This is a genomic window from Affinundibacterium seohonense (assembly GCF_014284305.1).
Lineage (GTDB): Bacteria > Pseudomonadota > Gammaproteobacteria > Burkholderiales > Burkholderiaceae_D > Undibacterium > Undibacterium seohonense.
In genome coordinates, this window is the sequence record NZ_JACOFW010000016.1 from 57,672 (window position 1) to 109,179 (window position 51,508).

Here is a 51,508-nt window from a genome sequence, read left to right on the forward strand (position 1 = left end):
CCATAGACAACTTGCGCACCTGCTCTCTGCAAACGATCTGCCCAATTAATATTTGCCTCTTCGTCAAAGCGCGCCATTAGTTCGACTACGACAGTGACTTCCTTACCCATGCGTGCCGCGGTAATTAATGACTCCATTAAATCGGAGTTCATACCGGTACGATAAATCGTTTGCTTAATCGCCAGCACGTTAGGATCGAGTGACGCGGTACGAATGAAATCGATGACGGTTTGGAAAGGCTGAAATGGATGGTGTAATAAAATGTCTTGTTTATTTAAGACATCGAATATATTTTTCTGTGCCAGCTTAGTGTCCGGCTTGGCCGAAAACGCGGGGAAGCGCAGATTGGCTTGACTCACGTGATCGATCAATTCAGACAACCGCACCATGTTGACCGGACCATCAACGGCATACAGACGATCTTTAGTCAGTGAAAATTGTTCGAGCAGGAATTGTGACAAGGCTTCAGGGCAGTTTTTTGCCACCTCTAATCGTACTGCAACACCAAATTGGCGGCCTTGCAATTCACCTTGTAAAGCTTGACGTAAATTTTTGACTTCATCTTCATCCACCCATAAGTCGCTATCGCGTGTGACGCGGAACTGCGAATAAGCGAGCACTTCACGATCATTAAACAAATCGCCGATGTGGGCATGAATAACGGAAGACAGCAGGCAGAAGGCTTGTCCTTTTTCTGTTAATTCATCGGGGATCTTAATGACTCGTGGCAATACGCGTGGTGCTTTGACAATAGCAATCGCCGTACCACGTCCAAACGCGTCTTTACCCGCTAGTGATACGATAAAGTTTAGACTTTTGTTGACGACCTGGGGGAACGGATGAGCAGGATCTAAGCCAATCGGTGTCAGCAGTGGACGAACTTCACGTTCAAAATAGGATTTCACCCAAGCACGTTGTGCTTCGGTTCTTTCAGTGTGGCGTAACAAATGTATGCCTTTGCGTGATAACGCAGGCAAAATATCTTGGTTTAAGACTTCGTATTGCCGAGTTTCGAGGGCGTGGCATTCTTTGTCTATGCGTTCCATCATACTAGTAAAGGTAGTATGTTGAGCCAATTGCCCGTCGACCGTATTTTGTGCCAATAGACTGGCTACACGAACTTCAAAAAACTCATCTAAGTTGCTACCAACAATGCACAAATACTTAAGTCTTTCCAATAAGGGAATGCTTTTATCTTCGGCTTGCGCTAGTACGCGCCAATTGAAGGCAATTTGGGACCGCTCTCTATCTAAATAAATAGCAGAACGAGATAGTCCCCAAGTGGCCATTAATGCAGATTCACTATCACTGCTTGCTTTGTGACTGATGTTACTGCCTGAGTTTGGCGTGGTGGCTGGTGCGGCTTCTATGTTTTCTGTTGTGCCATTGATGACATCGGGATTTATCATTGGATTTTGCATGTAAGTGTAGGAATGCCACTAATTAGGCGCTGGTGCTGAGACTCTGCCAGATTGTATTAATCTATTGTGACAAGTTTATGACAGAAAAAATGTTCAGAGACAAATATTTCATAGATAAATGACGAGTGTCATAATCTTGTCATATTCGACTTGTAAAGTTCGATCCATGTTAATTGAGCCGAGCGGTCCGAGTGCTGTATCTGGTAAATGATCAAATGACATACAGGTTTGTTTCCCCATTTAATCGAGGTAAATATGCAATTTAATCGTATTGTTAAGTCTTTAGTCATCGCAGCTGGTGCTGCATTGGCTTTCTCGTCCGTGCATGCCGCTGAAGTGACTGGCGCTGGCGCGACTTTCCCTTACCCTATCTACGCTAAATGGGCTGATGCCTACAAAAAAGCAACGGGAAACACTATTAACTACCAATCGATTGGTTCCGGTGGTGGTATTAAACAAATCAAAGCAAAAACTGTTGATTTTGGCGCGACGGATATGCCATTGAAAGCGGAAGAGTTGAGTGCGGATGGCATGATGCAATTCCCAGCAGTGATTGGTGGTGTAGTTCCAGTGGTGAATTTGGAAGGTGTAACTCCTGGTCAGTTAAAAATGACTGGTGAAGTTTTGGCAAAAATTTACATGGGTACTGTGACTAAATGGAATGCCGCAGAAATTACTGCAATCAATCCAGGTGTCAAGCTGCCAGCAGAAGACATCACAGTGGTACATCGCTCTGACGGCTCTGGTACAACTTTTATTTGGACAGATTATTTGTCTAAAGTGAGTGCGGAATTCAAATCGACTGTCAGTTCTGGCACTGCTGTTAAATGGCCAGTTGGTCTTGGTGGTAAGGGTAACGAAGGCGTTGCAGCAAACGTACAACGTATCAAAGGCGCGATTGGTTATGTTGAGTATGCTTATGTTAAGCGTAACAAAATGATCCACACACAAGTGAAAAACTTGGATGGTCAATTTGTACAACCAGATGATGCTAACTTTAAAGCAGCAGCATCAGGCGCTGACTGGGCAAAAACACCAGGTATGGGCGTGATCTTGACAAACCAAGCGGGTAAAACAGCTTGGCCTATCAGCGGCGCGACTTTCATTTTGTTGCACAAAGTGCCAACGAATGCTGCGAATACACAAGAAGTTGTTAAGTTTTTTGACTGGGCTTTCACTAACGGCGACGCGATGGCAACGGAATTGGAATATGTGCCTTTGCCAAATGATGTAGTTAAGTTGATTCAAGCTAGCTGGAAAGCGAACTTGAAAGATGCATCCGGTAAAGCTTTGTATTAATCCAGTCTCGTAGTTAAAGAAATATAGACGTCCCAACCATGTGTTGGGATGTCTGCACATAAAGCCATAAAAAATGTCTACTCCAGCGATGAACTCTTCATTCCCTGTCGGCAGGGATGAAAAACAGGAAGTCAGTCAAGTGATGACAAATACGCAAACAACTCAGCATGGTTCGGCTATGCGCAAACAGAAATTACAAGATTTTCTGTTTCATAAACTCACCTTTAGTTTCGCGCTATTGGTTTTGTTGGTGTTAGTAGGTATCGTCGTATCGTTGTTTCTCGGTGCCCTACCTGCAATGAAAGAATTTGGATTTGCCTTTATTACGACGATAGAGTGGGATCCAATCAACGATAAGTACGGTGGCTTGATCGCTATTTTCGGAACCTTGGTGACCTCAGCGATTGCGTTGTTGATTGCGTTTCCGATCAGTTTTGGTATCGCCTTATTTTTGACCGAAATTTGCCCGAATTGGCTCAAGCGACCTTTAGGTACCGCGGTTGAGTTACTGGCAGGCGTTCCAAGTATTATTTACGGTATGTGGGGGCTGTTTATTTTTGCCCCATTTTTTAGTGAATGGGGTCAGCCACTACTCGCAAATACCTTGGGTAAGTTGCCTGTTATCGGTGTTTTGTTTTCTGGTTCGATGATTGGTATTGGTGTACTCACGGCCGGGATCGTTCTGGGAATTATGATTATTCCTTTTATCGCTTCTGTGATGCGTGACGTGTTTGAAATTGTGCCGCCAGTGTTGAAAGAGTCTGCTTACGGATTGGGATGTACGCGTTGGGAAGTTGTTCGCAAAATCGTATTACCTTACACCAGAGCCGGTGTGATCGGTGGTGTCATGCTGGGTTTGGGGCGGGCGCTTGGTGAAACGATGGCAATTACGTTTGTGATCGGGAATGCGCACAAATTACATTGGTCGTTATTCGGTGGCGGTAATAGTATCGCTTCTAGCTTGGCAAATGAATTTGCGGAAGCCGAATCCGAATTGCACGTTGCCTCGTTATTTTTACTTGGTTTGATTTTGTTTGTTATTACTTTTGTCGTGTTGGCATCGGCAAAGTTACTGTTGTTGAGCATGACAAGAAGAGAAGGTGTGAAATGACTTTAGCCGCAAATAATGCAACACCTAATGCAGCACTGAATTCCGTCTATAAGTCGCGCTTGTTGAAGCATAAGATAGGGATTTTCTTCTCAACAGCGGCGATGGCCTTGGGCGTTTTCTTTTTGATGTGGATTTTGGCTACCTTATTAATTAAAGGTGTCGGCTCGTTGGACTGGACCGTGTTTACCCAAGCAACGCCGCCGCCTGGCGAAGAAGGTGGTGGTTTGGCTAACGCGATACTCGGTAGTTTAATGATGGTCGGTGTCGCAACCTTGATCAGTACACCAATTGGGATTTTGGCGGGGATTTATCTCGCTGAATACGGTGAAAAAAATTGGTTCAGCGATGTGACGCGTTTCGTGACCGACATTATGCTTTCTGCACCTTCTGTCGTGATTGGTCTCTTCGTGTATGCGATTTATGTTGCGAAGATTAATCATTTCTCCGGTTGGGCTGGTTCTTTCGCTATTTCCTTAATCGCGATTCCAGTCGTTGTCAGAACGACTGATAATATGCTGGGATTGGTTCCGACGAGTTTGCGTGAGGCAGCGTTTGCACTCGGTGCTCCGCGCTGGAAAGTTGCGCTATTTATTCGTGTTAAAGCGGTAAAAGCCGGGATTTTGACTGGTGTATTGTTGGCAGTGGCGCGTATTTCAGGCGAAACCGCACCTTTACTTTTCACGGCATTGAACAACCAGTTTATCAATACCGACATGAATAAACCGATGGCGAACTTACCGGTAGTTATCTACAATTTTGCGATGAGTCCTTACGAAAATTGGCGCGGTTTAGCTTGGACAGGCGCTTTGTTGGTGACCTTCAGCGTATTGGCATTAAACATTCTGTCACGTACCGTATTCGCACAAAAAGTGCATAAATAATTTAGAGCTTAGACCATGATTCCAAATACAAAACCAGTAGCAGTTGAGCCAAGAGCCTGTATCGAAACCAAGGGCTTGAACTTCTTTTATGGCAGCAATCGTAGCTTGCAGGATGTGAATTTAAAAGTTTACGACAAAAAAGTAACCGCATTTATTGGCCCGTCAGGCTGTGGTAAATCGACTTTGTTACGTACTTTTAATCGTATGTATGACCTGTATCCTGGTCAAAAAGCCGTGGGTGAAATTATCTACAACGGCCAAAATATTTTATTGCCAGGGCATGACATTAATTTGTTACGCGCTAAGGTGGGTATGGTGTTTCAAAAGCCAACGCCTTTCCCAATGTCGGTCTATGACAATATCGCCTTTGGTGTTCGTTTATACGAAAATCTTTCTAATGGTGAAATGGATGAGCGCGTTGAATGGTCGTTGAAAAAAGCCGCGCTATGGAACGAAGTTAAGGATAAATTAAGCACCAGCGGTCTTAGCTTATCTGGCGGTCAACAGCAGCGTTTGTGTATTGCACGCGGCGTTTCAGTAAAACCTGAAGTGTTATTGCTCGATGAACCAACTTCAGCACTTGATCCAATTTCGACTGTAAAAATTGAAGAATTGATCAATGAATTGAAAGAGGACTACACCATTGCCATCGTGACTCACAATATGCAACAAGCGGCACGTTGCTCTGACTACACAGCCTATATGTATTTGGGTGAATTGGTCGAATTTGGTGAGACCGATAATATCTTTATGAACCCTGTGCGCAAAGAAACTCAAGACTATATTACGGGTCGCTTCGGCTAATGCTAGCCAACTTTTTGCAGGCACTTTGACGAACAATCAGAATTCAGGAGTAACCATGACAGGCGAACATTCATCGAGTCAGTACAATCACGATTTAGAATCCATCCGTTCCCAGGTTTTATTAATGGGTGGTTTGGTAGAAAATCATTTTCAAGATGCGATGGCTTGCTATCGCACAGGTAATAGCGAACAAGCAGCATCAGTGGTGAAGTCGGACGAAGAAGTGAATCGTCTGGAAGTGATGTTAGACGACATGTGTAGTCACTTGATCGTTAAACGTCAACCGGCGGCCAATGATCTTCGTACGGTGATGGCTACCGGCAAGGTGATTACAGATCTTGAGCGTATTGGCGACGAATCGACCAAGATTGCCCGTATCGCGCAAGAAATGGCGAACAAAAGCCGTAACAACGCAATGTTTAGTGGCTACGAAACAGTGCGGGTTTTGGCCAATAGCGTTGGTCAAATGCTGCATCAATCCTTGGATGCTTTTGCGCGTCATGATGATGCAAAAGCAGTCAAATTGATTGCCTACGACGAAATTATCGACAGCGACTTCCGCTCTATTATGCGTAATCTCATTACGTTTATGATGGAAGATCCAAGCACAATTTCATTTGCTTTAGACGCTTTGTGGGTGGCGAAGGCAATTGAGCGAATTGGTGATCACGCGAAAAATATTGCGGAACATACGATTTATATTGTCGAAGGTCGTGATATCCGTCATTCGGATTACGTGGCAAGTAAGCAGGAAAAAAATAGTCAGCAGCCATAAATGATGGCTCAGGCGCTGTGTCTACAATGAGGCACAGCGTGTTTGGTGTTGTAAAAATAGATACTTAAAAAATAAAATCCTATGTCAGTTGATAAAACCACGATTTTGATCGTAGAAGATGAACCAGCAATTAGTGAATTGATTAGTTTTACCCTGCGTGCCGCTGGTTGGAATACGATGCCAGTTGGCACAACCGCAGAGGCTTGGGAATTTTTGCAGCATCGTACACCCCAATTGATTTTGCTCGATTGGATGTTACCTGATCAAAGCGGCTTGAGATTATTGTCGCGTATCCGATCAGATCGTAATTTTAATGAAATGCCAGTGATCATGTTGACTGCCAAGAGCATGGAGGAAGATAAGATTTCCGGCTTGGATCATGGTGCAGACGACTATGTCACGAAACCATTTTCACCACGTGAATTGACCGCACGTATCAAGGCAATGCTACGCAGAAAGAGCCCAGAGCATGCCCAAACTAGTCTAGAGATTGGCAATGTACATCTTGATCCAGTGAGTTGTACTGTGAAGATTGATGACAAAAAAATTGAGATCGGCCATGCCGAATATAAACTTTTAAAGTTTTTCATGGCACATCCAGAACGCGTTTTTTCTCGTAGCCAATTACTCGATAAAGTCTGGGGTGATCATGTGGTGATCGAAGAGCGTACCGTGGATGTGCACGTGCTACGATTGCGAAAAGTATTAAAAAATGCCGAAGGTCTAATTAAGACCATCCGTAGCGTCGGCTACATGCTATCGGAGAAGTAAGTTCGCCCATGGCTATGGATTTACCACAGCTTGTCATATCATGGGCTTGGTTCTTCTCATCAAGCTCACTTTTTGAAACACCCCTACAATGCGCCCACACTTAGTTTTTTGGATTTCAGCCGCTGTTCGCATCACGATTATTTTGGCCGCTGCTGGTGTTGGTGCCTATTTTTTTGGGCAAACCACTGGCTTAATTTTGGCTCTGCTCGGCATGATCACTTTGATCGTGGTGCAGTTGCAGTATCTACTCAATTTGTCTGACTGGTTAGATAATCCGAATAGTGCACGACTGCCTGATGGGTGGGGTGCTTGGACCGAAATTTTCTCACGTCTGTATAAATTGCGGCGTGGCGATGAAAAAAACCAATCTGAATTGGCGGAGTGGCTCGCTCGGTTTCGTCAAGCCATGACCTTGCTGCCTGATGGCTTGGTGATCATGGACGACGTGATGTTTTTGGAGTGGTGTAATCCAATCGCTGAACGTCACTTAGGCCTGGACCTCGGCCGTGATAAAGGCATGCGTGTGACTAACCTGGTGCGCACACCCGAATTTATCGATTACATTATTCTCGGTCGATATGAGACGCCATTGACGCTGTCTTTGCGCGATCGCAAGTTGATTGTGCATGTGATTCCATTTGAAAATCGCCGCCAGATTTTGGTGACACATGACATCACTGAATCTGAGCGCATTGATATGATGCGTAGAGATTTCATTGCCAATGCATCGCATGAATTGCGTACACCATTGACCGTGATTAACGGATTTTTGGAAATCGCATCGATGCAGCCTGATCTAGAGGTATCTATTCGTGCTTCCCACATCAAATTGATGGTAGAGCAGGGCGAACGTATGCAACGTTTAGTCGAGGATATGTTGACGCTGAGCCGACTTGAATCGACGGATTTTCAAGTTCGCACAGAACGGATTGATATTCCTTTGATGTTGCGTCATATCAAGCAAGAAGCGCATGCTCTTTCAAATGGTAGGCATCAATTTAGTCTTGAACTAGACGGACCAGATATACAAGGTAGCGCCGATGAAATTCGTAGTGCCTTTAGTAATTTGGTGACGAATGCCGTTAGATACACCCCGGAGCATGGTGAAATTAAATTAATTTGGCAAAACAGTGCACAGGGTCCTCGGTTTATCGTTCAGGATAATGGCATTGGTATTAGCCAAGAGCATATTTCCCGCTTGACTGAGCGATTTTATCGAGTCGATAAAAGTCGCTCACGTGAGACACAAGGGACTGGCTTAGGATTGGCGATTGTGAAGCACGTGTTGATTCGTCATGATGCGCAGCTGTTAATCGAATCGACCGTCAATGTTGGTAGTAAATTTTGTGTTCAATTCCCCAATCGGGCGGTCATTGGCGCCGTTTGAAATTAAGCTTGGGGTGCTATGGCAATATGTGCCAAGTGAGGGCGCGATGTAACCTAAACGTCGCATCCAAAACAGCCATTTTATCTTCACCAATTTCCGGAATTTTTTACAGGCTTTTGACTCTGATTTTATTGCCCTCAGAGTATAGTCCTTATACAATGCGTTTAAGGAGAAAGCCTATGTTTCGTGTGATGTTAGTTGAGGATGATGAACGCCTCGCCAGTTTAATTGTTGAGTATCTCCAGGCCTATGAATTCGCAGTTGAACTTGTGCCGCGTGGCGATTTAGCGCTCGCCCATTTTCAAAGCAATCCGCCAGATATGGTGGTGCTTGATTTGATGTTGCCAGGACTAGATGGCATGATAGTCTGCAGACAAATCCGTGAAATTAGTAAAGTACCGATCCTTATTTTAACTGCGCGTGAAGATTCCTACGACGAGGTATCCGCTCTCGAACAAGGTGCAGATGATTTTGTCAGTAAACCAGTCCAACCGCGAATTTTGCTGGCACGGCTACGGGCCTTGGTACGCCGCATTCCGAATGCCAATAATGCGACCAATTCGCTCGATCATGACTCATTGCAATTTGGCGCTCTGCATATTTCTCGTAGCGATCGCTTAGTACACTGGCGTGAACAAGTCATTGAGCTTTCAAATACCGAATTTAAGTTGTTAATGGTATTAGTTGAAGCGCCAGGAAAAGTCTTATCGCGCGATGATATTTTAAAGAAAATGCGTGGGATAGAGTTTGATGGACTTGATCGCAGTATCGACAATCTTATTTCTCGTCTGCGTCGTCGTTTTGACGATCAAAATTCTGAAAAAATTAAAACTGTCTGGGGCGAAGGGTATTTATTTTCCCCGTCTGCTTGGGAATAGCTTAAGTCGGGAAATGACCCGACCTACTCAATTAATGCAATGATCGCTAAAGGGCTGGTACGCGTATGTATCTGCCCTTTTTCTATTTGGGGGGATGGTTGCGTGTGTGTAGCCATGTTAATTGCTGCGCCGAAAATAACATTGCTGATTTTGAAAATCGCAGCGGTATCGTTCCAGACTGCACTGTTATCAAGAATAGGTAGAGCGGTGTTTTGAGTCAGATACTTAAATTCCACTAGTGCGGTATTGTCTTTTTTTGCAAATACAAATCGGACTCCAACGCAGCGTTTTCCCCGATTCGCACCGATATCCACATAAGACTGATAGGCCAAAGTTTGTTCGCAAGCGGCACGTAGATCGGCAATTTCGTAAATGCCATCAGTGCGCAGGTTAATGCTGGTTCTGAAATGAAAAGCGGCTTGTCCATTTTTTTGATTCACAACCAATTCTGCGTTATCGTCATAAGCGACTTTTAAGAGCGGTAAGGTTGTGCGCCCGAGTGGATCAAGTGGTAAATCAAGATGGGTGGTTTTGCCAACAATATGCATGCGCAAACTGTCAAAGGATGTATTTTTATCCTTAGGTAGGACTTGCAGTTGTAGTTGAATCAGATTCTTTGGTTTGCCATATTTTTCGAACCACAGCATGGTTTTGTACGCATCCCGGTAACTCATCCATTCTGCATCGCGCGCACGCATACCATCATCGGCCGACTGCGCTACCGCAGTGCATGCGGTAGTCAGTAGAGAGATAGCAAAGAATGCGTTACGGAGATTCACGATTTTTATGTAGTAAAAAATTTAAATTAAATACGTAAGTGATCAGGTCAAGTAATAAAGTGAGGCAATCAGTGTTAGTCAGAATCGATAAGCAATGGCACTCGATACTGTGAAATTTGTCTTCCGCTCCACTAATGGGCTTCTGCCAGCGCTATTTATAAGTTGACTTAGATTCATTTTCGAAGTGATTAACCACGAGGAATTTAGGTTCCAATTCCAGTAAATATCTGCGTGGATATCTTTCACTCCGGCTTTGGTTGTAAATTGTTCGTTCACACTTCGACCGGCTTCAATGTCACTGACACCAAAATAAGTTTGGGCATAAGCCTGATTGACCAAGGTTAATCCAACGCCAAAAGTCAATTGGTGGTGTGGGAACATATCTTTTACGTGATAGCGCAGATCGCTGCTCAAACGAAGTCCTTGTCGATTATTCCCTGCACCAAACAGTAAAGTATTGGTCTGCCTTAAATTCTCCGCGAGCTGATAGTTGTAAAATCCACCGTAAAGTATGCGGGTACGAATGTCCTCTAAGCCGAGTAATTTATTGCTGGCTTTAGAGTGGCTTCTGTCACTTAAACCAGGGCCGACCACACTCGATTGCAGGTTGGCAGGCGTTTGAATACTGTTCGATAAGCCAGATGAGGTGCGATTTGGCTCTAAGCTGATAAGCGGTCCAAACTCATGATTAAATTGGTTTGATAAGTGCCAACCAGCACTCATGCCAGCAAGAAAAACGCCATTACTCCATTGCATTTGCATGACAGGGATGACGTTTGCTTTTTTATGTTCTGCGCCTTCGTAGACAGGACGTGACATTACACCTATGCCCAAATACATATCATGACTGCCATCGGGCATCAGATTCTGTGCGGGACTTTGCGCGTGTGCAGTCACACTAAGTGTGAGCGCCGCGATCAAAAAGGTATAAATTTTATTCATTGTTCATTCTCAACATTGCAATCAGTGATGAAGCTTTTCGCCATTCTACAATTGAGAAATACTTTCAGGTTTGAATCATGCGTAAATCACGCAAACGTTGCGAAGCTCGCCTTATCATTGTACAGGTGTTGGCACGCGATTGAATTCGACAGCCTCATTTCTGGTATCGATTTCCGTAATATAAAAAGGTGTTGTGATGCTAGCGATACACATACTATTTGCTGACGGTTCTAGGTTGTAGTAGCTCACCGCGACCTTATCGGTTTGCTGCCAGATCCTGACATCCTGTATGCCAGAACAACCGGACGATTGTGTTCCAAGAAAAAGGCCTATTACCATTTTCTTTGAAAAATCAATCTGTGCTGGCGCAACACCATCGACCTGATGTTCTTGCCACAGCTTATTCCAACTCGCCTGATCTTTGATCACTACGGTGCGTGCGTCTTGAATTCTGGAATAGCTACCATTGGCGATGGTTCTGCTATTGATTAGCTGCTTGCTTACATTGTTCATAACCAAGGGTAGGTCTGATTTTTGCAATTCGATCATATGCATGGGTGTGCTATTGAGTGTCGTTTCGAGATCGCAGCGGGTAATTGCTATGCGTTCTTCTTCAAAGAAATTGGCAGTCAATGTCTGCCCGTCTGAACTGAGTTTTAAAAAACGTGTAAGGCTGCAATCGTTGGCTGTTTTGTAAAACTTGGCCAAAACCATCTTGGAGGTGAAATCCGGTGTCATTAAGGATGCTGATGGTTTGATATTGGCTGTACTCCAAAAACTGTTCCAGGCAGCGTTGTCTTTAATGAGTACATAGTCGGGTGGAACGCCTCGATGAAAACTAGCCGATAAGACTTTGAACGCGACGGTTTGGCTGTTTGGCGTGGGAATGGTGATCATTTGTACTTGATGGGTGCTACCTAGACCTAGATCGGCTTTGTCGAGGTTTTGGATGATCGTTTTAAATAAACTCTCGACGGCAGTGTCTGTGCAAGTGGTGCGCTGACCAGCAATGCTATCTGCGTGAGAGCAAAGTAAGTTTTGCGGTGAGCTGCCGTATAAATTTTGTGCGTATGACGCATCCGCACAGCTGCCAGATTTATCCCACATGACATATTTTTGATCAATTAGGAACAGGCGATTTTTTAAGTTAGCACAGGTCGCATCTTTGACCAAATTCAAAAATTCATTGGTGGCGATAGGCGCGGGTGTTTTTCGAGGCTCTTGCGGAGTGACACTCCCGCTACCACCGCAGGCGCAGAGGCAGATAATGAGGGTGAGGGCGTAGAAGCGAGAAAATAAAGCAGACATGTGGCTACCTTCTATGCTGAGAATAAATTCGATATAGGCATTGTATGTTGATTTTGTTTCTCGCTTCACCCTCAAAATGCTGGCAATTTGTCCTCAATTTGTAAAAAGCTTGGAATTTCAATAAAGCGAATGAAATTCTGTGAAAACAGTCGGTATCTTGCAAATATTCTTATAGAATAGTTCGCAAGGAGAATCTATATGAAGTTGTTTGGGTATGGAGCTATGAATCGTTCGTGCTGGGGTGCGCTGTGAATCGTTTGTTTCTGCGCTTTCTGGCGCCAGTATTACTGTCGATCGCGTTCGCTACGGTATTGGTGTATGCGGTGATTAGCTGGATTTTCGGAAATCCGATTGAAAAAAATGCAGAGCGTCAGGTCGCGCCACAAATTTTTTTGATTGAACAATACATCGATAAAGCCGCTACAGATGAATGGCTTTCTCGTCTGAACAAAGTGCGTGAAGTCTCGCAAGTGCAATTTGAGTTGATTCCATTACCCAAAGCCCTAGAGCAAATGAATCAGGCGCAGGCAGTGAAATTACAAAGTGGACGTGTGGTTCTCGATGCCGCGAATCGAACCTTGTATCGACGCGTCGATCTCGATGGAGAAAAGTATATCGGCAGCGATATGGATGTGCTGTATCTGCAAAATTTACCGATTGATTATTGGTTCAATATTCAACTTGAAATCGTACGTTACATTATCATTGCTTTCGTTTTGTTAATCCCAATTGGCTTTTGGTCGCGAGCTCATTGGCGTGATATTCAATCCTTGTCCGAGGTGACAGCGGCAATCGGCGAAGGCAATCTGTCGGTACGCGCAAATACCTCAAGTAGTGCCAGCATTTATCCGTTGGCGCAGCAAATTAATCAGATGGCAGGGCGAATAGACCAGTTACTGAGTTCGCAGAAAAATCTCTTACACTCGGTGTCTCATGAGTTACGCACACCGATAGCGCGGCTAGAGTTTGCTTTGGAAATCTTGCAGGAAAGTGCGGATCACGGGCTTGCAGGTGATAAACAAAAAATGCGCGTGGAGGCCATGAAAGCAGATTTAAAAGAGTTGGACACCTTGGTTTCTGAGCTCTTAAACATGGCGAAATTAGATGCACAAGGCCAATTGCTGGTGGAACCAATCGAGGTGCTGGATTTGATGCAAGCGTGCCTGCAGCACTTGCCACCCATCCCTGCGCAAATTGAGTTGCGTCAGATCCTAGAGGTCAGACATCGGCATATCAATGGAGATCAGCGCCTGCTTGAACGTGCGATACAAAATTTGTTAAAAAACGCTCTGAAATATGCGGAACGTCAAATCATCTTTCGTGTGACGCAACAAGTTAATACTTATGTTGTGCAAATCGATGACGATGGCAGTGGCATACCTGAGTCGGATCGCGATAAGATTTTTGAACCCTTTTATCGCCTAGATCGTAGTCGTGATCGACATACCGGCGGCTTTGGTTTGGGACTCGCAATTGTTAAACAAATCGTGTTGTTACATGGCGGCAGCGTCCGTATTTCACAAGCTGACATCGGTGGTGCAAGGTTCGAAATCGTTTTGCCTTATAAAATCTAAGTAAGACATTTAGCTCAAAAAACGATCGTATTTTTAATGCACTTTTCAGGAGGTTTATTTTTTGCAGCATGCCATCAACCAACAGCATTCAAATCGACGTGAGCATGTAATCGGCCTCAGCCTAGCCATCGTGGGGGCAATTTTATTTTCCGCAAAAGCGATCGTGGCAAAGCTGCTTTACGCGCATCAACTTGACGCTGTCACGGTGATTGCATTTCGTATGCTATTTGCGCTACCAATTTTTGCGCTCGTCGCTTTTTGGCAGAGTTGTAAACATCCGCCGCTTTCTGGTACTGATCGTTGGCGACTGATTGGATTGGGGCTAGTCGGCTATTACCTGTCTAGTTTTTTAGATTTCCTTGGCTTGCAGTTTATTTCGGCTGGCTTAGAGCGGCTCATTTTGTTTTTGACACCTTCTTTCGTATTATTTATCCATGTAATTTGGTTCAAGCGCCAAATCCGGCCGATTGAATACATCTCTCTCGTGATTGCCTACTTGGGAATTGTATTGGTGTTCATGCATGATTTAAGTTTTAATGGTCAGCAAGTTGTTTTTGGTGCGGCTTTAGTGCTGGGCTCAGCAATCGCCTATGCAACTTATTTAGTACAGTCTGGCGAAATGGTCGCGCGCATTGGGTCGTTGCGCTTGGTGTCATATGCGATGTGCATATCTAGCCTTGCTTGTCTTGCACAGTTTTTTATCCTGCGACCTGCTAGTACCTTAATGCAAAGTTGGCCGGTGCTTTCCCTGTCAGTTTTTAATGCGATAGCATGCACAGTGTTTCCTGTTTTTTTGACCATGTTTGCGATACAAAAAATCGGTGCACCAAAGGCATCGCAAGCCGGCATGATAGGACCAGTCTCAACCTTGGTTTTAGGTAGTATTTTCTTAAACGAAGCGATCACGACTTGGCAGTTTGCCGGCGCCAGTTTGGTGATATTTGGGATGTACTTGCTGAGTCGAAAATAGATTTATTTATCTCTATGCAAGGCGTTTGTAAATATATACATTCGGAATGTCATGTTTGATGAATGACTAAGTCGATTTTCTTGCTTTTCTCTAGTCGATTTAACACAAAACAACATATACTCAAGAAATCATTTCAGCACTTCACTGATACATGCACTAATAGGAACGCTATGACAGAACAAAATCAATCCGAGCAGCAGAATCAAGGCGTAAGTGACGATGGAAGTCCGAAGTTTGGCCGACTTTTGCTCGTTCTCTTATTTGCCGTTGCTTTGATTGTTGCGATTACTTTCGCGACAGAGGCTTACTACACGATATAGTGCATTACCAATAATGCTTAACACTTTGAGTTGAACCATGGATACCATTCCACTTATCCCCGCCACGTCAAATCTGGTAAAGAGAAATCTTGCCAGCTCAGAGAGTTCTGAGAGTAAAAAAGCGGAATCATCAAGTGCTGCACGCCTATTGGTCCTGCAAAACATGGTGCCGTTGGCGACAAACTTAGTGTCCTCACAACTGGAAGCTTTTTCGACACGCTTAGCTGATCAATTATTTAAATTGTCAGATCAGGCGGTTCGACCAGAAGAAGCCAAGGTAAGCTATGACGCCCATCAACTATTGAAGAGGAATAGCACCGCATTTTATCGGCTCGTTGCCGGTCAGATTAATGCTGCACTCAGCAAAGAAGTTAGTGTTTTTAATACCCGACGTCGACTTAAAAAAGACGAGCAATATTTAGATAAAACTGCCCAGACTTACGAGGAGATGGAGGGTAAAATTTTGTTGCGCAATGCCAGTCATGCGCTCGAAGTTTTGAATGCTGAGTCGTTAGTGATGTTGAATACTCTGATAGGCAGAATACTCAATCGCATGCCAATTGATGTTACGCAAAATCCTTTTCGTCCTGAAATTTTTGTAAAGGCCGTTCATCAAGCGTGGATGGAATTAGACGACAATCCTGCATCACATTTGGTAGTTTTGCGCTTATTGCAACCAACAGTCTTTCTGCAACTTAGCCCGATATTGGATGAAATTAATCAAGAGCTGATGGCTCGCGGTATTCGTCCAGATAGTGATGATGGATTTGACACTTCTGCAGGAGGTGTTGCGTATTTGCCAGTACAAAAATTCTTCAGCCTGGATCCGTATTTGCAAGATAAATTAAAAAGGGTTTTTTCTGGTCAAATTGAATTGGCGCATACGGATCCAAACTATGATTTTAGTGGCTTGGCTGCAGTGAGCGATACGTTGACGAATCAATTAGATTTAGATGCTGATGAGGATCGCGCAGACAAAGCGAGTATAGACCAGCAATTTTTCGAAGACTTACGCGAAATGCAAAAACGCTTTGCGCAAGAAGAGCATGCAAATGCACCATTTGAGTCACGCTTACACAAAGTTTTACACGCGAGCTCAGCGCAGAAACTGAGTGTGGTTGAAAGAAACACCATCGAATTATTAGCCCGTATTTTTGACTATATCTTTGCCGATCAAAGTTTAGGCAAAGATATTAAAAGTATGATGGCTCAATTACAAATTCCAATCGTCCGAGTGGCATTGTCGGATCGTGACTTTTTCTTTAGAGAGTCTCATCCTGCCCGTACTTTGTTAGATATTTTGGGTAGTTCAGGCATCGTGTTAGATCATGATGCAAGTGCTTTAGACCCGTTACTTGGCGTGATTGGCGATGTGGTCGAGAGGGTGCAAACCGAATTTGATGCGCAAATTGATTTGTTCTCTGATGTTGTGTCTGATCTTGAACTGTACCTGAAAGAAGAAGATTGTAAAGCACAGGCCGCGATCAGTCAGCCCGTGCAAACGGCACTAACAGAAGAAAAAATGCGCGTGTCGAGGGAGCTTGCTGAGCATGATGTCGCCATCCGCGTGGAGACTGGAGAAGTTGCTGGTTTTCTCGAAGTGTTTTTAGAGGAGCAGTGGATACGCATCTTAACTATTGCGCACAGCGTGAAAGATGAAAAACCACATGCTTTAGAAAATGCGTTGAAGACGATGGATGATTTGATTTGGAGTCTCAAACCGAAGAACAGCCCAGACGAGCGTAAAGCCTTGATTGCAAAGTTACCTGCGATGCTGACATTGCTCAATGCTTGGTTAAATGCGATTCGTTGGGATGAGCCTGATCGTGTCTTATTTTTCTCGAAATTGGCGGAACGTCATGCGGCGATGGCGCGAGCACCATTGGAATTGTCGCCCCGCCGTCAATTAGAGATTGCTGTGAATATTGCACAACGCGCGAGTAATCGCCGTCTAGATCGTTTCGTGAATGAAAAAGCGGTGCAGGCCAACGATGAAGCGACTAAGCAGGTGGCGGATTTGGAGCGTGGTATGTGGTTAGATTTTAGTGATGAGCTTGAACAGATTACTCGTTTCAAGCTCGCTTGGATCAGTCCGAAACGTAGCAGTTTTATTTTTGCTAATCGGCAGGGAGATCAAGCATTCTCGATAGCGGCAGCGGATTTGGAAGACAAATATCGAGCAGGTACCGCGAGTACTATCTTAGCAAATTCTTTAGTTGATCGAGCCTTGACATATGCGCTGAGAGATTTAGCGATTTGATCTTGAGTTCGTCAGTTCAAAAAAAATCCCAAGCGTAAACTTGGGATTTTTTCTTATGAGTCCTACTATTTTTCCAATTGAATTTCTATTCTGCTTTCCCCAGTTTTACTTGGGAAGTCTCTCAGTGCGCTTTCGATAAGCAATTCAATGTATGGCGCGATTTCTGTATCGTTTTGTGTTGATTTGGCAAGAACAGAGTACAACACTTTACCAGAACTGCGATCGCTGATGACGATTTCTATCCCATGATCGACATACTGACGTACGTTTAAATCTGCTGCGTAAAATGGATGCAGGTGATTCCCAAATGGGAAGGGTGAGTAAAACGGACTGCTGAGTCTGTACTGAAACCTCGAACGAGGGGAAAACCGATATGGCGTATTGATGAATCCAGGATAGTAGCGAGAAGTCCAAAATCCTCCCATAGGAATCACCATGCCGGACGGTGTAATCAGATAGCTCCCAGAGCCAAAAATAGATGAAACATGCGTGTTTCCTGGGATGGAAATCAATTGCATGCTGACTTTAAGTGCCGCTTTGGATTGATCGATTTCCTCAAAGCCTAATTCTTTTAATCGTGTTTTGACCTCTTCGCTGGCATGCAGATATTCTGGTTCTTTTGCTTGTTCGGCATGTTCAAGGATGGTGTAGGTTTTATTATTTAGGACTTCCGGTAATTGATTGATCGTACTGATTTTGCTGTAAAACGTACTGGCACATCCGGTGAGTAAGATTGCGCTTAAAAAGACTAAGCTTGCACGGAAATGTTTCATTTTATTGCCTCCGGTGATACTTGATCGGTAAAAATTTATGAGCAGTTTGATGCTAAATAGCGTTGGTTTATTGCGTAAATAGTATGGGCACTTTCTATGCAGACTCTATCATGAACCTAATGATTGTAAAAGTCTGTACCAGTGTGTAATCGTTTGTCTGTGTGCATACCAGTTTGCATGAATGTTGGTTTTTATGTCGTTTTAGCGGTTTTTTTGTTCTGCTTCTGCGTTTCTCAGACTTTTGCCGCCGATCGACGACTGCGCTTGGTAAAATACGGTTTTGATTGCTTCAGACCGTCTGGATATAGGCTTGTAGCAGCGTCATCATTAACTGCAGAGATTGTTTGAATATATGCGAAAACCGAATCAAGATATGAATGCACCAACACCAGTGACTATTTATCGTAAAGATTATGTAGCCCCCGGCTTTTGGGTGGATACCGTAGAAATGGGTTTTGATCTGCATCCCCAACGCACGCATGTTGCGACCCGCATCACCATGCGACGCAATCACGACAGTGCCGAAAAAGATTTGGTCTTGTTCGGCGAAGATATCAAGCTGTTGCAATTACGTATGAATGGCGTGAATCTGAAAAAAAACGCCTATACCCTGACAAAAGAGCGATTGGTCATCAGCAGTGCGCCAGATCAGGTCATGCTGGAAATTGAAACAGCGATCGCCGCCGACAAAAACACCACGATGTCTGGTTTGTATGTATCGAATGGTAATTTCTTCACCCAATGCGAAGCCGAGGGTTTCCGCAAGATTACGTTCTTCCCTGATCGTCCTGATGTGATGGCGAGTTATACAGTGATGCTGCGTGGCGATAAAAAATTGTATCCCGTGTTGCTGTCAAACGGTAATTTGATAGAACAAGGTGACCTCGGCGATGGTCGTCATTATGCTAAGTGGGAAGATCCGTTCAAAAAACCTTCTTACTTATTCGCTTTGGTTGCAGGTAAATTAGTTTGCCAAGAAGAAAAATACAAACTCAAATCGGGTCGTAAAGTTTTGCTGCAAGTGTGGGTAGAACAGGGCAATCTAGACAAAACCCAACATGCGATGGACTCGCTAAAGAACAGCATACGCTGGGATGAAGAGCGCTTTGGTTTGGAACTGGATCTCGATCGCTTCATGATCGTTGCCACCAGCGACTTCAACATGGGGGCGATGGAAAATAAGGGCTTGAATATTTTCAACACCAAGTATGTGTTGGCGAATTCTCGTGTTGCTACTGATGCCGATTACGCTGGCATTGAATCAGTGGTCGGTCACGAATATTTCCACAATTGGACTGGCAATCGCGTGACCTGTCGCGACTGGTTCCAATTGTCTTTGAAAGAAGGATTGACGGTCTTCCGTGATCAAGAGTTCTCTGGCGATTTGGTCGGTAACGAAACAGGTCGAGCAGTCAAGCGGATTGAAGATGTGCGCGTGCTACGGCAATTGCAATTCTCGGAAGACGCAGGCCCAATGGCGCATCCTGTTCGCCCAGATTCTTTTGTCGAAATCAATAATTTTTACACGGTGACCGTGTACGAAAAAGGGTCTGAAGTTGTCCGGATGTATTACACGCTGTTGGGACATGAAGGCTTCCGCAAGGGTATGGATTTGTATTTCCAGCGCCATGACGGACAGGCGGTCACCTGCGACGACTTCCGTGCGGCGATGGCCGATGCGAATGGACGCGATTTGAAGCAGTTTGAACGTTGGTATAGTCAGGCGGGTACGCCACGCTTGAAAGCCCAAACAAGCTACGACGCGATCTCTAAGACTTATACTTTGAGTTTGAGTCAATCCTGTCCAAAAACGGCAGGCCAAGCGAAGAAACTCCCTTTCCATATTCCGGTCGCGGTTGGCTTGATTGATGCCGAGGGCAAAGATGTCGCTTTACAATTGCTGGGCGAGTCTGCCACTAGCACAACGCAAATTTTGGAATTGAAAGAAGCGCAGCAGAACTTTGTGTTCACTAATAGTGATCGTGAAGTCACGCCATCCATCTTGCGTAATTTTTCTGCACCAGTGATCTTGGAATTCGATTACAGCGACGAGCAATTAGCGCATTTGCTGGCGCATGATAGTGATCCTTTCTGTCGTTGGGAAGCTGGGCAGCGCTTAGCGATGCGTCGTTTGCTCAAGTTAGTCAAGGCGGTGCAACAAGGCGACACATTGAGCTTAGATGATCTGTTTATCAATGCATTGCGCAAGACTTTAATCGATCAAAACCTTGATCCGGCATTCCGTGAATTGGTGTTGACTCTGCCGTCGGAAGTCATGATTGCCGAGGAAATGGCAATCGCTGATCCGCACAGTATTCACATCGCACGTCAATTTGTGCGCGCGACACTGGCGCAGCATTTGAAAGCAGATTTGCTAAAAGCCTATCAGGATAATTTGACGCCTGGCAAATACAGTCCTGATGCGCAATCAGCGGGTAAGCGCGCTTTGAAAAATTGTGCCTTGGCGTATTTGGTGGAATGGCCAGATGCGGCGACCTATGCTTTAGCGCATACGCAGTATCAAGAGGCCGAGAATATGACTGATCGTATTGCTGCTTTGAGCGCGATGTTGCACTGTTCCTCCGCATTGGATAAAGCGTATAGCAAGACACGCAAACAAGTGTTGGCGCATTTCTATAAAGAATTTGAAAGTGAAGCGCTGGTCATCGACAAATGGTTCACACTGCAAGCGACAGCGCCAACAGCCGATGTCGAGCAGGTACGCGCTTTGATGCAACACAAAGCCTTTAGCATGAGTAATCCGAATCGCGCGCGTAGTTTGATCTTCGCTTTTTGCAATGCGAATCCAGCGCGCTTTCATGCTGCTGATGGCAGCGGTTATGGCTTGTGGGCTGATTGCGTGATCGCCTTGAATAAGCTCAATCCACAAGTTGCTGCACGTTTGTCCCGCAGTATGGATCGATGGACGAAATTGCCAAAAGCGAATAAAGCTTTAATGAAAGCCGCTTTACAAAGAGTTGCAGCGACTAAGAATTTATCGAAGGATGTGTCGGAAGTGGTGACGAAAGCGCTAGCGGCATAACGATTAACAAGACAATATTTTTAAGATTTACTATAGAGAAGGAAGAATATGAAACGCATTAGTCTGACCCGTTTTCTGGTCGAAGAGCAAAGGCTCAATAATAGTATCCCCGCAGAATTGCGCTTGTTAATTGAAGTCGTTGCACGCGCTTGCAAAACCATCAGTCACGCGGTTGGCAAGGGCGCACTCGGCGAAGTTTTAGGAACTGCGCATACAGAAAACGTGCAAGGCGAAGTGCAAAAGAAACTCGATATTCTGTCGAACGAAATTTTGTTAGAAGCCAACGAATGGGGCGGCCATTTAGCGGCGATGGCATCAGAAGAAATGGAAACCATCCATCCGATTCCTAACCGTTACCCACAAGGCGAATACATGCTCTTGTTCGATCCACTTGATGGCTCCAGCAATATCGATGTCAATGTATCGATCGGTACTATCTTCTCCGTCTTGAAAGCGCCAGATGGCATGGGTACACCGACCGAGCAAGATTTCTTGCAAAAAGGTAGTCAGCAGGTCGCTGCTGGTTATGCGATTTATGGTCCGCAAACCATGTTGATTTTCACGACGGGCAATGGCGTCAATTGCTTTACCTTGGATCGTGAAATGGGCTCATGGGTACTGACAGAACGCAATATTCGAATCCCAGCCGATACCCAAGAATTTGCCATCAATATGTCGAATGTGCGTCATTGGTATCCACCTGTCACACGCTATGTCGATGAGATGTTGGCAGGTAAAACTGGCCCACTCAATAAAAACTACAATATGCGCTGGATCGCATCGATGGTGGCAGACGTGCATCGTATCTTGCATCGCGGCGGCATCTTCATGTATCCAGCCGACAAGCGTGAACCGGACAAAGCAGGTAAATTGCGCTTGATGTACGAAGCCAATCCTATGTCCATGATCGTCGAGCAAGCTGGTGGCGCATCCACTGATGGCAAACAACGTATGCTAGATGTTCAACCGACGTCCTTACATCAACGGGTAGCGGTGTTCTTGGGTTCTAAGAATGAAGTGGAACTGGTGACGCGTTATCACGCTGAGCATATCGAGTCTTAATGTAATTTAATCTGCACAAGAAAAAGCACACTTTGGAGTTTCTGAGTGTGCTTTTTTGTTGGTAAATTTTGTTGTGAAATTGATTGCTTGTGTTATGTAGGCGATATACTTGATAAATACTATTTTTCACTTTCGATTTTCTAACGGATGCCTATGATAAATTTCATTCTTGGCTTGCTGATCACGATCAGTCTTCATTCCATTTCCCATGCAAAAACTTCCTTAATAGAAAAAGACAAGCCGACAGAATATGGCGTTTGGGTTGGCACGCTGGGTGGTGAACACATCATAGCTTGTTTTGAAAATCCTGACGACACCGGTTCGCGTTACTTTTCATCAATTCCGAACCGCTCAAGTTATTTCTATTTGAAATATTCAAAACCGATTTCACTTCGTCAAAAAGAAGGAGAACGCGAGGTTTGGGAGGAAATTTCTGAAAACAAAATCACTGGCGAATGGCAAATCAAAAAAGTCACGGAGCGTACGCTAGATGTGAATTGGCGAGCAACTGATTCGGGAAAAGTGATCCCAATGATTCTGCACCGATTTGAAGATTTATCTGGTTATCGTGAAAGCTGCGTGGGTGAAGACGGCATTCATAATCCATATAAAAATCAAAAATTCCATAAGGCAAAGATGAACCGAGGGTTGATCCAAGAAATTTCGAATAAGAAGTATCGGTTACTAAACATCGAAAAGATGAACGCATCATCGCTTGAATTATTGGAAGATATCCCCGCTCGCAAGACACTCAATTTTCTTTTGAAAAACCAACTCCGAACTGATGCTTATGGAAATTTAGCTTGTCGAAATCCTAATGATGAAGAAATTGAGGATGTTCATTCTTCTCAATCTGATTCTAACTCTAGTGTGGCTCCTGTCTTTTGGAATGACCGATGGATTTCACTGTTGAATAATGTGAATGGAGACTGTGGTGGTGCATCTCCCTTTTCAATTTTTTCATACAGTACATGGGATACGCAGAGCGGCAAGGCAGTGCATCTTTGGAAATGGTTTCAGGAGACTAGAATTGGCAAGCTAAATTCACTCATTGTAAAAAAAGCGGTGAAGTCAAGACGAGCGTTTAATGGTAATGGGGCGGAAAAAGATAGCTGCATTTCTGAAATTAAGGAAAACACCAAATACCAACTTCATTTGTCGACCAAGGGAGTCATTTTTTCACACGATTTTCCGCGTTATTCGCAAGCATGTAACGATAATATTGAGCTTTCATTTTCTGAGTTAAAGCCCTATCTAAGTGAGCAAGGATATCAGGCAGTCCATGCCTTAATGCGCTAGTGTCTGGTATATCTCATTCATTATTCAGTTGATATACCTATCAGATAGATTAATCATAAAAGACGCATAATGACCATCAATTACCAGCAAATCCTAGAAGACATTCACCAAGAGATCCAACCCTTGCTCACACAGGGCAAGGTTGCGACTTATATCCCCGAGCTTTCCAAAGTCTCACCGCAACACTTTGGCATGGCGGTGTATTGTTTGGACGGAAGCAGTTATACGGTAGGTGATGCGCAACAAAAGTTTTCTACCCAAAGTATCACCAAGTTATTCGCACTGTCATTAGCCTTTGAACGCGAAGGCAATGCGATTTGGAAACGTGTGGGGCGTGAGCCGTCCGGTAATCCATTTAACTCTTTATCACAGCTCGAATATGAGCGTGGCATACCGCGCAATCCCTTTATCAATGCCGGTGCCTTGGTGATTAACGATATCTTGGCGCAACGCTTTGTGCAGGCAGATATTGCGGTTTTGCAGTTCATGCGTATGTTGGCGGATGAAGTGAAAATCGATTTTGATCGTGAGGTTGCGATCTCTGAAGAGAAACACGCGCATAGGAATAGTGCGATAGCGCATTTGATGAAAGACTTTGGCAATCTTCATAATCCGGTTGATTCGGTGATCGCCAGTTATTGCCGCCAATGCTCGATTACGATGAGTTGTCTGGAGCTGGCAAAGGCCGGCAGCTTTTTAGCCAATCACGGCACGATCCCCTGGAATGGCACCAAAATTTTAGACTCTAGCTCAGCCAAGCGACTCAATGCTTTGATGCTGACTTGTGGCACCTACGACGTGGCTGGGGACTTCGCTTTCCGCGTCGGCCTGCCTGCCAAAAGTGGCGTGGGTGGAGGTATTTTGGCGCTCGTGCCTGGCGAGTTAGCAGTCTGTGTTTGGTCGCCTGGACTTGATCCTGCCGGCAATTCTTTAGCTGGCGTGATGGCTTTGGAGTTGTTCACTACCATGACCGCGCGTTCGATTTTTTAATTCTCTCATTGGCGTGTAAGTAATTTCTTAACACGTCAAATTTTCAAATATCTTTTCAGAATTAGCAGAGTGATGGAGCAGAGCCAGCTTCAGGATTTCCGTCGCCTTTTACTCTACGCGCCCTGCGTTTCTCCCATCAAATTCCTGATTGGCATGCAAATTGCTCTACGCAAAATGTTCGCAGTGTTTATGCATGTTTGGCTTAAAGCTGCGTCGATCAGTCAGTGATGATCTTCAAATAATCATAAGGAATGTCCATGATGAGCCGCCAACCATTTACCGTAGCCGATTACCTGCTAACCCGCTTATTGCAGCTGAATGTCACCGATGTGTTTCAAATTCCCGGTGATTACGTTAAACATTTCACCCAAGCACTAGAAGACTTTGATGGTGTTAAGACGATAGGTGCAGTCAATGAGTTAGATGCCACTTATGCCGCTGATGCCTATGCGCGTACACGTGGACTCGCTGCAGTTTCTTTGCAATATGGTGTCAGCACCTTTAGTGCCTTAAATGCAGTCGCTGGTGCCTATGTTGAACGCAGCCCTATCGTGGTGATTAGTGCTTGTCCTGGCGCCGATATGCGCAATCAGACCAATATGTACGGCATGATTTTTCATCATTCCACGGGTAATTTGGACGCTGATCAAAATGTCTACAAGAACGTCACCGTGGCGGCAGAGACGCTCAGCACTTCTGTTGGTGCTGCGGAGAAAATCGACGCCTTATTGATTGCTGCACTCACGCATCGTCGTCCTGTGTACATCGCTTGTTACAAGGAAGTGTGGGGCGAACCATGCCCACGCCCATCAGCAACACCACTAAAAGCTGCGCGTCTGGCTAGTGAGAAACTTGCTTTAGAAAACGCCGTGGAATTGGCTTGGTCGCAAATCACCGCAGCAAAAAAACCATTGATCTTTGCAGGCGTAGAAGTCCTGCGTTTTGGTCTCAGCAAGTTACTACAAAAAATTATCGATGCCAGCGGTATGTTGTACACCACGACCACGTTGGGAAAAACCGTGGTCGATGAAGTGGGTGAGCAATTCATCGGAACGTATGCTGATCAAGCTTCTATCGCCAGCGTGATCACAAAGGTTGAAGAAGCCGACTGCATCATTTCACTAGGCACGATTTTGACTGATGATTATCTGTGGCTGATGGAAAACAAATATCCGCAAATGATACAAAGCTCATTGGGGCAGATGCGAGTCGGTTACTTTCAATACGAAGGCGTGTTTATGGAAGACTTTATGGAAGCGCTCTTGAAGCGTTTTCAAAAATCCAAGTCCTACCCGTTAAAAGTACAAGCGCCCGCCAAGCCAGTGTATCCCGAACCGTGGATATCAAACTCGGATGCGCGCTGGAATGACAAGCCTGAGGTCATCACCTACAACCGCTTTTTCCAACACACCATGAAGTTTTTGCTGGACCAAAAAATGATGGACGATATCGTCATGGTGTATGGCGTCAGTAGCGCGATGTATGTCGCTAGCAATGCGATGGGCATGAAGCAAGGTAGCTATATCAGCTCTGCTGCTTGGCAATGCATAGGATTTGAAACTGGCGCTGCCTCTGGCGCACAACTCGGTAGTGGCAAACGCGCTCTGACGATAGCGGGTGATGGCGGCTTTATGATGGTTTGCCAATCCTTGTCCACGCTGGCTCGCAATAACTTGAACTCAGTGATCTTCGTTATGAGTAATGGCGTGTACGCGATCGAGCAAGTGTATGTCGATGTCACCGCCTTTGAAGCAGGCCCACAGCACAAATTCGATAGCTTCGACATCTTGCCGAAATGGGATTACATGGCACTGGCGCAAGCCTTTGGTGCTAAGGGTTTTAAAGTCGAAACGGTAGAGGAATTAAAGCGCGTTCTACCACTCATTAAGAAAATCAAATCGCAGCCTGTCTTGGTGGAAGTCTGTATTCCAGAAAAAGACTTGCCGCAACAAATGGCACGTTTGGGCAATGAGACTTTGCCGGTGTGATTTTGAATGACAAAACAAGCCCTCGACGCAGAGGCGTAGAGTACGCAGAGAAAGACAATGAGTATTTTCTGCGTACTCTGCGCCTCTGCGGTGAAAGTAGTTCAATTTAAAAAAACTAAGTAACTAATTTATTAGGAGATTCTCATGGCGAAAACAAATTCAAATACAAAGACATATTCCATCTTCGGCGCTGGTGCTGCGGGTTTATACACAGCTTGGCGCTTGCTGAATGGCGAAGTCAAAAACAGCAAAGATAAAAGTAAAAAACTCGCTAAAGGCGACACCTTAGAACTCTACGACTGGGGACGCTATGATTTCTCCAAAGCCCATCCTGGTACACGTGCTGCGGGTGCGCGTATCTGCACTTGGCACTACAAAAACGATAAGACGCAAGCCTACTTAGAGCTCGGCGGCATGCGCTATTCCGATTGGGATATGAATGCCAAAGACGCCAATAACGGCACTGCACCCGGGCATCGTGTTGTCACCACTGTAATTAAACAATTAGGCCTAGATAAATATGCAGTGCCGTTTAATGAATCCACCAATCCACTTTACTATTTACGAAGCAAAAATTTTTTCTTAAATCAAATTACGTCGCAAACTCCTGCGCCGTATCACGTTGATCATTACGGTGCAGATGGCGCGCCAGACAATGGTTTCTCGACTTTAGAAAAACTATCCGTGACAAAAAACATGACGCGCCGTCAGTGGGATACTTTTTATCGCGATGGTGTGATTAAGGTCAATACCGGTGATGGTTCGGTCTATCAAAAAGGCGATAAGCTCAAAGACATCGGTTACTGGAATTTGATGTACGACCAATTGGGCAGCGAGGGTTTTAACTACGCCGCGGACGGCAATGGCTATAGCTCCAACGTGATCAATTGGAACTCGGCTTATGCGTTCCAAGCGAATAATGAATTCACGCCGGGTAATCAATACAAGACGATTAACATCGGCTATTCCGGTATGTTTAACGCCTTATTTGATCAGATCGTCAAGCTCGCCAAAGCGCAGGGCGTGAACTTTAATTATCAACCCAACACGCGCCTGCAATCTATTGTCGCCAAAGATAAAGTCATTCATTACAGCTACGCGACACGTGAAAATCCATGGAAGAAAGCGGGCACCAAAACCACCGATGCGGCGTGGTTAGCGATGCCGCGCCATGCGATTGAGCAAGTGGCCCAAGGTTCTCGCTTTGAAGCCGATGTGGGCGTGACCGATGTCCTCAATCATCGTAAAGTCCAGTTGTACTTAGAAGCTGCGATCATGCAGCCATCTTACAAAGTCGGTATGTTTTTTGATGCGCCATGGTGGACCGCCGATTCGCAAAATCCACCAATCTACATGCCGCAATTGACAGGCTATGAAGTGACGCAACGAGCTGTCGTGCAATTAAAAGCCTTGGGTTTATCGAAATCGACTTTGAAAGCCTTGAGTAGTTTAGTCGGCACACCATACGCGAGTTCATCGGATTTGATTCAAGCCGTTGAAGCGATTACCGAAGAGCGGCTAAGTCTCAAACATGAAAACGCCTTGCTACAAGTGACTCTAAATAACACGATTGGTCCGAGTGTCACAGACACACCAATTCGCCAAGTCGTGTATTTCGGCAATAACGCCAGTGACGCAACAGCCAAACCTATCTATGGTTTGCTAGCTAGTTATGACGATGAGGCTTACACGACATTCTGGAAAGAGATGGAGCTAGAGCCAGATCAAGAACAGCATATTCCAACGAATGAAAATGTACAGACTCTACAAGGCCCGAAAAAAGTGCCAGACCGCATGGTCAAAATGCTGCGCAAGCAGTTAGCCGAAATTCACTTCGGTCCAAATTCGGATTACAGCATGGTGCCAGCACCTGTCGAAGCAGCCTATATGGATTGGTCATTGCCACCGTTTAATGCTGGCTATCACGCGTGGTCTTCGCATTTTAATATTGGTGACGTACAACAAAAAATTCGCAAACCTTCGCAGTTGATGGAGAAGACTGATGTGAATATTTTCATCGTTGGCGAGGCGTATTCGAATGATCAGGCTTGGGTGGAGGGCGCTTATTGTACGGCTGAGTCGGTGTTGAATGATTTCTTTGGCGTGGAGCCGATTATTGATAATTGTGAGTATCCGTTTATTTGTTCGGCGAAGTAGGGGATGGGTTTTGAATTTGATTTAGGTCTTTTCTTTAAGGGAAGACCTTTCAAATTACTATTAGTCTCGTCACGCCTGCGAAGGCAGTAGTCTAGTGGCGTTCGTCGATATGGATAACTTCGTCCGACTCATCCGATATGTAATTCTTAGCTAATTTCATTGACCTCTGGTCGGTGGTATGCCGACAGCTACCCGTCTCGTCACTCCTGCGAAGGCACGAGTCCAGTGGCTTTCGTTGATGAATATTGATGTTTGTCGATATCGATTATTTCGTCCGACTCATCCGATATGTCATTCTCAGCTAATTTCTTTGACCTCTGGTCGGGGGTAGCCCGACAGTTATCTATCTCGTCACTCCTGCGAAGGCAGGAGTCTAGTGGCGTTCGTTGATTAACACTGATGTTTGTCGATATGGATGGTTTCATCCGACTCATCTTATATGTAATTCTCATCTAATCTCGTTGACCTCTGGTCGGTGGTAGACCGACAGCTACTCACTTTCTTTGCTTCGCCAAAGAAAGTAAGCAAAGAAAGGCGACCACGCTGCCACTGCCCTTCGGGTGCCCAATTGTGCAAGACAAAAAATGGGAAAGTGTTGAAACTCGCCTTCGGCTCAGACAACAACACTTTCTTTATCCATTTTCTGTCCCGCACAATTGGCAGTGTCAGAAGTGGATGAAGGTCAAAGGCAAAGGCAAAGTCAAAAGCAAAGTCAAAAGCAAAGTCAAAAGCAAAGTCAAAAGCAAAGTCAAAAGCAAAGTCAAAAGCAAAGTCAAAAGCAAAGTCAAAAGCAACGACCTACTGCTGCCAGTAGAAAAATGGATGTCCATTGAGATTGATTGTCTTGATGTTGCAGTTGTTTTTGACCGACCCCCGTTTGAGACGATGTAATTTGTGCGTCACAGAAAATGGATAAGAAAGTGTTGTTGTTTGAACCGAAGGCGAGTTTCAACACTTTCCCATTTTTTGTGATGCACAAATTATGCTGAAGCGAAGCGTAAGTACCCCGAAGGGGCGAGTCTACGGTCGCCTTTTTTTTGGATTACCTTTTTTGGCGAAGCAAAAAAGGTAATTGGCTGTCGGGCCACACCCGACCTGTGAACGACCAGCAAGTTGAAAAATGAACTAGAGTCAAATAAATCGACAACTTATTCGTTAAGAATGAAGCATGGGTTAACTCCAATACGAACGGTTTCAAGCTCAAATTAGTCCTTATCCAAAATTAAAAGCGCAGTCAATAAAGCACGGTATACTTCTTTCAAACTGAAGACAGTATTGATACCTAAATGCCACCCCCAACAACCCACCACGCCCACTTCCAACCCCGCATCACCCTACAAACCCTACACCGAGGTGACGGCTTATTAGGCATGAAACCCACAGGCACATTCGGCCCCCGTGGCGGCAGTGTCACGGTAGTACAAATTGACTGGCTCTACACAACAGATACAGGCTTGAGCTGGAAAACGCCAGCACCAACGACTTTACTAAACCGTCGACCTCACGCCACCCATTTAATGGAAGACGTGCAAGGCCAGCCAGTTGTGCTCGTTCGCGATCTCGGTGCAGAAGCGGATGCTTTAGATAAAGTCTGGGACCTGAACTTGCAGCCTGTGCCGGCAAGCAGTTTGCAATGGCGCAGTGAAGATGCGGCTTTGCAATTTGGTCCGCTGTGGAGTTTGCAGCAAGAGGATTTTTTTGCGGATTTTTGGGCGGAGGAATTGCCCCGTTTGCAGGCGCTCGGTTGGCGTGTTGTTGTGCGTCCGGGCTTTGCGCATGAGAGCGTACCTGTGGAGGCTTGGCATTTAATAATCGACCCTGCCAGCGGTGAAGTGATAGGCAAAGAAGTTGCCACACCTATGCGTGGCTATGCGCAGACTATTGTGCCTCTAGGTTTGCCGGCGCGTGAAGGTTCGTGGTTGTTGAGTTTGGGTGTGGAGATTGATGGGCAGATTGTGGATCTGGTACCTATGCTGGCCAATTTGTTGCGACGTGATGCGCGATGGTCAGATGCGAAAAAGGTGATAGCAATCGATGATCTCGAGGTCATACAGTTGCGCGCGCCCGGTGGCAAGCGTATCGATGCCTTGGCAGCGCCATTGAAAGCCATTGTCACCCACATGCTGGAATTGCTGACCGATGAGCAGCGCCTGCAAGATAAAGTGGCTGGTCCCTTGCATTTGTCGGCTTGGGATGGTTATCGATTGGAGGCCTTACGCCAGTCTTTACTCGATAGCCAGGCCGCGCGAGCCGGTGTGCACGGTGGTTGGCAATTACGTGGTGATCTGGGGTTGCGCGAACTGGCACAACGCTTGCAAATGGTGGGCGAATTAAAACCGGTCGCTGCGCCAATTGGTTTGGGCATCACCTTGCGGCCATATCAATTGCATGGCGTCGCTTGGTTGCAGTATCTGCGTGAACATCATCTTGCAGGTATTTTGGCGGACGATATGGGTTTGGGTAAAACCGCGCAGGCGCTGGCACATATTTTGATCGAGAAGCAAGCAGGGCGTTTGGATAAACCGGCGTTAATTGTATTGCCGACCTCGTTGGTGTTTAACTGGCAGGCAGAAGCACAACGTATGGCGCCAAGTTTGCGCGTGCTGGCGCTTCAGGGCGCGCAGCGTGCTGAGAATTTCGCGCAGATGGCTGAAGTCGATATCGTATTGACGACCTATCCATTGTTGTGGCGTGATTTGGCCATTTTAGAGCAACAAACTTTTCATCTTCTCATTTTGGATGAGGCACAAACCGTGAAGAATGCTTCCAGTCGTGGAGCAGATGCTGTGCGTCGTTTGCGTACGCGGCATCGATTGTGTATTACGGGCACGCCATTGGAAAACAATCTAGGAGAATTGTGGACGCAGTTTGATTTTTTGATGCCAGGCTTCTTGGGGGATATGCGTAGTTTCACACGACTGTGGCGCAAGCCTATCGAAGTCAACGGTGAAACCTTGCGAGCACAGTTATTAGCGCGCCGTGTACGGCCTTTTATTTTGCGTCGCCGTAAAGATGAAGTCGCAAGCGAATTGCCAGCCAAAACCGAGGTGATTAAGCGCTTGCAATTGCAGGGTCAGCAGCGGGACTTGTACGAAAGCGTACGTGTCGCAGCGGATGATCAAATCAGAAAAATTCTACAGCGCAAAGGATTTTCTGGTAGTCAGATCACGATACTCGATGCGCTCTTGAAGCTTCGCCAGGTTTGTTGTGATCCCTATCTTTTAAAGGGTTCCAAAACACCCGACACCATGGAGCGCGCCAAGTTAGAAATGCTCAGTGATATGCTGCCTAGCCTAGTGGCAGAAGGTCGACGCGTTTTGGTATTCTCTCAGTTCACCGAAATGCTAGATTTGATTGCAGTGCAGTTGGAGAAATTGTCTTTACCATTTTTGAGCTTGACCGGAAAAACACCGGTCGCGCAACGTGGAGCGGTGGTAGCGCGATTTCAAAATCAAGCTGAAGACAATGCACCGCCTATCATGCTGATCAGCTTAAAAGCTGGTGGCGTGGGTTTGAATTTAACGGCTGCTGATACCGTGATTCACATGGACCCGTGGTGGAATCCTGCAGTCGAAGAACAAGCGACCTCACGCGCCCATCGTATCGGTCAGGATAAGAATGTGTTCGTATATAAACTGGTGGTCGAGGGAAGCATCGAAGAACGCATACTCGGTTTGCAAGAACGTAAAGCGGCGTTGGCAGAAGGTGTGCTCGGCAGTGATGTGGCGTTTTCGGCGAAGTTTAATGCTGAGGATTTGCAGGCTTTATTGCAGCCTTTGAGTTTGTAAGAGAGGCGTGTTTTCTTTTTGATTTGCAGGCTGGAAGAGGTGATGTAGCTCAGCTTGCAAAATCTAGGAAACGTCCTGCTATTAGGGTTGTCCCATGCTGCGGAACACCCAATCCCAAAACTTGCTGGTGACGCCGTAACGGCCAGGTTCTTGTCGGTCGTGATGCAGTCCATGCCAATATTGTCGGCGTTTGAGCCACGCGTTTTCACTCACCGCGTGGTGTATCAGATGATGTGTGACGGTGTACATAAAGTAGCCGACTAACATTCCCAAGGTGAGCGCGCAGGCGTGCCAAAGATTGTTGCTAAATATGAGTGCAGGAAGAAATATCAGGGTCAAAATTAAACTTGCGCTGAGAATCGTTGGTGTACGTATTAGTGCAGCGGGTCGGCGATGATGTTCCTCATGCCATTGTTGAAATGGCGCGACGCCATGCAAGATGATGCGATGAACCACATACTCCACTGCAGTCCAGGACAATACGCCAGCGACCACTAAACCCGACAGTACCAGTGCCTCATTTGATGGACTCATCGTGAATAGGAAGCCCGCCAATAATATGATGGCCAATCCATATAAAAGAAAATCAGCTAAGTAGGCAGCCTTACTATGTTCTGGCATTGAGATTTTCATCTCTTTCCTTTTAGTTTGAATTTGGTCGACTTGGTTTAGGGTAGACGATTGATAGCGAGGGATCGGTGCGGTGTCGAACTCACTCAACGCCACGCGTGAGATTGATCCCTTAGACTCTGATAAAGGAATGACATGGACTTCCGACCATTGTGGATATGCGCACTGAAGTGATGAACGCTAAGGGAGTCTAGGTGGGCTCGCGGTAATCTTTGCCAAGAATAATTTTGGCGTTGGCGTGGCTGATATGTTTGAAATAAGGTCTCGCCTCATGATTTGATACGAACATGAAATATTCGCCGTGACTATTTCTGGCATAGCAGGTCAGCGAGTAGGACTCGATCACGCCTTTATTGTTAATGATCGATTCATCTGATTTGATGATTTCAGCCTCTTCGCCGATGAAGATAAATTCGGGCGTACTAGAATGCGTTCGAAAATCGGTGAATTGCTTTCTTGCTTGTTTTCTGTAGACATCAATCGGGATTGATTTATTGAAAGATACAGTCGCTAAGAAACTTAGCCACACAAACAGAATGAAAACGCTAATGCTGAGAATTGTGTCCATAAAATTGTTCGCATGAAAGCCAGTTGTTAATGGAAATTAGTGGATTGCAGCAACGTCTAGCTTGATTTTCTGATTGTTTGTTCTCGTCTATTTTTGTGACGTCGGTAACGCCTAGCTAAGCATATTACACCGAGACTGAACGATTCAATGAGGCGCAATGCCGTTCGTCGTCACGACGCAAATAGGAAACGTGACGCCGCTGCACTCATACGACATAGCTGATGCATCCGGCGCCCACAATACTCGCCTCAGCTCGGCGTACAAGATCTCGCCTTTCTGTAATGCCAAGATGGCAGACTTAATTTCCACTTAGGAGTAAGGAGATTCTCATGCATCTATTCATAGCAACAGGCAGTACTTATCGGAAAGTTTGACCACTATTGCCATGTTGAAATGACAATGGCGCGCTTCATCAGGTGTTTTGTTGCGCTCGGTCTTTTACGGCTAAGGTGTTTTTCAATTTAATTCTTTCTTCGATTTTCTCTGGTCTATTTATGAAAAAAAACTCTGTTCTATCAGGCAGCGCGTCGTCCTCGACTTTACCTTATTCACGGAGTCTGTCTGCAAAACCAGGTTTTCGACAGCACAGGTTTGCACGTCATATCAATAGCGCGATGCTGGTGCTTATTACTGGTGGTGTGACGCTGAACGCTAACGCTCAACAAGAGGCCGATGTCAATAAGAAGGAGCCTGTAGAACAGACACAGAAAGTTGAAGTCCATGCCGCCAAACCAGTTCAGAGTACCAATGAGAAATTGAGCCTCACAGGTGAAGAACTCTTTAAAATGCCAGGCTCTGGTGGCGACCCTCTCAAAGCCTTACAAACCTTACCTGGCTTGGCGTCCAATAATGATGGTGATAGCGGATCAGCGGTTCGCGGTGCTAGACCGTCTGACAATGCTTACTACGTGGACTTTTTACCGGTAGGTTATTTATTCCACATGGGTGGCTTTGTCAGTGTATTTAATGCAGATTTAATTCGTCGTTTTGATCTGTATAGCGCTGCATGGAGTCCACAATATGGTGACGTGATCGGCGGTGTCTTTGACGCTTCACTACGCAATCCAAGAACGGATCGCATCGGTGGTAAAGTGCGGGCAGGCGTCTTAGATGATAGTGTCTTGCTAGAGGGGCCTTTATCCGAAAACACTTCATTCTTTTTATCGGCGCGTCGTAGCGTGATTGATTTGTTTGTGAAAGAGATAAAAGACGAAGAAGCAGGTACTAGTTTTAGTTTTCCATCCTACAGTGATGTGCAAGGGCGATTTTTGTGGAATCTCAATAGTAAGAATCGTTTGCGTTTCGATCTAGCTACGGCGCAAGACAGGGTCAAATTTAATTTAAAAAAAGACTCCATCGATGTGCAGCATGATCCGATTTTACTTGGGGAGAGTGCAGAGAGTAGTTCGTTTAATAATATGGCAGTGGTGCTAGAGACCGACCTTGGTGCGAAAACCAGCAATCAAGTCGCCTTAGGCCAGATGGTGACTCATCAAAAAACAAAAATAGGCAGTGCGGGTGCCTATGCGAGTACGTCGACTCTCAAGTATTTCAGGGAGCAGCTCACGACCAATATCATCGATAATCATCAAGTCATAGCGGGCGTTGATCTGAGCTCCAATACGCTAGATATCGACGTGAATATTAAAAATCCACGCTGCACAGAATTCGATCCAAATTGTGATGCGACTAGTGCCGACTTCTCACGTACGAAGCGCAGTCAACGAAATAATAGTGCAGCAGTTTATGTGAGCGACCGCTGGACTCTGTCGCCGCAATGGACGCTCACCGGTGGCTTGCGCGCGACCCATGACGATTATCTGAAGGAGAACGTCCTTGATCCACGGCTCGGACTTGAGTACCGCTACTCACCGCAAACCGTATTTTCTGTCGGCGTAGGTCGACATCATCAAGAACCATCCAGAGAGCAGAGCTTGAGTGAAATTGGTAATCCGTATTTGAAATCGATTCGTTCCAAGCAAGTCGTATTTGGTGTGACGCAAGATTTAGAACAGGGTTGGTCATGGCGCGCCGAGTTATACAACAAAGATTTTGACAATTTCGTGGTGAGTGACCCGTTACAAAATTACCGCAATGGTGCCAGTGGTAGTGCTCATGGCTTGGAAGTCTTGGTAAAGAAGGACATGGGATATGGCTTGTCTGGCTTTGTTTCACTTAGTGTTTCAAAGTCTAAGCGCCGCAATGACCTCACTGGAGAAAACTTCACGTTTGGATTTGATCAGCCTGTGATAGCCAACGCCGTGCTTCAATACAAAGCCTCTGAGAAGTTGCAATACGGCGCTCGCTGGAGTTATCACACCGGGCATCCAGACACACCTATCATTGGCACGCGCACGGATACCGATGGTCGCATCCGTCCCATCTATGGCGCACTGAATTCTGAACGCATGCCGGCTTATCATCGCTTAGATTTGCGTGTGGATTATCAATACAGCGACAAGCTCTCGTATTACGCTGAATTGATCAATGCCTATGCACGCAGTAATATCGGACGCTATGAATATAGTGTTGACTATAAAACTCGCAAGCCAGAGGCACAGATGCCGATTTTCCCTTCGATTGGGATGCAATATAAGTTCTGATGTGTTGCGCAGTTTGATTAGTTAGGATGATCGATTGATGTTGTTGAGGCGAGGTAGTAGTTCGTCGAATAGCGCAGCGTCAATCGATTTTTGCAGGATGTGGGTTCGTTTTTTTTGTGATGGTGTATTGATGAAGATGAGATACCACGTTGACAAGTGATTTCCCTTTCCTGCACCTTGATTGGCAAACGAGAGAATACGCATTAGCTACCAACAAGACTTTATGGCAGACTACGTCTTTTGTTAAAAATCACAGAGACGATAAAGACACCATGAGCGCCAATGACACGATCGACAATCGCGATACCAAAGACTGCCCTGTTTGTGGCGAAACCATCAAAGCGGTAGCGATCAAATGTCGCTTCTGTAATACCGATCTACAGGCATACAAGGCTCATACTGAGCATGATGTAGAGAGAATTCTGTTTGCCGGTCATCCCGCCACCATTTTTAGTGCTTGGCAGTGGATTATCGTCGTCCTGACACTGGGTATTGGTTACTTATACTATTGGCTCAAAGCGCGCGGACTCCATTATGAAGTCACGACGCAAAGGGTGAAGCTAGAGCGCGGTATTTTTTCCAAAGTCAAAGATAATGTTGAGCTTTTCACGATAGAACATTTTGACTTGAATACGCCGTTTGGGATGCGCCTGCTGGGTTATTGCATATTGCAACTCAGATCGTCCGATACCAGCTATTCGCAGCTACATCTTTATGGCATCAAAGACTTGGAACAGCTCGCAGACACCCTGCGCGATTGTTCAATGCGTGAACGGGCAAGACGTCGGGTGACTGCGATTATTCAACCCTAAGAGCGTGTTGAAAACGACTGGCGCCGATACGATAGCAACACGCTCGAATATGAGGTCAAAACTATTTCGCTAATTCCACCAGCACCGCTGTGTACATCTGCAAGTTCAATAGCAACTGTTTGGTGGAAATAAACTCATGCTCCGAGTGTCCTGAATAGACTTTACCAGGCATGCTTGGGCCAAAGCTTACTGCATTCGGAAACAGGCGTGAATTAGTGCCACCACCGATGGAAATCGGCTGGGGGTTCTTGATGCCGGTGTAGTGCGAAAAGACCGACAGCAGGGTAGGCACCTGTGGCGCATCATTGCGTATCCAGGGATCGCTTAATTCGATAGCGACATCGCGCAAGGTCACATGCTTTGTTTGCCAAGCGTCTAATGCCTCTTGCATCTCTTGCTGTAATTGTGTAGCTGGTTTTCCTTGTGGACGACGGATGTTGATGCCTAGTTGTATGCCTTCCGCTGTTTGTTTGATGACAGTTGGGGCGACGCTCATCGATCCCATAAAATTGTCATGATAGGCAGCGTTGCCAAATTTTTCGCCATACAGGCTGGTACCCAATAAATCGTTAATCAGATTCACCATGCTGCCCGCAGTGGTCTCTTGCCAAGTGCGCAAATTGAGTGCATCGGCTAACATGGCAATCGCGTTCACACCATCTTCTGGTTTGGAAGAGTGGGCTGAGACGCCACGCGCTTTGATCTCTAGCTCCCGGTCTTGCCAACGGTAGGTGTACTGCATTTTGTTTTGTTTTGCTGCACGTTGTTTGATTGCCTGTTCTATCTCCGGCGTTGCATTGCTGATGTTGACGTAGGCGTCTTCAGGAATCTGACTGCCAAAAAAGCCTCCACCAAAGGCGCTCAAGTGCGCGTCATTGGGCGTGATGTTTGGGTGCTGCGGAGGGACAGTTAGTTGCACCGTGCCATAGCCTTTTTCGGCGATCACGACAGGATATTCTGCGTCCAAGGTGATATTTATTTGCGGTGGTGTATGCGTCTTTAGGAAGTCTTCTAGCGGCGCCCAATCGGATTCCTCCGCCATGTACACATACAACTCTATGCGTTTGCTTAAGGCGATTTTTTTGCCCTCAGTGCTATCCTTGATCGCTTTCATCGCATACAGTCCACTCGCGATTGGACCTTTATCATCTTCTGTGCCTCGTCCTAATAATCGTCCAGGCTCGCTTTTTGCATCGAGTTGAAAGGGTGATTGCTTCCACTTGGTCGGATCGACTGGTTGCACATCGCCGTGGGTAATCACGCCAACGCGCTCGCTGCCTTTACCAAATCCGATCACGACCACATAGCCATGATCCGCAAAATCAAAACCCAGACGCGCCGCTTCCGATTGTAAGTAGGTCTTAAAACCCACATGTGCGGGGTTCTGTTCAAAGGGGATAGCAGGGTTGGCAACTGTATTAAAGCTCACCATTTTGGCTAGTGTCTTGATGATATCTTTGTCGTATTTTTGCACGGCATAGCGGGCTGTTTTCTGCGCCAGTGCACTAGGTTGTTCAGTGGCAAAGCAAGAACCTATACCTAGGCTTGCAAGACTGAGAGCCGCAATGACAGGCAGACGCTTGAGGCGCATCGCAGCCAATCGTAGCGAAGTCGATGTAAAGGTGAGGGCAAGAGGCGTGGCAGTAGAAGACATGAGCAACACTTTGTGAGGAAAAATCATAGTGTAGCCCAAATGGCTTGCTCTTCCATCGTTGAACGAAACGCTGAAAATAGGTTGGCGATATTTGCCGCTGTGATCGTTGAAGACGCGTGGCAGGTAATTGAGCGATCGAAGTTGAAAGATAGCCTGATGGAGCTTAAACCTCATGGTCGAGATTGGGGATCAGTCTAGTGCAACAAGCTGTAAAGTCTAGACCGAACCCCATGCTTTCAATAATATAGATGGCGCATCTCGGGAATCACGCTTTCGCTTAACTGCGCTTTAATTTATCCCTTTCCTTTACCGATCGTATCAGCACTTTCCATTTCGATCTCGCGGCTATTTTGTCGAGTGGCGTTTGTTGATTACGGCGGGTTTCGCGTAGTAGTTTTTGGTAATTGTTCAGCCTGTCCGCATCCACAGCCATGCGCACGGCACAGCCGGGTTCGCTTTGGTGACTGCAGTCGCGGAACTGGCATCCTGCGGCAAGTTCATCGATGTCAGCAAAGCTAGCGTTGAGCGCGACTTCATCGAGATGAAGTTGCAGACTACGCAGACCCGGTGTGTCAATGATGCAGGCTCCACTGGGACATTGGTGCAATGATCGTGCAGTGGTCGTGTGATGACCACGGTCATCACCTGCGCGTACAGCGCCCGTTTCTTGTCTGCTGTTGGCGAGCGTATTGGTCAGCGTTGATTTGCCAGCGCCAGACGACCCCAATAAAATCAGGGTTTGTCCAGCCGACATCCATGGTGCTAGTAAGTCTACAGTCGCAATGCTCATGCCATTGATCGCAAACACAGGCACGCTGGCGGACAGACGTTGCTCAACTTCTGCTTGGCGGGCAGCCGCATGGGGATGTAGATCGGCCTTGGTCAACAGAACAACAGGCGCGACACCAGCGGCATGCACTAGTGCCAAATAGCGTTCCAGCCTGCGCAAGTTAAAGTCGTTGTCTAAACCCATGACGAGTAATGCCGTGTCGATATTGCTGGCGAGGGATTGCAGTCTTCCTTCATTTTTGCGACGTGCCAGATGCGTTAAGGGGGGCATGCGGGCAATTAAGTTATAGCCGCTGTCCGCTGTGCCACTGACTAGGCCCCAATCACCCACAGCTAGACTTAGTTCATCGCCCGCCAGCGTGTGTAAGAGACGTGGCATGGCGCGTGCCTGTAGCGTGGTGCTTCCGTTGTGGAGTATGAAGCTGTCGCGATGTACTTCGGTAAGACGTGCCACTTGTAGCGTCGCGTCTTCCGTAAAGTCGCTGGCTAGCAAGTGCAGTTGATTGGCGATTGCCGGCGTTAAGCCGATCAGACGCAGTGATGCGAAATTAAAATTGATCATGATAAGTGTGTCTATTTACATTCATGTTGCGTAACTATGGTCGATACGCAAAAGTAGCCCGCAGCCGTGGTGAGAACCAGGGCATGCGAGGACGAATAAAAGAAAACAGAAGTCGGCGCGTGATCAGTCGCGCATTAACACACTAGCCAAGAAACGATTGAAACTTGTAAAGACGCCAGAGAGGATGTAGGCAGATCAGGCAGCCGACAGGAGGGTAATATCAAATGGTTTCATGCTGTTATCTCCTGTGGTTTTGATTGGGAGCTTAGTGTGCCAGTAGTTAAACGGAGCGTCAAGTTTGGATAGGTTGGAATTGGTTTTTAATTTGGGCCACCGGGTCAAGGCACTGTGCCCACGCGTGACAAGATCGCATAAAAAAATTGCCCGCGATGCCCATGTGTCAGGATTTGTCCCCCATCGATACACGCGTAGGTTTCCTCCTTCCTATCTGGTGGATACCCTACGCGTGGATACTTCTGGATTTATTTCAACTTGTGATGACGTGCGATTTCTTCCGGCGTAAATCTCAGGAAGCGTGCCGCGTTGTTGTAAAGGATGTCGCGTTTTTGCGTTTCAGAGAGGAAAGGTGCTTTTTCTATGACTTTGATGGATCGCTCAATGACGCCTGGCCAAACCATTTGATCTGAGCCAAACATGATGCGTTTGCCAAAACCAGCATCGACAATCGATGTTAGATAGGCGTAGAACGCCGCTGGAGGCTGCGTGTAGACGATCACACCAACATCGACATAGACCTGTGGATGGGCGTATAGCACTGCCAGCATGTCATCAAGCTTGGGGTAGCCTGCGTGCATAATATAAACCCGAAGTTTAGGATACTTGACCAGAACCTCTTCCATGGTCAGTGCACTATGAAGGCGCGCCCGATATTGTGAATTTCCAAGGTAAATGACGCCAGGTGGGCCTGTCCCAATATGTATTCCAACAGGGACATCTAACTCTTGTGCTACCTTCCAGTAAGGGTCCATTCTCGGATCGTCTGGCGCGATGCCCGCATATTGGTTGGTAATTTCGCCGAATACCGCGAGCCGACCTTCTTTGTTAAGTGCGCGCAAGTCTTCGGGAGAAATCTTATCTTCCCCCAATTGAAAGGCCAATCCTGGAATGAATCGTTCAGGTGCTCTCTTGCGCCATGTTGCCACTTGGTCGGCTGTGCCGCTCAGAACGCCAATGACATTAATTTTCTTCATCACTGCAACCGTTTCACTCAACAGTGCTTCGTCTGTTTTTGGAGACCAGACGGGATCCTTGCAAGGCGGATTTTTAAAAATACCCATGAAAACTTGACCGTACGACGATTTCGCCGGATCCCACGCAGGGAAATCGGCAATCGGCGTGCACATCGCCAAGGGCGGTGGCCCTTGATCCGCAGCACCCGAAGCATGAAGATGGACGTCAATGATCGGTGGGCGTCCTTGGGCGAACAAGACAAAAGGGACGAACAAAAAAACTAAAAAAAAGTACCTGAATTTCATAATGAACCCTCGAAAATAAACCAAGCGTTAGTCAAGAAACAGAGAATTAGGTATTTCAGAATCTTCCTTGAGAGGAAAAGCAGGGTGAGATTTGGATCGGAAGATCTAAGCAAAGATTAGTATATTTTTACTCGCGAGTAAATAATGACGAATTCTGTATGGGGAAGGCGAATTCTCGGGGCAAACTTGTTGCTGTCTATGGTGATTGTCATTGTGACTTAATGGGCGATCAATAGAAGGTGCAGTGTTTGTGCGTAGAAATACACTTCAAGTTTCTCGATGCAACTAGCAAGTCGTTCGAGAAATTGCTGCTTGTCGTCAACATCCAGACATATTTTCACCTGCTCGTTGACGCGCGAGGTGATGTGATAGATCACTCTGGGAAAGCTTAGGTGTAGCGGTCTGGAAATTGCGTTTAGTCTAGCTCAAAAATGTGTAATCTCAAGACTTAGCCCCATTCGATTTTAGACTAACGTAAAAATGGCAATTGCCTTGAGTTTAGTAATTGCTGGCGCTACTGATTTTCGCCATGTCAACGCATTACCCAATCGCACTAGTCTTAATCAGCGTATTTCACATCGTTCTTCGCATGGCACACGGCTTAGAATTGCCGCAAGATGCATTTGCTTCTCTTTGTAAAAGGGTGGGCGTGTTTCTAATGTTTTGATACTCGTATTGGATTTATTACTTGTGGCAACGTGAAAATGTGTCTTTGGCCTTGGAGTTGGCGGCTCGCCATGTTTGTTATTGGATTGTTGATACCTCGTTTGTTTTACGTCGCGCTAGCATTAGCACCAAAGACTGAGTGGTGGGTCTTTCATCATCACCCTTAGCATGTCGCTACGTGAAATAAAACCGACCAGTCGTTCTGACTCATCGACAATGGGCACGCCATCGACCTCAAAATCTAGCATCACACGTGCAATGCGACGGATATCGGTCAGCGGTGAACTGGCGACAACAGGCGTACGCATGACATCACTCACACGCCGATCTAGTACATTGGTCATGCCATTTTGTGTGAGATTGAGACTGGTGAGTAAGTCGCGCTCACTGACAACGCCAATGAGTTTAGCGCCATTGTCAAACACAGGCGCTTGATGAATGCCGCTTTCTCGCATGAGTTCCCATGCGTCAGATACGGAATCATTGACGTTGACAGTAATCACTTTGGTTTGCATGATCTGTCGCGCATGAAAAAGTGGGCCACGTTCAAATTCGATCGGTAATGTCGACCGATAGGCATTGATTGCACGTTGTTCCGCCGCAGTCGGTGCCAAGGTTTTTGTAGGAATTGGGCTGGGAATAATATCGGTGCCTAGTTCAAATCCGTCTTCCTGCACTGTGCGGCTCCGTCGTGTTTGACGGACTTGGTTGACACGACTGATGCCTTCAAATGAGCCTGAATACACTTGCCCTGTGACGCCATATACCGAAAACATAATAACTCCTTCATAATGAACACGCACCGAAGCATCGAACGTACAAGCTATGCCACTCATCAGCTTCTAGACTTCGGGATATTTGTGGATCACAGCTTCGCGCTTGCTAACTACTTTGCATCGTCATTTTTTCAATTTTCAATTGTACGACCTTAGGTGATTTTTGCGTGGTCGTTAACTTGTAGCGATCTTTGCCCTTCAGGTATTCTTGTACCTCGGTTTCCTGAGTTGCTGAAACGATCGTCTCTGTATATCCTTGCTCGATAAACCCAGTGCTGTAGTGATGACGAACTTGCTTGAAGTCGGCTTTGCCTTCATATTGAGCGACACCCGATTGGTCCCATGCAATGCGTACCAAACCATCGTACCGGGCGACAGGAGCGACATCAGTCCCGCTGACTTCGCGTTGCGTCGATCGTTTTAAGTCTAAGCCGCCTAGCACACTCTCCAGAGCGCCAGTTGCCCCTGGCACGACACCTTCTACTGCTTCTTTTGCTTCAGGTATCGCACCTTCGAGTGTCTTCTTCGCTCCTGGCATCACTTGTTCTACTTTTCCTAAAACGGTCTCAGATATTTTTGGCGCGCCATTGATCAGATCGACTGCAGCATCCTTGCCTTGATATAGCAGCCATTGCGCCGAAGCAATGACTGCCCAAATCAACAACACTGTCACCGTTAAGATACTGCCGATTATCCAGTACAAGGCCTTGCGAGAAATGCCAAATCTCGGTCGGGAATTGCCGGATACATTTGAAAATGGGGTACGTGAATCCATAGTTTTACTCCTAGTAATAAGTCACTTTGACGACCTGCTAGCCATGATCAAATGTCAGCTTTTTTGCGATGCAAAGAACGATGAAAGGACGATGAAAGGAACGATGATCTAGCCGTTTCAGGTGTTTGTGATGCTTTGTTTTTCTATCTTGCCGAACGGTTCTATTGTCCTCAAGATGGCATCATTTTCAGATTCACTTTGGCTAAACGTGTCGGCTTCACTTTCGTCCCTTGATGTTCAAACCAATGAGAATCAGCCTCTCTAAATCTGCCAAATTTTCGAACCATGACACGCGCAATACGATCAACCGCTTTATCAACCGCAGCGTTCACATCAGTTTCACTATCCTCGGTCACCACGACGGGCTTGTTGGACAAGGAGATCTGTATCAAGCAACGCGTGGTATGGCATCGATCGAAGCGATCAATTTTAGAAAAACGAACATAAATCGTCTTAACATCATCGCTTGCCCAATCCATCGCGCCGTGCAATCGATGTAAAGTATGCTGACGCAGATCGTCGTCAAGTTCTAAACCGTTTGATTGAATATCAACGTACATAGATCCTCCAAGGTCTTTAAAATGGTCGGTACGAGTCAATCAGCAGTTGGATAAAAGTAGCTCTCACCATTTAAGATCTGCTATCTTTGTAATGGTACCGTGAGATCATTATAAGTAGCTGGGATACCTCTAACAAATCGAATTATTTGCGCATTCACATCAATTATTTAGAGGTGTTTCGTATGTAGAAGTATTTGTAAGCGTAGGTGAGCAATAGTGAGCAATAGTGAGCATTAATAAGCCTTAGGGTCAGGCCCCGCTATAACGTGTCGCAGGTTCTATGTTGCATGTCATGACTTGAGCGTTCGTAGCATGCACGATTCCAAACTGCGCAATTCGCTTCGCTATTGACGCAGGATGACAAGATTGCGCCTTACCGAGTTCGTTCGGGCGGCGTCAGGGGATTTAGATAGATGTCTAGGCGCCCCAGCTTTGGAAGGCTTGTTGATCACAGAGACAAGTTTTTCCATCGCGGATGGATGAGGACAATACCGTAACTATCCCTACCTACCACTTTTTAATGATTCAATCCTGAAATTCTAGACTTTAGTCCTCACATTCCCTTGTTCGTCGGAAGTGAAAGGGGACGTCAATCGACGTCGACTACTATCGCTGCGAGCTAATTCAACAGGAGACATGATGCACACATTGATTCGATTACTAATTGTCGGATTCTTGACTGCAAGTTGTATTGCTTGCGCCGCGGACTTAGTTAGCGATCCTAGGTCTATGCACACTGAGACTCGTCGGCATCGCGAATTATCGACAGAGAAGACTAATGCGGATTCTGGTTCGCGGCAAGCTGAACTCTGTCAGACCGGCATCTTTAGAAAACATGGGTCGACTTTTGTTGCGCTTACTAAAGCGAGTCGAGGTTTTGACTATACCTTTAGCGACGGCATTGTTGGCAACACCTTAGATGCCAATTCACTAGTGATGTGTGGTGATGCTACTGTGTTGGTTCGAAATAAAGAGACTTGGGCGAGAGCTGCTATTGTTGAAACGGATACGCGTTTTGAGTCGAATGGAATTTCGCTCGCAGGTCGTCTAATCGAACCAAGTCAGGCCGATAAGCATACGCCTCTCGTAGTTTACGCGCATGGTTCTGAGGAAGGTGCTTGGATTGACCATGGGAGAGATCCTTATCAAATGGTGGGACGCGGCGTGTCGGTTTTTGTTTATGACAAACGCGGTACTGGACTCTCTCAAGGACACTACACGCAGAATTTTCCCATCTTAGCGAATGACCTGGTCGCAGCCTCGCACGAAGCCAAACGTTTGGCGGCTGGTCGTTATCGTCGTTTTGGCCTGATTGGTTTGAGCCAAGGTGGTTGGATCGCTCCGCTCGCCGCAGCGCGCGTTAAGGCAGATTTTTTAGGCATTGGGTACGGTCTCGCGGTGGATATTGCTGAAGAAGATGCGGCACAGGTGACAAAAGAACTGGAAGAACGTGGCTACGGCGCAGACGTGGTCGATATGGCGCGCATGGTTACTGACATTACCGCACGCATTGTTAAATCGACTTATAAAGACGGGCTCGATGACCTTGATTCTATCAAAAAGCGTTTCGAAAAAGAGCCGTGGTTTTCGATCATCAAAGGTGCTTATACCGGCGTGTTTCTGAGTATTCCAGTCAATGTACTTCGTAGCGATGGCGTTCCGCATTTGGATAAATTCGATGTCGACTGGTCGCAAGACCCCATGCGCGTTCTGCGAGCGATTGATGTCCCACAGCTATGGGCATTCGCGAATGAAGATCGGCAAGCACCGATTGCACTCACTGTGGAGCGTCTACAGAAATTGCGAGGTGAGGGCAAAAATAACGTGCTGTATATTTTCCCCAACACCGAGCATGGCATGTGGCGTTATGAGCAGGCACCTGATTTTTCACGCAAACACACTAGTGTGACGCCAGGGTTTTACGATTTGATGGCAGACTGGGCGAAAGGACGATTGAAAAAAAATTATGGGCAGTCGTTCCGCAGATAGGAACATCGCGTATGGCATGCTTCGGGGGGGAGCGTACGCACAGTTGTGGGTGCAATTTTTATAGAAACGCATCGCTGAGCTTATGTGGCATATCAAGACATGTCGGTCCGCAGCATGCCCGATTCCATTCGGCGCAATACACTTTGCTATCGACGCGCCACAGAAAGATTGCGCTTTACCAAATCGTCTTGCAAAACGGTCTCACCGCATGAACGCATCATATCCATAACCTAGCACCCAAGTGCTGGCACTAAAGCTGATAAAACCGAGAACATAGGCGACGCCAGATTTTAGAAAGCTTGCAAGCTTTCCCTGATCAAAAAATTGGCCGATGGCCCAAGAAAGATAAATGAAAGTCACACCACTAAGAGCTGGCATGACATTGAATCCAGTAACGCCATTGAGAACCGCTGCCAGAGCGAAAAAAAGCATGCCGATACCCATGACAAAAGCAAGTAATATCAAAATTTCAAAGAAATTCACATCATGCTTTCTAAAGAAAATCCGTAGCCAACACGCAATGAAAAATCCCATAATAATGTTGGCGTAACCATAGTGACCATGTACCCAGCGGGAAATTGCATCATAGGTGGGCGTGGTATCGGCACTGATTTTGAAATAGCCTTTTTCGATATGAAAGAAATGCTCTGCCAACGTATAAATCAAGGACGTGACGATAATAAATATAATCGGCTTGACTAGCCGACTACGATTTTCAGAAATGTACTCCCTGACGCATTTTCCGGGACGCAGCAACAACTCTTTGATCGTAAAAAAGAGTCCCTTTTCGAAATGCAAAACATGCTCGATCTCGTGCAAAATAAAATGGCCGTCAATTCTTTTTAGCTGCTTCGCATTGCCGCATTGCGCGCAATAGTTTCCTTGAATCTTACTCTTACAGTTTTTACAGTTCATAGCGTTGCTTGTGAAAAAATGAGAGAACTTCGGCGATGCGGTTTAAAGATTGTCGTTCGCGAAAATAGCAGGCAATGCGAGCGTGAATTTGAAGTGTGATGTATTTTTAATTGACCGTCAAAACTATTTTGATTATCGAGTGATCCTATCCCAGTTAAAGGAGCAAGCGCAATCTTAGGTCTTGTCTTCAAGAGTCCAGCGACTGACTTTATAGTTGCTAACGTGGTGGATCGATACAGCTATCGCGGCGACATTGACCTGCACCGTTTTGCGCGAATTTGACAAGCCAAGCGAAGGTTTTTTTGCTTTTCTCCGCTGCATATCTTGCGCAGCTATAGATCATTTTATCGGTCTTGTTTTCCCATACATAATCCTGATACAGCAAACCTTCTTCTCGTCCATCAAAAGGACCATAGGGTTTGCCGTAAAGCTTAGTGAGTTTCTGCAGCGTTGGTTCACATGGTGGATTTGTGTTGGATGTTTTGCGCATGAACGCATCGGGCATCGGCTTGTCGAAATGACGCACGATCGGTAAGAGCGCGTAGTGCGGCTTTTTGTTGTGCAGAAAAATGACGGCGAAATTCACATTGTCTTTGGCATCTGCTTGGTTGATATGCACCGTGATACTTTGATCTTGCGCGTCAAAATACGAATGTGGCAAGTTGGCTTTAATTTCGGCAGGGATAATGTTGAGATGTAAACCACCAAAGCTAAAAATGGCTTTGCCTGTGACCGTGGTGGGAGTCGCATCGCCCTTTGATTGATCTTGACCTAGGGCGAAGGTACTCACACAACATAAGCTAAGCAAACTGAGGTATGTTTTCCATCTCATCGAAGCCTCTTTTCCTTTATTTTTTTGTTGCGGTGGCGTCAAACCATGGCGCGGTCTGCGTTCATGAATGCATCAGGATTTGATCTATTTCCCAGCCGCTCCACCATCTGCCGGCCGACGGTCGACACCGCCTTCTAGTAAATTCTCTTTCGCATTCAATATGATCACTTCGGCGGCACCTTGATTGCCACCTTCTACCACGTTGTGTCCCATCGCTTTGAGTAGCTTGATGGTGTCAGCAGAGAAGCCAAAACGTTCAATAGTTAAGGTATCCGGTAACCATTGGTGATGCATGCGACCAGCATCGACCGCTTCTTGCGCGTTCATACCAAAATCAATCACGTTAAGGATGGTGGTGAGTACCGTGTTAATGATGGTTTTGCCACCCGGTGAGCCAGTCACCATAAACAATTGGCCATCTTTGCTGATGATAGTCGGCGCCATGCTGGAGAGCATACGCTTGCCGGGTACGGCGAGATTAGGCTTGGTGCCGATCTGTCCGCGCTCGGTCGTCAAGCCTGGCCCTGCATTGAAATCGCCCATCTCATTATTCAATATAAAACCCGTGCCCGGCGCAACGATACGTGAGCCGTATGGGTATTCCAAAGTATAGGTCAAGGAGACGGCATTGCGCTGTGCATCGACCACCGACAGGTGCGTGGTTTCTAGTGATTCTGCAGGCCAGGTGAATGATGTGGGTGTGGATTTAGATGCCTTAGCGGGGTTAATTGTCTTGCGTAAGTTGGCTGCATAGTCTTTCGACGTTAAGCGTGTGATAGGCATGTCGCTGACAAAATCAGGGTCACCCAGATGCTGCGCTCTGTCTGCAAAAGCACGGCGCATAGCCTCGGTAATGAGATGTTGATTCTTGGCAGAACCATAGCCGTTGGCTTTCAGATCATAGCCTTCGAGCATGTTGAGCATCTCGACCAACGCGACACCGCCAGAGCTGGGTGGTGCCATGCCGATAATGTCATAGCCACGATAACTCCCTTTGATCACGTCGCGCTTTTTTGCTTGATAGGCTTTTAGATCTTCGCGTGTGATGAGACCGCCATTGGCCTTCATGTCTTGCTCGATTAATAGTGCGGTTTCACCCTCATAGAAACCTGCTGGACCTTGCTCGGCAATGCGTAGCAAGCTGCGCGCAAGATCGGCTTGTTTCAGTGTTTCACCTGCTTGATAAGGCTGTCCATTTTTGGAAAATTGCGCCAGCGTTGCCGGATATTTTTTAAAAGAGGGCAATACTCTTTCTAAGGAACGCGCCAAGCCATGCGAGACTTCAAAACCATCACGCGCCAAAATGACGGCTGGCATGACCAGTTCTTTCCAAGGTTTGGAACCTTGTTCTTGCCATGCCATATACAAACCCGCAACCGTGCCAGGCACGCCGACGGAACGGTGGCTATTGTGATGTAAATCGTAGTCGTATTTACCGTCTTTCAACCACATCTCAGGAGAGGAGCCGCTAGGGGCGGACTCACGAAAATCATACGAGACAGCTGCCCCACTAGTCGAGCGATACACCAGAAAACCACCGCCACCGATATTGCCAGCCGTAGGATGCGTGACTGCCAGCGCGAACGCAGTGGCTATCGCTGAGTCCATCGCATTGCCGCCGTTTTTGATCACCTGAAACCCCACTTCGGAGGCGATATCGCTTTGCGATACAACCATGCCCAGCTTGGCACGGGCTGGCGTCGATCCAGCGTGTACGGTTGGTGTTGCAAGCACAAGTAAAGAAACGGCGGAAACAAGAACGAGAAGCTGACGGCGTAGCATGGAACATCTCCAGAAAGAGGGAAGATCGAAACGTGTAAATCAAATTAATCGAGCGGTGAAAGGTTCACGATCAAGCAGAATAGGCACAACTATACCTTTTTTAGGTGCTGATCATATAAACGCAGTGAGGAATTTTGGTTTAATACCTCTCGACTGCCATCGATCGAACTAACGAAGCTTTTTTGAAAGGCAGCAACAGGAAAAATGTAGGGCGGGTGCGACCCGCGCCGACAGAATGTTCAAAGTGCTGAAAGGGTAATTAGATACTTGAAAGAATACTTTAACGATAAATCGTTGAGGTAATTTACAGCGCGGGTCGCACCCACCCTAGATGGCGAGTTTTGCATTTACCGACAGTCATCGATAGCACTAACGAATTCTGATCACGATGGCTGAAGCGCAGCTCTTACCAATGGTAGCGCTTTTTCAGCCTGAGCTGCCGCCGAACTCAAAATCGAGATCAGCAGATCAGGAATCAAAGGATTTATTGATTTTCGTCTGATTAACTTTGCATTGAAATGAACAATCTCTTCGCAAATTTTAATCGTTCGATTTAAATGCAATATCCCATTTTCAGCATCGTGGGCAATCGTGTTAATTTGCTGATTGATCCCTTCTATCTCAGAATAAATTGATGAGGTAGACAAATCTGCCATCATGATGTTCAAAGCAGCGCCTATGTCGGATGCTAATGTGATCAGTGCTTGTTTGGCTTCAACGACGGCGTTTGAATTGGAGGTGTTGCAGGGCGCATTCATGAGGGAACTCCTTCGTTGTTGCTTGTTGATGTCGGGGTTTGAATGATACGTTGAATTTCGGACGTCTTGCGTATTTTAGAATTTCAAACGTCGTTACTAATTGTGCTGATGTTGGAATGTCAGCATCGTAGGGTGTAATAGCGAAGCGTATTACACCGTTGCTGAACGATGCCATACGGCGCAATACGCTTCGCTATTGAAGCCTTACGAAAAAACTGCACCGTCCCGAGTTGGGTATAAAAGAACCAAAAATCTGGCTAGCACCAAAGCCAGCAAACTTAGTTAAACTCTGCTTAAACACGATATTAAACACTAGCTAAGGTAACGATAACGGCAAAAAACGAGAGCGACATAAGCGCAATAAATAGCAATACGATCGTGCGCCACAAAGCCTCGAATTTGGTTAAGCTATACGCATTGCGTAACTGAGAAAACATATGAAACGGGGGAACAAATGCAAATAAGAGTGACGCGATCACGATATATTCATACTTAGCTAATATGGCGATGATGCTCATCAATATGCACATGAAAGACAAAGAATAAAGTGCAAATACAGCGTGGTCAAACATCACAAATTGCCGTCTAAATGCAAATAACATCCATAAAAATGGCAAGGACAAAGGTAACAATAGAGCCTGTAAGAATTTCTGTGTAAATGCCACGGAACAAGTTAGTGATCGTGTTTTTGAATACGATCACCGAACTCAATCATAAAACGATTTAAGGCCATACGCCAATTGTGAATCGGCATCGTCCAT

40 protein-coding genes (1 of these 40 running past the window's edge) are annotated in these 51,508 nt (G+C 46.1%); 22 read left to right on the plus strand and 18 right to left on the minus strand.

Translation table 11 applies throughout. The annotated features are described in order from the left end of the window. A protein-coding gene (ppk1, locus tag H8K52_RS13865; RefSeq protein ID WP_186923542.1) for a polyphosphate kinase 1 crosses the window boundary here: on the minus strand, positions 1-1,289 show its 5' portion. 796 nt of this gene lie to the left of the window's left edge; the window shows 1,289 of its 2,085 coding nt (coding positions 1-1,289); the start codon lies at positions 1,287-1,289; its stop codon lies beyond the left edge, outside the window. A 387-nt stretch (positions 1,290-1,676) separates the two neighbouring features. Here ppk1 and pstS point away from each other — a divergent pair, with 387 nt between their 5' ends. The 8 genes from pstS to H8K52_RS13905 all read left to right on the plus strand — a co-directional run bounded on the left by pstS (position 1,677) and on the right by H8K52_RS13905 (position 9,327). Next, the gene (pstS, locus tag H8K52_RS13870) at positions 1,677-2,720 is read left to right on the plus strand and encodes a phosphate ABC transporter substrate-binding protein PstS (protein WP_186923504.1); all 1,044 of its coding nucleotides are present in this window, start codon (positions 1,677-1,679) and stop codon (positions 2,718-2,720) included. Between the two features lie 142 nt (positions 2,721-2,862). Continuing rightward, complete coding sequence (pstC, locus tag H8K52_RS13875; RefSeq protein WP_186923543.1) at positions 2,863-3,831, plus strand: phosphate ABC transporter permease subunit PstC; 969 nt, start codon at positions 2,863-2,865, stop codon at positions 3,829-3,831. After that, the gene (gene pstA / locus H8K52_RS13880; protein ID WP_186923505.1) at positions 3,828-4,712 is read left to right on the plus strand and encodes a phosphate ABC transporter permease PstA; all 885 of its coding nucleotides are present in this window, start codon (positions 3,828-3,830) and stop codon (positions 4,710-4,712) included. The genes pstC and pstA overlap by 4 nt, the downstream gene beginning before the upstream one ends. A gap of 15 nt (positions 4,713-4,727) precedes the next feature. Continuing rightward, a complete protein-coding gene (pstB, locus tag H8K52_RS13885) occupies positions 4,728-5,516 on the plus strand; it encodes a phosphate ABC transporter ATP-binding protein PstB (protein ID WP_186923506.1) in 789 nt (262 codons plus the stop codon). 55 nt (positions 5,517-5,571) lie between these two features. Then, a complete protein-coding gene (gene phoU, locus H8K52_RS13890; RefSeq protein WP_186923507.1) occupies positions 5,572-6,291 on the plus strand; it encodes a phosphate signaling complex protein PhoU in 720 nt (239 codons plus the stop codon). 81 nt (positions 6,292-6,372) lie between these two features. Beyond that, the gene (phoB, locus tag H8K52_RS13895) at positions 6,373-7,062 is read left to right on the plus strand and encodes a phosphate regulon transcriptional regulator PhoB (RefSeq protein ID WP_186923508.1); all 690 of its coding nucleotides are present in this window, start codon (positions 6,373-6,375) and stop codon (positions 7,060-7,062) included. 88 nt (positions 7,063-7,150) lie between these two features. Further along, on the plus strand, positions 7,151-8,449 hold the full coding sequence (phoR, locus tag H8K52_RS13900) for a phosphate regulon sensor histidine kinase PhoR (RefSeq protein ID WP_186923509.1): 1,299 nt from the start codon (positions 7,151-7,153) through the stop codon (positions 8,447-8,449). Between the two features lie 179 nt (positions 8,450-8,628). Next, entirely contained in the window at positions 8,629-9,327 is a 699-nt protein-coding gene (locus H8K52_RS13905; RefSeq protein WP_186923510.1) for a response regulator, read from the plus strand. A gap of 23 nt (positions 9,328-9,350) precedes the next feature. Here the strand turns inward: H8K52_RS13905 and H8K52_RS13910 are convergent, their stop codons facing one another. The 3 genes from H8K52_RS13910 to H8K52_RS13920 form a co-directional block, all read right to left on the minus strand. Continuing rightward, entirely contained in the window at positions 9,351-10,106 is a 756-nt protein-coding gene (locus H8K52_RS13910) for a hypothetical protein (protein WP_186923511.1), read from the minus strand. Positions 10,107-10,184: 78 nt separating this feature from the next. Beyond that, entirely contained in the window at positions 10,185-11,048 is an 864-nt protein-coding gene (locus H8K52_RS13915) for a MipA/OmpV family protein (RefSeq protein WP_186923512.1), read from the minus strand. Positions 11,049-11,162: 114 nt separating this feature from the next. After that, positions 11,163-12,356 carry a hypothetical protein gene (locus tag H8K52_RS13920; protein ID WP_186923513.1) on the minus strand — a complete coding sequence of 398 codons (1,194 nt, stop codon included), beginning with the start codon at positions 12,354-12,356 and terminating at the stop codon, positions 11,163-11,165. A 248-nt stretch (positions 12,357-12,604) separates the two neighbouring features. On the opposite strand from H8K52_RS13920, the gene H8K52_RS13925 reads away from it, so the two are divergent. The 4 genes from H8K52_RS13925 (at position 12,605) to H8K52_RS13940 (ending at position 17,480) form a co-directional block, all read left to right on the plus strand. Next, entirely contained in the window at positions 12,605-13,930 is a 1,326-nt protein-coding gene (locus tag H8K52_RS13925; protein ID WP_186923514.1) for an ATP-binding protein, read from the plus strand. 61 nt (positions 13,931-13,991) lie between these two features. Next, entirely contained in the window at positions 13,992-14,900 is a 909-nt protein-coding gene (locus tag H8K52_RS13930; RefSeq protein ID WP_186923515.1) for a DMT family transporter, read from the plus strand. 170 nt (positions 14,901-15,070) lie between these two features. Then, positions 15,071-15,220, plus strand: coding sequence for a hypothetical protein (locus tag H8K52_RS13935; RefSeq protein ID WP_186923516.1), 150 nt, complete (start codon positions 15,071-15,073; stop codon positions 15,218-15,220). Between the two features lie 37 nt (positions 15,221-15,257). Next, entirely contained in the window at positions 15,258-17,480 is a 2,223-nt protein-coding gene (locus H8K52_RS13940; RefSeq protein WP_186923517.1) for a DUF1631 family protein, read from the plus strand. Positions 17,481-17,545: 65 nt separating this feature from the next. Here the strand turns inward: H8K52_RS13940 and H8K52_RS13945 are convergent, their stop codons facing one another. Beyond that, positions 17,546-18,253 carry a DUF4136 domain-containing protein gene (locus tag H8K52_RS13945; RefSeq protein WP_186923518.1) on the minus strand — a complete coding sequence of 236 codons (708 nt, stop codon included), beginning with the start codon at positions 18,251-18,253 and terminating at the stop codon, positions 17,546-17,548. 373 nt (positions 18,254-18,626) lie between these two features. On the opposite strand from H8K52_RS13945, the gene pepN reads away from it, so the two are divergent. From pepN to H8K52_RS13980, 7 genes are all read left to right on the plus strand, one after another. Continuing rightward, entirely contained in the window at positions 18,627-21,296 is a 2,670-nt protein-coding gene (gene pepN, locus H8K52_RS13950) for an aminopeptidase N (RefSeq protein ID WP_186923519.1), read from the plus strand. Between the two features lie 48 nt (positions 21,297-21,344). Further along, the gene (locus H8K52_RS13955) at positions 21,345-22,358 is read left to right on the plus strand and encodes a class 1 fructose-bisphosphatase (protein WP_186923520.1); all 1,014 of its coding nucleotides are present in this window, start codon (positions 21,345-21,347) and stop codon (positions 22,356-22,358) included. A 153-nt stretch (positions 22,359-22,511) separates the two neighbouring features. Continuing rightward, positions 22,512-23,657 carry a hypothetical protein gene (locus tag H8K52_RS13960; protein WP_186923521.1) on the plus strand — a complete coding sequence of 382 codons (1,146 nt, stop codon included), beginning with the start codon at positions 22,512-22,514 and terminating at the stop codon, positions 23,655-23,657. Between the two features lie 75 nt (positions 23,658-23,732). Beyond that, positions 23,733-24,647: a glutaminase gene (locus tag H8K52_RS13965; RefSeq protein WP_343044204.1), complete on the plus strand. Its 915-nt coding sequence runs from the start codon at positions 23,733-23,735 to the stop codon at positions 24,645-24,647. A 257-nt stretch (positions 24,648-24,904) separates the two neighbouring features. Further along, positions 24,905-26,635 (plus strand): alpha-keto acid decarboxylase family protein, encoded by a 1,731-nt coding sequence (locus tag H8K52_RS13970; RefSeq protein WP_186923523.1) that lies wholly within the window; start codon positions 24,905-24,907, stop codon positions 26,633-26,635. Positions 26,636-26,779: 144 nt separating this feature from the next. Then, a complete protein-coding gene (locus H8K52_RS13975; RefSeq protein ID WP_186923524.1) occupies positions 26,780-28,792 on the plus strand; it encodes a flavin monoamine oxidase family protein in 2,013 nt (670 codons plus the stop codon). A gap of 1,286 nt (positions 28,793-30,078) precedes the next feature. Beyond that, a complete protein-coding gene (locus H8K52_RS13980) occupies positions 30,079-32,580 on the plus strand; it encodes a DEAD/DEAH box helicase (RefSeq protein WP_186923525.1) in 2,502 nt (833 codons plus the stop codon). Positions 32,581-32,661: 81 nt separating this feature from the next. On the opposite strand, the gene H8K52_RS13985 is transcribed toward H8K52_RS13980, so the two are convergent. Beyond that, complete coding sequence (locus H8K52_RS13985) at positions 32,662-33,213, minus strand: sterol desaturase family protein (protein ID WP_186923526.1); 552 nt, start codon at positions 33,211-33,213, stop codon at positions 32,662-32,664. A 187-nt stretch (positions 33,214-33,400) separates the two neighbouring features. Then, a complete protein-coding gene (locus H8K52_RS13990) occupies positions 33,401-33,778 on the minus strand; it encodes a hypothetical protein (RefSeq protein ID WP_186923527.1) in 378 nt (125 codons plus the stop codon). A gap of 494 nt (positions 33,779-34,272) precedes the next feature. Here H8K52_RS13990 and H8K52_RS13995 point away from each other — a divergent pair, with 494 nt between their 5' ends. Then, positions 34,273-36,381, plus strand: a complete 2,109-nt coding sequence (locus H8K52_RS13995; RefSeq protein ID WP_186923528.1) for a TonB-dependent receptor plug domain-containing protein — start codon at positions 34,273-34,275, stop codon at positions 36,379-36,381. 272 nt (positions 36,382-36,653) lie between these two features. After that, positions 36,654-37,193 (plus strand): PH domain-containing protein, encoded by a 540-nt coding sequence (locus tag H8K52_RS14000; RefSeq protein WP_186923529.1) that lies wholly within the window; start codon positions 36,654-36,656, stop codon positions 37,191-37,193. 61 nt (positions 37,194-37,254) lie between these two features. Here the strand turns inward: H8K52_RS14000 and H8K52_RS14005 are convergent, their stop codons facing one another. The 6 genes from H8K52_RS14005 to H8K52_RS14030 all read right to left on the minus strand — a co-directional run bounded on the left by H8K52_RS14005 (position 37,255) and on the right by H8K52_RS14030 (position 44,471). Further along, on the minus strand, positions 37,255-38,847 hold the full coding sequence (locus H8K52_RS14005) for a dipeptidase (protein ID WP_246464540.1): 1,593 nt from the start codon (positions 38,845-38,847) through the stop codon (positions 37,255-37,257). Between the two features lie 277 nt (positions 38,848-39,124). Next, complete coding sequence (gene rsgA / locus H8K52_RS14010) at positions 39,125-40,198, minus strand: ribosome small subunit-dependent GTPase A (protein ID WP_186923530.1); 1,074 nt, start codon at positions 40,196-40,198, stop codon at positions 39,125-39,127. A 482-nt stretch (positions 40,199-40,680) separates the two neighbouring features. Beyond that, positions 40,681-41,694 carry an amidohydrolase family protein gene (locus H8K52_RS14015; RefSeq protein WP_186923531.1) on the minus strand — a complete coding sequence of 338 codons (1,014 nt, stop codon included), beginning with the start codon at positions 41,692-41,694 and terminating at the stop codon, positions 40,681-40,683. Positions 41,695-42,482: 788 nt separating this feature from the next. Next, on the minus strand, positions 42,483-43,136 hold the full coding sequence (locus H8K52_RS14020) for a CBS domain-containing protein (protein ID WP_186923532.1): 654 nt from the start codon (positions 43,134-43,136) through the stop codon (positions 42,483-42,485). Positions 43,137-43,242: 106 nt separating this feature from the next. Then, entirely contained in the window at positions 43,243-43,911 is a 669-nt protein-coding gene (locus H8K52_RS14025; RefSeq protein ID WP_186923533.1) for a hypothetical protein, read from the minus strand. A 170-nt stretch (positions 43,912-44,081) separates the two neighbouring features. Next, positions 44,082-44,471, minus strand: coding sequence for an HPF/RaiA family ribosome-associated protein (locus H8K52_RS14030; RefSeq protein WP_186923534.1), 390 nt, complete (start codon positions 44,469-44,471; stop codon positions 44,082-44,084). A 639-nt stretch (positions 44,472-45,110) separates the two neighbouring features. Here H8K52_RS14030 and H8K52_RS14035 point away from each other — a divergent pair. Then, positions 45,111-46,460, plus strand: a complete 1,350-nt coding sequence (locus H8K52_RS14035; protein ID WP_186923535.1) for an alpha/beta hydrolase family protein — start codon at positions 45,111-45,113, stop codon at positions 46,458-46,460. Positions 46,461-46,661: 201 nt separating this feature from the next. Here H8K52_RS14035 and H8K52_RS14040 read toward each other — a convergent pair whose 3' ends face one another. From H8K52_RS14040 to H8K52_RS14060, 5 genes are all read right to left on the minus strand, one after another. Further along, positions 46,662-47,375: a DUF3667 domain-containing protein gene (locus H8K52_RS14040; RefSeq protein ID WP_186923536.1), complete on the minus strand. Its 714-nt coding sequence runs from the start codon at positions 47,373-47,375 to the stop codon at positions 46,662-46,664. 217 nt (positions 47,376-47,592) lie between these two features. Next, positions 47,593-48,207: a hypothetical protein gene (locus tag H8K52_RS14045; RefSeq protein ID WP_186923537.1), complete on the minus strand. Its 615-nt coding sequence runs from the start codon at positions 48,205-48,207 to the stop codon at positions 47,593-47,595. Between the two features lie 84 nt (positions 48,208-48,291). Beyond that, a complete protein-coding gene (gene ggt / locus H8K52_RS14050) occupies positions 48,292-49,989 on the minus strand; it encodes a gamma-glutamyltransferase (protein ID WP_222613786.1) in 1,698 nt (565 codons plus the stop codon). Positions 49,990-50,372: 383 nt separating this feature from the next. Beyond that, positions 50,373-50,747, minus strand: coding sequence for a hypothetical protein (locus tag H8K52_RS14055; protein WP_186923538.1), 375 nt, complete (start codon positions 50,745-50,747; stop codon positions 50,373-50,375). A gap of 305 nt (positions 50,748-51,052) precedes the next feature. Continuing rightward, positions 51,053-51,412, minus strand: coding sequence for a hypothetical protein (locus tag H8K52_RS14060; RefSeq protein WP_186923539.1), 360 nt, complete (start codon positions 51,410-51,412; stop codon positions 51,053-51,055). Positions 51,413-51,508: the final 96 nt, after the last annotated feature.

Bases quoted from the DNA above. Each gene is read 5' to 3' on its own strand.
- H8K52_RS14045 (WP_186923537.1), bottom strand. From the start codon at position 48,207: ATGAGATGGAAAACATACCTCAGTTTGCTTAGCTTATGTTGTGTGAGT.
- H8K52_RS13960 (WP_186923521.1), top strand. From the start codon at position 22,512: ATGATAAATTTCATTCTTGGCTTGCTGATCACGATCAGTCTTCATTCC.
- H8K52_RS13935 (WP_186923516.1), top strand. From the start codon at position 15,071: ATGACAGAACAAAATCAATCCGAGCAGCAGAATCAAGGCGTAAGTGAC.
- phoU (WP_186923507.1), top strand. From the start codon at position 5,572: ATGACAGGCGAACATTCATCGAGTCAGTACAATCACGATTTAGAATCC.
- phoB (WP_186923508.1), top strand. From the start codon at position 6,373: ATGTCAGTTGATAAAACCACGATTTTGATCGTAGAAGATGAACCAGCA.
- pstS (WP_186923504.1), top strand. From the start codon at position 1,677: ATGCAATTTAATCGTATTGTTAAGTCTTTAGTCATCGCAGCTGGTGCT.
- H8K52_RS13955 (WP_186923520.1), top strand. From the start codon at position 21,345: ATGAAACGCATTAGTCTGACCCGTTTTCTGGTCGAAGAGCAAAGGCTC.
- ggt (WP_222613786.1), bottom strand. From the start codon at position 49,989: ATGCTACGCCGTCAGCTTCTCGTTCTTGTTTCCGCCGTTTCTTTACTT.
- H8K52_RS14015 (WP_186923531.1), bottom strand. From the start codon at position 41,694: ATGAAATTCAGGTACTTTTTTTTAGTTTTTTTGTTCGTCCCTTTTGTC.
- H8K52_RS13975 (WP_186923524.1), top strand. From the start codon at position 26,780: ATGGCGAAAACAAATTCAAATACAAAGACATATTCCATCTTCGGCGCT.
- H8K52_RS13945 (WP_186923518.1), bottom strand. From the start codon at position 18,253: ATGAAACATTTCCGTGCAAGCTTAGTCTTTTTAAGCGCAATCTTACTC.
- pstC (WP_186923543.1), top strand. From the start codon at position 2,863: ATGACAAATACGCAAACAACTCAGCATGGTTCGGCTATGCGCAAACAG.
- phoR (WP_186923509.1), top strand. From the start codon at position 7,151: ATGCGCCCACACTTAGTTTTTTGGATTTCAGCCGCTGTTCGCATCACG.
- H8K52_RS13915 (WP_186923512.1), bottom strand. From the start codon at position 11,048: ATGAATAAAATTTATACCTTTTTGATCGCGGCGCTCACACTTAGTGTG.
- H8K52_RS13980 (WP_186923525.1), top strand. From the start codon at position 30,079: ATGCCACCCCCAACAACCCACCACGCCCACTTCCAACCCCGCATCACC.
- H8K52_RS14030 (WP_186923534.1), bottom strand. From the start codon at position 44,471: ATGTACGTTGATATTCAATCAAACGGTTTAGAACTTGACGACGATCTG.
- H8K52_RS14035 (WP_186923535.1), top strand. From the start codon at position 45,111: ATGCACACATTGATTCGATTACTAATTGTCGGATTCTTGACTGCAAGT.
- pstB (WP_186923506.1), top strand. From the start codon at position 4,728: ATGATTCCAAATACAAAACCAGTAGCAGTTGAGCCAAGAGCCTGTATC.
- pstA (WP_186923505.1), top strand. From the start codon at position 3,828: ATGACTTTAGCCGCAAATAATGCAACACCTAATGCAGCACTGAATTCC.
- rsgA (WP_186923530.1), bottom strand. From the start codon at position 40,198: ATGATCAATTTTAATTTCGCATCACTGCGTCTGATCGGCTTAACGCCG.
- pepN (WP_186923519.1), top strand. From the start codon at position 18,627: ATGAATGCACCAACACCAGTGACTATTTATCGTAAAGATTATGTAGCC.
- H8K52_RS13990 (WP_186923527.1), bottom strand. From the start codon at position 33,778: ATGGACACAATTCTCAGCATTAGCGTTTTCATTCTGTTTGTGTGGCTA.
- H8K52_RS14055 (WP_186923538.1), bottom strand. From the start codon at position 50,747: ATGAATGCGCCCTGCAACACCTCCAATTCAAACGCCGTCGTTGAAGCC.
- H8K52_RS13985 (WP_186923526.1), bottom strand. From the start codon at position 33,213: ATGAAAATCTCAATGCCAGAACATAGTAAGGCTGCCTACTTAGCTGAT.
- H8K52_RS14005 (WP_246464540.1), bottom strand. From the start codon at position 38,847: ATGTCTTCTACTGCCACGCCTCTTGCCCTCACCTTTACATCGACTTCG.
- H8K52_RS14000 (WP_186923529.1), top strand. From the start codon at position 36,654: ATGAGCGCCAATGACACGATCGACAATCGCGATACCAAAGACTGCCCT.
- H8K52_RS14025 (WP_186923533.1), bottom strand. From the start codon at position 43,911: ATGGATTCACGTACCCCATTTTCAAATGTATCCGGCAATTCCCGACCG.
- H8K52_RS13920 (WP_186923513.1), bottom strand. From the start codon at position 12,356: ATGTCTGCTTTATTTTCTCGCTTCTACGCCCTCACCCTCATTATCTGC.
- H8K52_RS13905 (WP_186923510.1), top strand. From the start codon at position 8,629: ATGTTTCGTGTGATGTTAGTTGAGGATGATGAACGCCTCGCCAGTTTA.
- H8K52_RS14020 (WP_186923532.1), bottom strand. From the start codon at position 43,136: ATGTTTTCGGTATATGGCGTCACAGGGCAAGTGTATTCAGGCTCATTT.
- H8K52_RS13940 (WP_186923517.1), top strand. From the start codon at position 15,258: ATGGATACCATTCCACTTATCCCCGCCACGTCAAATCTGGTAAAGAGA.
- H8K52_RS13995 (WP_186923528.1), top strand. From the start codon at position 34,273: ATGAAAAAAAACTCTGTTCTATCAGGCAGCGCGTCGTCCTCGACTTTA.
- H8K52_RS13970 (WP_186923523.1), top strand. From the start codon at position 24,905: ATGATGAGCCGCCAACCATTTACCGTAGCCGATTACCTGCTAACCCGC.
- H8K52_RS14040 (WP_186923536.1), bottom strand. From the start codon at position 47,375: ATGAACTGTAAAAACTGTAAGAGTAAGATTCAAGGAAACTATTGCGCG.